Origin of the sequence: Aromatoleum bremense (genome assembly GCF_017894365.1) — a bacterium.
GTDB lineage: Bacteria > Pseudomonadota > Gammaproteobacteria > Burkholderiales > Rhodocyclaceae > Aromatoleum > Aromatoleum bremense.
The window spans coordinates 3,795,048-3,850,760 of record NZ_CP059467.1; the positions used below are offsets into that span (position 1 = coordinate 3,795,048).

A 55,713-nucleotide genomic window follows, 5' to 3' on the forward strand; every position below is an offset into this window, starting at 1 on the left:
GGAGAATCCGATGCTTCCGATCCGCCGCCTGCTCGTTGTTTCCGCGTCCGTGTCGTCGTTCGTCGCGTTCGTCGGCCTCGCAGCGAACTTCGCTACGGTGCTGGCGCAGGAGACCGTCCGCAGCGAAGCCGGGGCGGTGAAAGTCGTCGAGGTCGCGCGCGGGCTCGACATCCCGTGGAGCCTGGCGTTCCTGCCGGACGGCCGGATGCTGGTGACGGAGCGTCCCGGGCGCATGCGCATCGTGTCGCCGGACGGCAAGCTGTCGGCGCCGCTGAAGAACGTGCCCGAAGTCCAGGCCGGCGGGCAGGGCGGCCTGCTCGATGTCGTGCTGAGTCCGCGCTTCGCCGACGACCGCACGATCTTCTTCTCGTACGCCGAACCGACGCGGCGCGCAGCGCACACCGCGGTGGCCCGCGCGCAGCTCGATGTCGAGGGCCTGAGTCTTTCCGGGGTGAAGGTGATCTTCGCGCAGAACGACGACCCGTCAGGGCGCAACCACTGGGGGTCGCGGCTGGTGTTCGACCGCGACGGACTGCTCTACGTCACGCTCGGCGAACGTTTTTCGTATCGCGACAAGGCGCAGGAGCTCGACAGCCATCTCGGCAAGATCGTCCGCATCCGGCCGGACGGCAGCGTGCCGCCAGACAATCCTTTCGTCGGCAAGCCGGGCGCGCAGCCCGAAATCTGGTCGTACGGCCATCGCAACGTGCAGGGCGCGGCGCTGCATCCGGAAACGGGCGTGCTGTGGGCGCACGAGCATGGCCCGCAGGGCGGCGACGAAGTGAATGTCATCAAGCCGGGACGCAACTACGGCTGGCCGGTGATCACCTACGGGCGCAACTACGGCACCGGCACGCAGATCGGCGAAGGCACGGAGCGCGCCGACGTCGAACCTCCGGTGCATTACTGGATTCCGTCGATCGCGCCGTCCGGGATGGCTTTCTACACCGGCGACGCCTTCCCGGCGTGGAAAGGGAGCCTGTTCGTCGGCGCCCTGCGCGCGCAGCTGCTGGCACGGCTGGAATTGGACGGCACCCGCGTCACTCACGAGGAACGCCTGCTGACCGAGCTGGGCAAGCGCATCCGGGACGTGCGCCAGGGGCCGGACGGGAAGCTGTACCTGCTTGACGAAAGCGACGGACGGATTCTCCGGCTCGATCCGGGCTGACTCCGCACGGCCTCACTTTGATGTTGCAAGCACATCAAAGTGAGGCCAAAATGCGCTTATGCACCTTATTGAGGATCGCCAGCCATGAGCGTTGCTGCCCTTCGCAAACCCGATGCGACGCAGGTCGTTACCAAGGCCCTGCTCAACGCCGGCAAGGAAATGGGGCTGACGCAGGCGGCGCTGGGCGTGGTCATCGGCAAGGACCGGACCGCGATCAGCCGCAACGGCATCGACCCCGACAGCAAGGCCGGAGAGCTCGCGCTGCTGCTGATCCGCGCGTATCGCGCGCTGTTTGCGCTCGTCGGGGGCGACGCCGCGCAGATGAAGCACTGGATGCACACCGACAACCACCACGTCGGCGGCGTCCCGGCCGAGCAGATTCGCACCGTGCAGGGCTTGCTGCGCGTCGTGGAATACCTCGACGCGATCCGCGGCCGGCTGTGACGGACATCTGGGCGGCGGTCGGTGGAGAGGCCCCGGTCGTCGAGCTCGCCGGCAATCTCGTGCGGCTCGTCGAGAGCCAGGAGCAGATCGCGACGAACCGCCTCGTCGATACGCTCGAGGAACAGGCGCTCCTCGAATCCCTGCTGGAAAGCTCGAAGCCGCCGCTGCCGCAAGCGGCCCGCGGCCTGCATTACCTGCTGGCGACCCCGTTCCGTTATCCGCCGCTGCGCCACGGCTCGCGTTTCGGCGGGCACTTCGAGCCCAGCCTGTTCTACGCGGCGTTCGATACGGCAACGGTGCTGGTCGAATCGGCCTATTACCGCTTCGTCTTCTGGCATGGCATGGCCGTCGCGCCGGCCTCGTCCCTGGCGTCCCAGCACACGCTGTTCGGCGCGCCGTGGCGCTGCGCCCGCGGCGTGCAACTGCAGTTGCCGCCGTTCGACCACTGGCGCGAGCAACTCACCGACCCCGCGGATTACGCCGCGACCCAGCGACTCGGCACGGCGATGCGGAAAGCCGGCGTCGAAGCTTTCGAATACGTCTCGGCGCGCGACCCCGCCGGCGGCCTCAACGTCGCGCTATTCACCCCGATGGCGCTGGCCGCCCGGCGGCCGGATTTCATGCAGGCGTGGCTCGCGGAGACGGATGCGGCCGAGGTGCGCTTCTACTGCCAGGAAGAGCGGCTCGTGCATCGCTTCCCGCTCGGGCAGTTCCTCGTCGCGGGCGGGCTGCCGATGCCGGCGGTATAGCGTTTGAATTGAGCGGCTTGGGCGACTTTTCGCGCAGGTTCGCTCGAATGATGGGTGGGCCGTCGCACGCTGGCCACCTTGGAATGGCCGGGTTGGGCCTCTCATTCATAGTGCGTCCACATACGCAGGACGCGAACCGTTTTCTCGTTGGCAAAGACTTCGTACACGATGCGGTGTTGAATATTGATGCGACGTGAGTATGCGCCGGCAAGATCACCGACCAATTTTTCAAAGGGAGGTGGATTTTTAAACGGGTCGTCGGCAAGAACCACGAGCACTTCTTGCGCCTTTGGTTTAAGACCGCTTGCAGCAAGTTTCTTTGCATCCTTCAGTGCTTGCCTGGCATAAACGATTTCCCAACTTACCACTTAAGCTCCTTCGAGCTTTTTGCGAGAGGTTCGGCCATCCCAGCCTTGATGGACTCACGCATGCCAGGTACGGCTAGCAGGTACAGAGTTTCCTGAATTGCGCTCCAGTCTTCTGTGGAGAGAAGCACGGCACTGTTGCGTTTTCCGGTAATGATGATTGGCTCATGAGACTCGACTGTTTGATCGATGAGCCGGTAAAGATTTGCTCGGGCTTCGCTGGCGGTCAGTGTGTTCATCTCGCGCTCCTCCAAAGAAGCTTTATGGTACGCGATGGCGTACGTGTGTCAAGTGACTCAGCGAGCGCAGCAAGAAACCCAACGTTTGAGTTCCCCCGCTCTTGGAGACAGGCGAAGCCAGCCGTAGCGAGTCGGGTGCAACGCTCACGCTCACTCGCGGCCCTGCTGGAACGGCGAAGCCGCGAAGGCAGAGACGTCAGGTGCAGCGTGTTGTTCGGCCTCACCCTCGCGATCCTTGATTTTCTCGATCACGACCTTGCCTAGTTGACGCGTGTTGTACGGGTTGCCTTGCGAGTTTGTGATGGCTAGTTGCAGTCGGAGAGCCAGTTCTCGAAGTACTCTCATCGTCGGGATCAATAACTTACCCCGGCTTTCCACCTCGATTGTCCCTGTCTCGATCCACAGATGGGGTGAGGTCTTGCGTCCGAGCACCGAGGTGCGCCGCATTAATATGCCATATTGCAAGACCTGACCCTATTGTCCTCATTGCCTTTGTCGTTGCTTAATTTTGTGTCCGCACTTTTCCACTCTTACATTCCAAAAAAAATTTGTCAGCAAGTCGATATCCATATTTCAATTGCGACTCACGGTCCCATTCATTGACCCACCGAACCATTGCTTCATTTGCCTCTGGAAAAATACCTTTTCTGCCTTCCTGAATTAACTTCAGTCCATCACCCCGCATTCCAAGATAGTTTGCAGTTTCGGGAATCAAACGTTCCATTCGAGCACATTCCTCACCAGTAAGCCCGCGCCCCTTTACATCTGCCTTGCTGGGTGTCGCGGCATGGGCACCGATAATTGACGACACCGAAGCCAGGCACGTTATAGAAAATGCTACAACGGCTTTATTTAAGACCTTGTACATATTTTTCCCCTTCGAGTCAGAGGCACAAATCGTTTTATGAGAAAAACTACACACAGGAAGGGCTCTGCGAACGTCATTAAGGCCAAAGCTTGCTATGACGCGGAAGTTTATCGATTATTCCCGCTTTGTCGTAAACCCCCAATCGCCCATCCTTCTCAATGACGTAAAAGTCACCATGATTACTGCCCTGTTTCTTTTTGAATGCCTGCAATTCGCCTTTTGCAAACTTGATAAGCTCATCGCCGTCTTTCCCTCCGCTTCCGTCGGAGCACCTATCAGTCATGAAGTAGGAATTTTTGGCTTTGCTGTGCTCAATCGAACGGGCACAACCTCCCATCCACGTGCCAATGGGTTGAGCGTCCTTCGGTAGTGGGGAAATGCCCAGCAACTGTTTCAGTCCAGGCGACAGTTCTTTGGTTCCAGCATTAGCCATGAGAGAGAGTGCGAGCAAAATCACGGGAAGAAATATTTTACTCATATATTCCATCCTTTCCAGTTCGGTTGATTTCTCTCACAGACTGACACCCAATCCGCTAGTTCTTGCAGTTTGATTTGAGCGTCGTCATTTGTGATTTCCTCATTGTCTAGTCGTGACCATACATAGTTGAGAAAAGAACCAAAACTGCTCGGAAAGTTAATATAGTTCTGCTCAAAGTTCCGATAGAACAAGTCTGAACCGTCTGGCTTGCAGTCCCCGTTTATGGCGATGTGAGCGATATGCCAGCCATCTTTGGTCTTTCTTAGGCTGTAGGTGACTTGACCATTATGGCGCCGGTTAAATACCTCGAAACGAAAGTCGTTCATATTTACTCCGTGTGTAGATGAAATCTGTTGAGGGCCAACGTCAAAGCTCAAGGGCGCTACGCGGCTTTATCGCGCAGCGTCCCTTGGAGCGCAGTGTTGGGCACTATTTTGTCTCGGATTTCTGAGCATCTTTGGTCTTCTTGTCGTTGTTCTGAGCGATCGCCTCAAAAATAGCAATATCGGTTAAGGCGTCACTACGAATGAAGGGAGCAACTTTTGTTTGGGCCTCAGTCATTTTCTTTGCAGCGCTGAAGACGTCGGTAGTGGCGTCAGGGTATTCCTTACTCGCCTCCTCAAAATCCTTTAAGGAACCCCTGATCAATTGATGTTCTGAGCACGCTCACCCAAACCAGCCATTTTCGCCGACTCCGATGATCGATTTCTCCGCTTCTACCGCTGCTGTTCGAGGCCGTTCCGGCCCCAAGCACCCGTTTTCGGGTGCAGCGGGCGGATTTCGCCCATCAACTCATCAGGGCTCGCCTCGCCAGATAAAGATTGGTCAAGCCGATCAGCGACCTGCGCGGCGTTCTTCGCGATCCCCTTGTAGCGCACCTTCGTGTATCCGAACTGGCGCTTGATGACGCGGAACACGTGCTCGACCCGTGCCCGGATCGAGGACATCTTGTGGTTGAAGCACTTGTTCGCGTCGGTCAGCGGGTACTGCTTGCTGGCCGTGAGCGAGACACCCCAAAAGACGCCGGCCTTGCGGGCCAGGCGCTTGAGCTTGTTGTTCACGTAACCCTTGTCGCCGAACACCGCCCGATCATCCTCACGCACAAGGTGCGGCAACTGGCTGATGTCCGAGGCGTTGGCCGGCGCGACCGAAACCGTGTGCACGAGTCCGGAATTGACATCGGCACCGACATGGACCTTCATGCCGAAATACCACTGGTTGCCCTTCTTCGTCTGATGCATCTCGGGATCGCGCTGCTTGTCCCGGTTCTTCGTCGAGGGCGGCGCGTGGATGATAGTCGCATCGACCATGGTGCCGCCCTTGAGCAGCAGACCGCGTTGTTCGAGCGTGTCATTGATGATGTTCATCATCTGCGCGGTCAGCCCGTGACGCTCGAGCAGGTGGCGGAACTTGAGGATCGTCGTCTCGTCGGGCATGGCATCGTCGGTCAGGTCCAGACCGGCAAAGCGACGCATCGACTCGATCTCGTACAGCGCGTCTTCCATCGCCGGATCCGACAGCGCGTACCACTGCTGCATGAAGTAAATCCGCAGCATCGTCGCAAGCCCCATCGGCGGACGGCCCCGCCGACCCGTCGTCGGGTAGTGCGGTTCGATCACCGCCAGCAGTGCTGCCCACGGCACGACCGTCTCCATCTCAGCCAGGAAGCGTTCCCGGCGAGTCTGTTTCTTCTTCCGTTCGAAGGCCAGCGAGGCGAAGGTCGTTTGCTTCATGGTAGCGGCGGGATCTATGACCTCAGTATTTTACCGGCTCTGAATAGATCAGAGCTTCCTTAGGTGTTGCCTAGCAACCGTGCCTTTTGTCCGTTGAATTCTTCGGGACTCAATAGTCCTTGGTCGCGAAGAACCGCGAGCTTTGAGATTTCGTCGGCGATTGACTGGGTAGCCTGTCCAGTCGAGTTTTGCATGGGAGCTTGTGATTTCAGCCCCATTTCTTTTTGCCATTCAGAAGCATGTTGTGCCAATAACTCTGAAGTGCGCTGGATGATCTGCTTTACATTTTCGCGATTCTTGCCATGAGTCGTTGCAGATCCGAATATGGTTTTTGCACCAGACTGAACAGAAACTACTGCTGCATCCGCGCCATTCCCGGTGATTGATATAGATACTTTTTCACCCCACGAAAACGCGCTCATGCCAGTCTTTACGTCCACGCGAGATGCGAGTTCGTCCCGGTTTTCAATGTTCATTCCCTTCAGGCTATCGACCGCGGCACAGACAGCACGGAACACAACTTGTTTATGGAATTGGAATTCAGCATTCCCGGTTCGATCGAATGTGTCAAACAGCATTTGAGTAGCCCCTATGAGTTGCTGGTGGGTAAACGTCGTTGGCCTTCGGCTGAAAACAGTTCATTCCATACGCTTAGCAATTCCAATAGATCCCTGTGCAGATTATCTCCTGACAGTTCTGATGAGCCGACGGTGAGATCGTAGGTATGGCCATATCGAAGTTGGTGTTGTTTGTAAAATTTATTTAGAGACAGCAATTCAGAAGTTGCTTCCGCAGAGAGTACGTCGCGACCATAAACAACCTGTAGTTCAGATAGTAGAGTATCCAAATTGTGGTGATATACCGGCTTTAGCATCGGTCCATATTTGTCATAGTTATTTGCCAGAAGCATGGATTTGCCAATGTTTTCGAAGCCCTGGCACAGTAGGTGTAGATATACGAATTTGTGGCCTTCGTAAGCTTTCACCAAGGCCCCAGCCATGATGAAGCTCCGGCCCTTTTCATACATAGGTAAGGTTATGCGCAAGCGATTCTCCGGATGCCAACGAATGGTAGAAACCAAGTGTCGGTGTAAAAGTGTTATTGGATATGTCGGATAAACCGGGACTGACTGGCAAGCCTTGTTCCGGCAGGTGTGACGTGGATATCCATAAAGCATTCTTCCAAATAACATGGAACAAGCCATCCGGTCTCTCGGTACGACTGCGCCATGGCTGCTCGATCTTGTTCGGCATCGGCGGCTGAAACACTACAACTGCATCCTGGGCAGGCGTATGCCCACTGGGTCAAAAGGTACATCATTCAGCCCGGTCGGCGCCATCCAAAGGACATGCGAAAGCAGGAGGGAGAGGCTTTTCTGACCTCGCTCGCGGCTGAGCGCGACGTGAGGGCGGCGACACAGGGGCAGGCTTTGTCGGCGATTCCGTTTACCGGGAGGTGCTGGAGCACCTCTTGCCATGGCTCGATGAGGCGACGCGGACGAAGCGGCCGGCGCGCCGGTCTTCGGTGATGTCCCGCGAGGAAGTGCAGTGGCTGATCGGGGGGGTGGATGACCCTTTGCCGGGGCTGATCATCGCGCCGCCGGATATGAGAAACTGCCGCGAACGCGGATCGGTCGCGCGCCCAGCCGATTGGTCCCGCCGAAACCTTCCGTTTCCGTCTGGGGTCCTCGGGCGGCGCGCAATCCACCGCCCTTGAACCCTGCAGGAGAGCCGATGCATCTGCCGAACCACCAACTCGCGATGACCGTGCTGATGACGCCGGACATGGCCAATTTTTCCGGCAACGTCCATGGCGGCACGATCCTCAAGCTGCTCGACCAGGTCGCCTATGCGTGCGCGAGCCGCTACGCCGGGCACTATGTCGTGACGCTGTCGGTGGATCAGGTGATGTTCCGCCAGCCGATCCATGTCGGGGAACTCGTGAGCTTTCTCGCGTCCGTCAATTACACCGGCAAGACGTCGATGGAAGTCGGCATCAAGGTGCTGGCCGAGAATATCCGCGAAAAGGTCGTGCGCCACGCGAACAGCTGCTTCTTCACGATGGTCGCGGTCGACGATGAGGGCCGCTCGATCCCGGTCACGCAGCTCGTCCCGACCACGCCGGACGAGCTGCGGCGTCACGCCGCCGCGCAGATCCGCCGCGAATTGCGCCATGAATTCGACCTGCGCCAGCGCGCGTTGAGGCCGGCAGCAGCATGAGCGGCACCCAAGCCAACAATCCGCTGCATGGCGTTACGCTCGAACGTATGCTGACCGAGCTGGTGGAGCATTACGGCTGGGACGAGCTCGGGCAGGAGATCCCGATCCGCTGCTTCCAGCACGAGCCGAGCGTCGCGTCGAGCCTCAAGTTCCTGCGCCGCACTCCGTGGGCGCGCGAGCGGGTCGAGTCGCTGTATCTCTACGTGCTGCGCTCGCGTCGAAGATAAGCCGGTACGCCCGTCCACAACGGTCTATGATGATCGTGCCCTGTTCCCGGTTGTTCGCAAGTATCGCTGGCGGGGCCACCCAGTAACGGCAACAAAGCGGTGACGGCGCCTTTTACGGCGCACGCATTGCAAGGAGAAACACAATGGCCAAAGGTCAGGTACGCGGAAACAAAGAGGCCAAGAAGCCGAAACAGCCGAAAAAACCCGAACCGCCGGCTGCGGGCGGAATCATGGCGCCGAAGACGGACAAGTCCGGAAAGAAATAATCTCGGCTTGCTTCGGCAAACCACGAAAAAACCGGCTTTGCGCCGGTTTTTTGTTGAGGCGCGGTACAGCGCCCGGTCTGGGTTTCAGTGTGCGAAGCGCACACAATAGATCGGCGGAAGGTGCGCCGACAGGCACATCCATGTCTCGCCGCCGTCTTCCGACACCCACAATGCGCCGGTCGTCGAACCCATCGCGAGCCGCCTGCCGCTACTGTCGACGTCGAGCCCGTGGCGATACACGAGGTCGTACGCCGGCGCCCGCGGCAGCCCGTGGTCGAGCGGCTCGAAGCTCGCGCCGCCGTCGCGGCTGCGGGTGACGACCAGGTGCGCCCCGACTGGCACGCGGCAGGCATCTTTCGCCGCCGGCACGAACCACGCGGTATTGGCGTCCTGCGGATGGACCGCGACGGTGAAACCGAACGATGACGGCTGCGCTGCGAGCGGCTGCCAGCTCGCCGCGGCGTCGGTCGAACGATAGATGCCCGAATGCTGCTGCGCCCACAGCACGTCGGGATTCGACGGGCATTGCACCATGCGGTGCACGTCCTGGATGTTCGGGTCGCCGCCGCGTTCGTCGGGCATGTAGTCGGCGATCATGCCGCTGGCGCGGCACTCCCAGCTGTCGCCGCCGTCGCGCGTCTGCCACACCCCGCCGCAGGAGACGGCGATCGTCACCACCCGGCTGTCGCGCGGGTCGATGCAGATCGAGTGGATGCCAGGGTGGTCGTAGCCACCGCCGAACCATTCGCGGCGTTCCGGGCGATCCCACAACGACCGGACCAGCCCCCAGGAATCGCCGCCATCGGCGGAGTGAAACAACCCGCCGGGGATCGTTCCGGCCCACAGCACGCCGGGCTGGTCCGCGCCGGTCGCTTCGAGCGCCCACACCTGGGCGAGCGACCAGGCCGCGTCGGCCTCGTCGGCGGCCGTCTCCGGTTTCGGCGGGTAGGCTGGCACCGGGCTTTCATCCCAGCTGCGCCCGGCGTCATGCGAGCGGCGCATCTTGACGCCGAAGTGCCCGAGGTTCAGCGCCGCATGCCAGGTGCCGTCGCGCGGGTCGGCGAGCACCATCGTGACCGGGTCGCCGAGGAAGTGGACGTGCGCTTCGGGCAGCCAGTGCGGGCTCGCATGCGGATGGCGGTCGAACACGAACAGCCCCTTGCGGGTGGCGACGAACAGTCGATCGGTCATCGATGTCTCCTTGCGGCGCTTCAACCGCCCGAGAGCGCCTGCACGACGTAGATTTCCGCGTTTTCGCCGGCCGGATCGGTGAGGTGCAGGCGGTCCTTCACGACCCGGCCATCGACGAAGATCGCGACATGGCGACGCAGTGTTCCCTGGTCGTCGAGAATGTAGTCGCGCATCTGCGGTCTTTCGGCGAACGCGGCTGCGAGCGCGCCGTTCACCGTGCCGCCGGCGACGCGCAGCGGCGGGCAGGGCTGGTGACGCTGGATCGCGGGGGCGAAGACGATTCGCGGCATGATTCATCACTCGGAGCGGCGGCCGGACAGCGAATGGCATGTCGCGGCCTTCACCAGTCTAGACCAGCAATCCGGGCGTCGCATGACGTCTTGTCCGGCATGGCGGCAGCGTTGCAGGCGCCGCGCAGGTCGTTCAGCGGCCCTCGCCGCTGTCGTCGTCGAAGAGCTCGGGCGGAATGTCCTGCGGGCAAAGCTCGTTCGCGTTGTCGCCCATCAGCGCGAGGGTCAGCCTCAGCTGGCTGCGCAGCTCGCTGAGGTTGCCCGGCCAGCGGTGGCGTCGCAGCAGCGTCAGCGCGTCGGGACTGACATGGATCGCTCGCTCGGGGCAGGCCTCGCGCACGAACAGCCGCACGAGTTCGTCGAAATCGTCGCGCTCGCGCAGTGGCGGCAGGCTGAGCTGCAGCCCTCCGGCCGCGGCGAAGTGCGCCAGCTCCAGGCGTCCGCTGTCTGCGAGGTGCGCGACCCGCTTGCGGGTTGCGGCAATGATGCGCGTCGCCCCGCGCGACGTTCGCGTGCCGAATAGTGCCCTTTGCATTGCGTTCGGCAATGCGTCGATCTCGACGACGAACAGCGTGCCCTCGGCAGCCTGTCCGAGTCGGTCCGCGAGTTCGGCGCTGGCGCCCGCGCCGCGCAGCGACGATCCGTCGATGATCACCAGGGGTGCGTCGGCGTGGCGACGGTGATCGGCGTGGAACGCACGAATGAGATGCGTCTTGCCGGTGCCGGTTTCCCCCTCGATCAGCAGCGGAACGTTGGCCGCTGCGCTGGCGCGCAGGGTCGCGATCGCGGCGGCAACGCGCGGGTCGCTTTGGCTCATCTGCGCAAGTTGCCCTCCCGGCCGGGGCTCCCCCGCGCACTGTGCCGGGGGAGGGCGAGGCGCGCGAGGGGCGATTGAACGGTCGCGCAGCGCGGCGCGGCCGACGAAGCTGCGCCCGTCGACCGCGCGCAAGGGAAATGCACCGCCGTTGCCAGCCGCCAGGCCGAGCAGCGCCGCCCAGCCGGTCGCGAAACAGTGATCGAAGGCGGCTGACGGATGCGCCCGGTCGAGCTTCAGCAAGCTGCGGGCGGCACGGTTGCTGGCGACGAGGCGGCGCTCCTCGTCGAACACGGCCAGGGCTTCGAGCGGACCGTCGACCAGTTCGGCGCGGCTGTGAAACCGGATCGTGACAAAGCCGCTTTCCAGATGCTCGATCAGGCTGTGTTCGATCAGTTCGGCGGTGGTGCGCAGCAGCGCTCCGGCATGCGAGATGTTGGCTCGGGCATCGGTCGAGACGTCGAGAATGCCGAGCATGCCGCCGCCGGGCGCGAGAATCGGTGTCGCGATGCAGGTCAGGAAGCGGTTGCGGTCGAGGTAATGCTCGGCACCGCGCACGGCGACAGTATGGCCCGTGTGCAGCGCGGTGCCGATCGCGTTCGTGCCGACGCTCGCTTCGCTCCACTCGGCGCCGGGACTGAGCGCAACGCGGGCTGCGCGGTCGAGGAATTCGGTATTGCCGAGCGCGCTCAGGATCAGCCCGCGCTCGTCCGCGAGCAGCACCATCGAGGACGGGCCGCCGATCTGCCGGTACAGGTTTTCAATCGCCGGGCGGGAAAATGCGAGCAGGCGCGCGTTCGCCTCGATGTGCTCGGCGAAATCCGCGCGCGCGAGAATGCCGTCCGGCAGGTGCTGGTCGGTAACAAGACCGTGTTCCCGGCTGCGCAGCCACGAGGCGCGCAATACGGGCGATGACGGCAGGACGGGCAAGGCTTCGGACATATCGATACTGTTGCAGGAATCATGCCGCATGACACGTGATCGTCGATCGCCACGTGTACGACTCTTCATCGGTGGCTCGTCATTGGCACAAAGGGGATGCGCCGGGCGTGTCGCGATGGAGCAGGTGTGCGGGAATGGAACAACGCATTGCCGGACGAAGGACACATTCCGATTGCGGAAGTTGGCTACTGAATCGTTTTCAAGCCGATGAAAATAAATGAAAGTGGCGATGCCGGAGGCAATCGCTCGCAGCGACTGGCATGGTGCCTGCAATGGAGGCCGGTAACGCAAACGCGTGTTCCGCAACCGACAGATCGAGGAGACCCCCATGCTTTACGAATTGCCCGGCCAGCCCGGCGCGAAGGTCCAGTTCAAGAGTCGCTACGATAACTTCATTGGCGGCAAATGGGTCGCGCCGGTCCGCGGCCAGTACTTCGACAACGTCACGCCGATCACCGGCAAGCCGTTCTGCCAGGTCGCCCGCTCGACCGAGGAAGACATCACGCTCGCGCTCGACGCCGCCCACGCCGCAGCCGACAAATGGGGCCGCACGTCCGCCGCCGACCGCGCGAACCTCCTGCTCAAGATCGCCGACCGCCTCGAAGCCAACCTCGAGCTGCTCGCCTACGCCGAGACCGTCGATAACGGCAAGGCGATCCGCGAGACGTTGAACGCCGACATCCCGCTGACGGTCGACCACTTCCGCTACTTCGCCGGCTGCCTGCGCGCGCAGGAAGGCGGCATCAGCGAGATCGACGAGCACACCGTCGCCTACCATTTCCACGAGCCGCTCGGCGTCGTCGGCCAGATCATCCCGTGGAACTTCCCGATCCTGATGGCGGCGTGGAAGCTCGCGCCGGCCATCGGCGCCGGCAACTGCGTGGTGCTGAAGCCCGCCGAATCGACACCGGTCAGCATCCTGGTGCTGGTCGAACTGATCGCCGACCTGCTGCCGCCGGGCGTGCTCAACGTCGTCAATGGCTTCGGCCGCGAAGCCGGCATGCCGCTGGCGACGAGCAAGCGCATCGCCAAGATCGCCTTCACCGGTTCGACCGCGACCGGCCGCGTGATCGCCCAGGCCGCCGCGACGAACCTCATTCCGGCGACGCTGGAACTCGGCGGCAAGTCGCCCAACATCTTCTTCTCGGACATCGCCGCAGCCGACGACGCCTTCTTCGACAAGGCCGTCGAAGGCATGGTGCTGTTCGCGTTCAACCAGGGTGAGGTGTGCACCTGCCCGTCGCGCGCATTGATCCAGGAGTCGATCTACGACCGGTTCATGGAACGCGTGCTGGCGCGCGTGCGGGCGATCAAGCAGGGCAGCCCGCTCGACACCGACTGCATGATGGGCGCGCAGGCGTCGACCGAGCAGATGAACAAGATCCTCTCCTACCTCGACGTCGGCAAGCAGGAAGGCGCGCAGCTCTTGATCGGCGGCGACCGCGCCCATCTGGGCGGCGAGCTGGCCGAAGGCTTCTACATCCAGCCGACGCTGTTCAAGGGTCACAACAAGATGCGCATCTTCCAGGAAGAGATCTTCGGGCCGGTGCTGGCCGTGACGACTTTCAAGGACGAAGCCGAAGCGCTGGAAATCGCGAACGACACGCCCTACGGCCTCGGTGCCGGCGTCTGGTCGCGCGACGGCAGCACCGCCTACCGCATGGGCCGCGCGATCAAGGCCGGCCGCGTGTGGACGAACTGCTACCACGCTTACCCGGCGCACGCGACCTTCGGCGGGTACAAGGAATCCGGCATCGGTCGCGAGACCCACAAGATGATGCTCGACCACTACCAGCAGACGAAGAACCTGCTGGTCAGCTACAGCCCGAACGCGCTCGGGTTCTTCTGATCGATCGACAGTCTCCCTCGTAGTCATTTCGGGGCGGCGTTGAGCCGCCCCTTTTTTCGATCGGGATGTAACGGATCGGAGCAGTTGCTCCGAAACGGAACGCTGCTGTACCGAACGTCGATACCGATCGCAGCGGCTTGCGAACTGGACTGTATCCTGCTTTATTCGTACATGCGGAAACCTGGTGTTTCCTCGCGACGCGATTCACGTCGACGACAACGAAAAATGACGGAGACAAGGCGATGAAGCAATTCTTGGCGACGCGGCTGATGTTCGCCGTGCTCGCGCTGCTGGGGATGGCGGCCGCGAGTGCCGCCGAGCCGGCATTGATCCGCATCGGCGTGCTGCAGTACGGCACTGTCAGCTGGGAACTCGAGGTCATCCGGCGCATGGGCCTCGCGAAGCGCGAAGGCGTGCGCATCGAGGTCGTCCCGCTGGCGTTGAAGGACGCCGCGAACGTCGCGATCCAGGGCGGCGCGGTCGATGTCATCGTCAACGACTGGATCTGGGTCGCGCGCCAGCGCGCCGAGGGGCGGGACTTCACCTTCGTGCCCTATTCGCGCGCTGTCGGCGGCATCATGATCCACCCGGATTCGGGCGTGCAGACCCTGTCCGACCTGCGCGGCAGGCGCGTCGGCGTGGCCGGCGGGGCGCTCGACAAGAGCTGGCTGCTGCTGCGTGCGTATTCGCGCAAGACGCTTGGCGAGGACGCCGCGACGCTCGTCAAGGCGGATTTCGCCGCGCCGCCGTTGCTCAACGAACTGATGCTGCGCGGTGAGCTGCCGGCAGTGCTGAACTTCTGGCACTTCGCCGCCCGGCTGCAGGCCGCGGGAATGCGGGAACTCCTCGGCATCGACGAGATTCTGCGCGAGCTCGGCGTCGCAGGCGAACTGCCGCTCGTCGGCTGGGTGTTCCGCGAAGGGTGGGCGCAGCGCAATCGCACGGCGGTCGAAGGTTTTCTGCGCGCGGCGGGCGAGGCCGAGCGTGTGATGCGCGACTCCGACGCGATCTGGCAGGAGCTGCGACCGCTGACCCGCGCCGAAAACGACGCGACGCTGCTCGCGCTGCGCGACGGTTTCCGTGCCGGCATCGTGACGACCTCCGGCGCGCACGCGCAGGCGACCGCCCGCCAGGTGTTCGGCATCCTCGCGCAAGAGGGCGGCACCGCGCTCGTCGGCAGTGCGCGCGCCTTGCCGGCCGGCACATTCTGGAATCGGGGCGCAGACGGTGAGCACGCGAAGCGGCGCGAATGACGATGCGGTGCTGCGTCTGTCGCCGCGGTGGGCGCGCGGCCCGGTGACGCTGCGCCTGCCGCGCAGTGACGCCACCTTGCGCATGCTGTCGCTGCTCGCGTTTCTCGCCGCGTGGCAGCTTGCGGCGGCAGTGCTGCAGAGTTCGGCGCTGCCGACACCGGCGACGGTGTTCGGGCGTGTCGTCGAGGAGACCGTTTCGCTCGCGCTGCCGGCGCACCTGGGCATTACGCTGGTGCGTGTCGCGGTGAGCTTCGCGCTCGCGATGGCGATCGGCACCGCGATCGGGATCGCGATGGGCCGCTGGGGCAGCGTCGACGTGCTGCTCGACGGCTGGCTGGTCCTCGGGCTCAACATCCCGGCGCTGGTGACGATCATCCTGTGCTACGTGTGGTTCGGTCTCAACGACACGTCGGCGGTTGTGGCGGTCGCGGTGAACAAGATCCCGACCGTGATCGTGACGGTACGCGAGGGCGCGCGCGCGATCGATCGTCGCCTGCTGCAGGTCGCGCAAGCGTACCGGCTGCCGCGCTGGCAGACGCTCGTGCGCGTCTATCTGCCGCAGCTCTACCCGTGGCTGATCGCCGCCGCGCGCAGCGGCCTGTCGCTGATCTGGAAGATCGTGCTGGTGGTCGAACTGCTCGGCCGCAGCGACGGCATCGGCTTTCAGCTCAACATGTTCTTCCAGTTTTTCGATATCGCCGGCATCCTCGCCTACACGCTGGTGTTCGCGGCGCTCGTGCTGCTCGTCGAGGCGGTGGCGCTGCGGCCGCTCGAGCGGCGCCTCAACCGCTGGCGGAGCTGACACGAGGCTGACATGCTGAAAATCGACATCGATCGCAAGCGCTATGCGGACCGCGGCGGCTCCCCGCATGTTGCGCTGTCCGGCCTGAACCTGCAGGTCGGCGACGGCGAGTTCGCCTGCGTCGTCGGCCCCTCGGGCTGCGGCAAGAGCACGCTGCTCAACGTCGTCGGCGGGCTTGACGGCGACGTCGAGGGCCGCGTGCGGCTCGACGGCGAAGCGCCGGGGAACGGCGTCGGCTTCATGTTCCAGGAGCCGCGGCTGATGCCGTGGCTGAGCGTGCTCGACAACGTGCTGCTGGTCGCGGGGCGTTCCGCTGCGGCGAAGGCGCGCGCCGTCGACCTGCTCGTCGCGATGGAACTTGGTGACGTGCTGCAGGCTTATCCCGGCCGTCTGTCGGGCGGGATGCAGCGCCGCGTCGCGCTCGCCCGCGCGTTCGTCATCGAGCCGAAACTGCTGCTGATGGACGAGCCTTTCGTGTCGCTCGATGTGCCGACGGCGAACCGACTGCGCGCGATGCTCGTCGAGCTGTGGCAGCGCTGCCGCTCGACGGTGCTGTTCGTCACGCATGACCTGCGCGAGGCGCTCGCGCTCGGCGACCGCGTCTGTTTCCTGTCCGGCGCGCCCGGGCGCGTCGTGCTCGACCTTGCCGTGACGCTGCCCCGGCCGCGCGTCGCAGACGGCGCCGCGGTGCTCGAACTGCAGGCGCGTCTGCTCGCGCAGCATCCCGGGCTGCTCGCCGGCCTCGCCGGCGGTAACGGGTGTGCGCCAGGGCGCGACGATGGCTGAAGCGATGAGGGAGGCGGCGACGCAGGCGACGACCGCAGGGATCGGGGACGTGGTCCCGCTGCTCGAGCTGCACGCGGTGCGCAAGTCCTACGGCCCGCGTGAAGCGCTGCGCGGCGTCAGCGTCGCGGTCGCGCGCGGCGAGTTCGTCGCCCTGCTCGGGCCGAACGGCGCCGGCAAGAGCACGCTGTTCCAGCTATTGACCGGGCTGTTCAATGCCGACGCGGGCCGCATCGCGGTCTGCGGCCACGACATCCGCGACGATCCGGTCGGCGCGCTCGCCGGCATCGGCGTCGTGTTCCAGCAGGCGACGCTGGACCTCGACCTGTCGGTCGAGGCGAACCTGAAATTCCACGCGCGGCTGCACGGCCTGGGCAAGCGCCATGCGCGCGCCCGCATCGACGACGCGCTCGCCCGCGTCGGACTCGCCGGGCGCGCCTCGGACCCGGTGCGCGAGCTGAGCGGCGGCAACCGGCGCAAGGTCGAACTCGCGCGCGCGCTGGTGCACGAACCGGCCGTGCTGCTGATGGACGAGGCGACGGTCGGGCTCGACCCGGCGTCGCGCCGGCAGCTGCTCGACGAGGTGTTGCGGCTGCGGGATCGCGGCGTTGCGGTGCTGTGGGCGACCCACCTCGTCGACGAGGCCGAGGCCGCCGACCGCGTCGTCGTGCTGCATCTGGGCCGCGTGCTCGCGGACGGCCCGCCGGACGCGCTGGTGCATGCGGCCGGCACGGCGACGCTCGCCGAAGCTTTTCTGCGGATGACCGGTGGCGCGGGGATCGCGTGACGCGTCGTGCCGAACGACGCAACAGGAACAGCAACTGATGAAAGGGAGACGGACTTGATTCGACCTGGACGCGGCGCACCGGCCGCCGCCCTCGCGCTCGCAGTTGTGCTCGCGGCAGCGCCGGCACTGGCAAAGGAGACCGGCTACGTGTTCGTCAGCAGCGAGAACGACAACGCGGTGACGGTGCTCGACGGCAGGACCTGGCAGGTCGTGAAGACGATCGCGACCGGGCCGCGGCCGCGCGACATGCGCCTGAGCCCGGACCGCGGCACGCTCTACGTCGTCGCGAGCAAGGCCGGCCGCGTCGATGTCATCGACGTCGCGCGGCTGGAGCTCACGCACAGCATCCCGGTCGGCGAGGACCCCGAGATGTTCGACATCGGACCCGACGGCAAGCGGATGTACGTGTCGAACGAGGAAGACGCGCGCGTCTCGGTGATCGACATCGCAGCCCGCAAGCCGGTCGCAACGATCGACGTCGGCGAGGAGCCCGAAGGGGTGAAGCTGAGCCCGGACGGGCGGCGGCTTTACGTCACCTCCGAAGTCGCGAACATGGTGCACGTGATCGACACGGCGACGAACCGGATCCTCGCGAATGTCGTCGTCGGCAACCGGCCGCGGCGCTTCGCGATGACGCCGGACGGCGGCGAGGTGTGGGTCACGAACGAGCTCGGCGGCGCGGTGACGATCCTCGATGGCGCAAACAACGCGCTCAAGGGTACGGTCGAGTTCAAGCCGAAAGGCTTTCGCGCCGACGAGATCACCCCGGTCGGCATCGCGATGAGCCGCGACGGCAGAACGGCCTACGTCACGCTCGGCCGCGCGAACCACGTCGCGATCGTCGAGGTCGCGAGCCGCAAGGTGACGGACTACGTGCTCGTCGGCAACCGCGCGTGGGGTGCGACGCTGAACCGCGACGAGAGCCTGCTGTTCGTCGCGAACGGCCTGTCCGACGACGTTTCGGTCGTCGATACGCGCACCCGCAAGGTGCTGCGCTCGGTGCCGGTCGGGCGCGTGCCGCATACGGTCGTCGTCGATGACTGAGGGGATGGCCAGGACAGTCGGGGCGAGGGTGAGGGTGAGGCCGTCCCGGCACATGAGCCGCAAGCGAAGCGGTCGGCGCTTCGGGCGATCGATCGTCGGTTTCGCTTTCGCGCTGCTCGCGTCGTTGTCGTTCGCCGCGACCCCGTCCACACCTCCGAAGGCGGGGGCGAACGGCAATGCCGCCGCGCTCGCGGCGACGGCTCGCGCGCCCGGCCCGGTAGCGAAGGCGGTCCGCATCGGCTACGTCGAGCTCGAACCGGACGCGCGCTACGACCCGCTGCGGCTGAAGTTCCGCGGCCTCGCGCAGCCGCTCGGCCGGCCGTTCGCCGGCGCCGAGGTGGCGCTGCGCGAAGCGCGTTTCGTCGGTGACGCGCTCGGTGTCGGCTTCGCGCTCGAGCGCGTCGCGGGCGCCGACGCGAAGGCGCTGCTGGCGGCGATCGACACGTTGCACAAGGACGGCGTGGGCTTCTTCCTCATCGATGCGCCCGGCGCCATCGTCGCCGAGTTGTCGAAGGCGATGCGCGGCCGCGAGCTGCTGCTGTTCAACGTCTCGGCGCCCGACGACGCGCTGCGCCAGGAGCAGTGCCAGCCGAATCTGCTGCACACCTTGCCGAACCACGCGATGAGTGCCGACGCGCTGACGCAGTTCCTGGTGTCGAAGAAATGGCGTTCGGTGCTGATGCTCGAAGGCCCGCGCGCCGACGATCGGCTCATCGCGGCGGCGTTCGAGCGGGCGGCGAAGCGCTTCGGCCTGAAGATTGTCGAGACGAAGAAATTCGTGCTCTCGAACGACCCGCGCCAGCGCGAGCAGGGCAGCGTCGCGCTGCTGACGGCCGGGGCGGACCACGATGTCGTGTTCGTCGCCGACAGCGACGGTGAGTTCGCGCGCAGCGTGCCGTACCGCAGCGTGCGTGCGCGACCGGTCGTCGGAGCCGAAGGTCTCGCCGCCCTGGGCTGGCACTGGTCGTGGGAGCGTCACGGCGCGCCGCAGTTGAACGCGCGGCTCGAGAAGCAGGCCGGGCGGCAGATGAGCGCCCCCGATTGGGCCGCGTGGGTCGCAGTGAAGGCGATCGTCGAGGCGGTCGTGCGCACGCAGAATGCGCCGTTCGCGCAGTTGCGCGACTACATCCGCGGCGACGAGATCACGATCGATGGCTTCAAGGGCAACCGCCTTGGCTTCCGGCCGTGGGACAACCAGTTGCGTCAGCCGATGCTGCTCGCGACGCACAACGCGGTCGTCGAGCGCGCGCCGATCGCGGGCTTCCTGCATCCGGCCAACAACATGGACACGCTCGGCTTCGACCGGCGCGACAGCCGCTGTGCGTTCTGAATCCTCCTGCAAGGAAGGAAAGCGATGAAAACCTCGCACGCGCTGCTCGCACTGCAGGCGATCGCGGGGCGCGAGATCGCCAAGTTCGTCCGCCAGGGCGGGCGCTTCGCGTCCGCGCTGGTGCGCCCGCTGCTGTGGCTCGTCGTGTTCGCGGCGGGCTTCCAGAACGTCTTCGGCGTGTCGATCATCCCGCCGTACGACACCTACATCCCGTATCAGGTCTATATCGTGCCGGGCCTGCTCGGCATGGTGCTGCTGTTCAACGGCATGCAGTCGTCGCTGGCGATGGTGTACGACCGCGAGATGGGCATGATGCGGCTGCTGCTGACCGCGCCGCTGCCGCGCTGGTACCTGCTGTTCGCGAAGCTGCTGGCCGGCACGCTGCTGTCGGTGCTGCAGGCCTATGTGTTCCTCGTCATCGCGGCGCTGTTCGGCGTCGACCTGCCGTGGAGCGGCTGGCTGTACGCGCTGCCGGTGCTGGTGCTGTCGGGAATGATGCTCGGCGCGCTGGGCCTGTTGCTCTCGGTGCAGGTGCGCCAGCTCGAGAACTTCGCCGGTACGATGAACTTCGTGATTTTCCCGATGTTCTTCCTGTCGCCGGCGCTGTATCCGCTGTGGAAGCTCGAGGAATCCGGCGCCGCGGCGATCCATGCGATCGCGCAGTGGAATCCTTTCACGCACGCGGTCGAGGCGATCCGCTTCGCGCTGTACGGCCAGTTCGCCGGCACGTCGGTCGCCATCGTCGGCGGCTGCCTTGCGCTGTTCTTCATGCTCGCCGCGTGGGGTTACGACCCGCAGCGCGGCATGCTGAAGAAAAGCGGTAAACCTGCGTGACGGGAATTGTTCAACGATAGCTGTTCAAGCTTGATACAAGGTGCTCAAAAATGAAGCACCTTGCGTCGCGGCTCAAATAATTCCTCAACTTTCACGGTGATTGGTACGTCACGCCATGCGCGGCAAAAATGCGGCCGAGTTCGCCGGAACTTTGCAGTTCGGCGATCGTGCTCGCCAGCGCGGCGGCCAGTTCGCGGCTATCAGCTTTTACCGCCATGCCGAGCGCCCACGCGCTGACCCGCATTTCGGGTATCGCGAGCGTATCGAGCTCGAATCGTCCGCGCTCCTGCAGCGCAGCTTCGAGCTGGCCGCGCGGCGCCAGCACGGCGCTGACTTCGCCTCGCGTCATCGCCGCCGCCGCGTCGGCGACGCTGCGGAAATGCACGACGTTGTCGCGCAGCCGGCCGTTCAGCACGTTCAGCAGGAAGTCGCTCGCGTGCGTATCGAGCTCGGCACCGATCTTCTCGCGTGTAAACACTTCGAACGCGTTCGCCGCGGAACCGGCGGGCAGCGGCACGCGCGCCGCATCGCGTGCCAGCGCCATCGTCTCGCGGTGGTACGGCGCGATGATCCGCACCTTGTCGTTGCGCGCGGCGAACTGCGCGTCGACGGGGACGTGCATCATCACGTCGGCGGGGCGGGTGCCGAGGTAATGGCCGCGCCACACCATGTTGCGCAGGTCGTCGTTCATGTCCTCGTCGGCGGCGAACTGCACGATTTCGGCACGCAGGCCGAGGCGCTCGGCGAGCGCCTGGCCGACGGCGATGTCGATGCCCTTGCCGCGCGCCGAATACGGCGCGAAGTCCGCATACACCGCGATCCGCAGGGTATCCGCCTGCTGCAGTTCGAGCTGGGCGAGCGCGTGGGCCGGCAGCATCGTGCCGGCGAGCAGCGCGCCTGCGGCGAGCAGGAAGCGACGGCGCTCACTTCTCACGGACCGTCTCCAGCCACGCGCGGATCGCCCACATCGCCTCCTGCGACAGGGTGCCCTCGAACGGCGGCATGTATACAGCGCCGTTGCGCGTGACGCCTTTGCGCACCCGGCCGATGAAGTATTCGTCGGTCTCCGGTTCGAGGTCGAGCAGGCGCAGATCCGGCGCGATACCGCCCGAGACTGCGCCCAGGCCGTGGCAGCGCGCGCAGTTCTGGTTGAACGCGGAATCGCCGATGCGGATCGCTTCCTTGTTGTCGCGGTACGGATTGACCGTCTGCCATTCCGCACCGAGCTGCTTCAGCGACGACGTATCGACCGCCTGCGGCGTCACGTCGCCGTGCGCGTGCGCAACTCCCGCCGCGGCCGCGCAGGCGAACGCTGCCGTGAATGCTCCGACTCGCAGTCCGCGCGCCAGTGTCTCCTTGTAGTTGTGCATTTCCACCGTCCTGTTTCCTTATGGCTGAAGTGATTTGGATCATACTGCCGTTGTTGCGGCATGACCTGTTACTGCAAGGCCTGTGCCACTATCGCGACTGTCTTGCCATCCACCCCGCCGCCGGCTGCAACCCGCATGGTGGCTGGAAGAATGCAATGGCATGAAGGTTGCTAATCATGTTTCACGCTGTTGTGAAGCTGCTTGCTTCAAGCTGGGGCAGGTGCTACTTTTTGGCGCACAGGGGCCTCAAGAAAACGCCGGGCCGTCCCAAGTTTTCTTATCCCCCTCGGGGGGCGGAAACGGCAAAGCCGTTTCACGGGGGGCTCATAAAAAACATGCCTCGTACGGCGGGCGGGACAGGAGGAGGAGACGATGGTATTACCGCAATTGCGGGACCGCCGTGACAACACGCTGGTCGACGCGCGCCGGTTTTTCTTCGAGCATGGCGAACTGCCGCAGGCGGGTCTCACGCCGCCGGTACTGCGCTCCTGGCAGCGCTGCCGCTCGAGCGGGCTGGATCACCTCGACAAGCATTCCCCTGATCCCGAAGGTCGCGCCGGCCTCTCGGAAGCGCGCGAGCGCAGCGCACGGCTGCTCGAGCACGCGGGCGGGATCATGGAGCACGTCTTCGAGCAGATCCGTGCCTCCGGCAGCATGGTGATCCTGGCCGACATCCACGGCATGATCCTTCACAGTCTCGGCGACGCCGATTTCCTCGGGCGCGCGCAACGCGTCGCGCTGCAGCCGGGCGCTTCGTGGGACGAAGCAGAGCGCGGCACCAACGCGATCGGCACCGCGATCATCGAGCTGGCGCCTGTCGAGGTCATGGGCGCCGAGCACTATCTCGAACGTAACGGCTTCCTGACCTGCAGCGCGTCGCCGGTGTTCGATGCGCGCGGGAGGCTGGCCGGCGTGCTCGACATTTCGGGCGACTACCGCAGCCAGCAGCGGCATACGCTGGGCCTGGTACGGCTGTCGGTGGAGCTGCTCGAAAAGCGGCTGTTCGAGGCGGAATTCGCCAAGGAGATCCAGATCGCGTTCCATTCGCGGCCGGAATACGTCGGTAGCCTGCAGGAAGGCGTGCTCGCGGTCGGCGAGGATGGCCGGCTCCTCGGTGCGAACCCGGTCGCGCGTGAAGCGCTGGGGCTGTGCGCCGGGTTTGTGCAGGCACCGGTTTTCAACACGTTGTTCAGGCTCGGTCTGGGGCAGGTGCTCGACCGGGCGGCAAGCGCCGGTGACGCCTTGCTGATGCTCGAGATGCGGCGCGGCGACACGGTGTACGCCCGGGTGCGCGCGCCACGCGGGCCGCGCACCGCCGTTCCCGCCACCGGGCTCGCGGACCGCGCCGCCGAGCCGCGGCGCACTGCGCCGAAGGCGGGCGAGGGGCGCGGCAACGACATCACGCTCGACTGCCTGGCGACCGGCGACGAGCGGCTGCAGCTTGCGCTCGACCGGGCGCGGCGAGTGCAGGGCAAGGACATTCCGCTGCTGATCCAGGGCGAATCGGGTGTCGGCAAGGAACTCTTCGCACGGGCCTTCCACAACAGCGGGACGCGGCGCGACGGCCCTTTCGTCGCCCTCAACTGTGCGGCGATTCCCGAGAACCTGATCGAATCCGAACTGTTCGGCTATGTCGGAGGTGCCTTCACCGGCGCGCGCCGGGAGGGGGCGGTCGGCAAGATCCAGCAGGCGCACGGCGGCACGCTGTTCCTCGACGAAATCGGCGACATGCCGCTCGGCATGCAGGCGCGGCTGCTGCGCGTGCTGCAGGAGCGCTGCGTATCGCCGATCGGCTCACTCAAGACGACCCCGGTCGACCTGTCGCTCGTTTGCGCGACGCACCGCATGCTGCGCGACGCGGTGAAACAGGGCCTGTTCCGCGAGGATCTCTATTACCGCGTCAACAGCCTCACGGTGACGCTGCCGCCGCTGCGCGAGCGCACCGACATCCGCTCGATCGTGACGAAGATTCTCGCCGCCGAGGCCGAGGCGATCGGCGCGCGCGGAGCGGCGATCACGATCAGCGGCGAGGTCATGAACTTCTTCGAGCGTTACGCCTGGCCGGGCAACGTGCGTCAGCTGCAGAACGTGATCCGGGTCGCGGTCGCGTTGCTCGATGACGAGTGCGAGATACAGCCGGTGCATTTGCCCGAGGAATTGTTCGGCATCGATGCTGACGGCGAGCACGAAGAGCGCTCCGGGCAGGCCGCGGAACCGCCGCCCCGGGCGGCTGTCGGCGGCAACGTCGCACGCAGTCTCGACGAAATCGAACTCGAGGCGGTCGCGACCGTCATGCGCGAGGTGGGCGGCAACGTCTCGGCTGCGGCACGCCGTCTCGGCGTCAGCCGCAACACGCTGTATCGCAAGCTCGGGCGGATGACCTGAGCATTCAGAATCGATAGCTCGCCCGCACGCCGGCATACCAGCTGCGCTCCGGGCCGGGTTCGTAGAACCGGCCGTTGCCGTCGCCCACGATCACCGATGCGACGTGCTCGCGGTCGAACAGGTTGTCGAGTCGCAGCATCTCGTTGAACGTCCACGGGCCGGATTTCTGTTCCGCGGTGAGGCGCAGGTTCGCCAGGGCGTGGGCCGGCGCGGCACGCTCGGTGTTGGTGTCCTCGACGTACACCTTGCTGCGATAGAGCGCCTCGAGTGCCGCGGCGATCCCGCCGACGGGGATCCATTCGAGTTCGGCGTAAGCCGACAGCGCAGGAATGCCGGGCAGGCGCCTGCCGTCGGCGATTGTCTTCGCCGCCGTGCCGCTGCCGGTGACGAAGGTTTCGTCGTAGATCGCCTGCAGCCGCGTCACGCTGAGCCGGCCGCGCCAGTTCGGGGAGAATTCGCTGTCGACCGCGAGCTCGATGCCGCGGCGCAGCGTCGTGCCGGCGTTCTTGAACACGGTGCGTCCGCCGGAACTGCTCTCGACGACCAGTTCGTCGTCGGTGCGCACCCGGAAGATCGCGGCGTTGAGCCGCGTGTTGTCGCCGACGAAAGCCTTCACGCCGAATTCGAGCTGTGTGCTGGTTGCAGGCGCAAGGCCGAAATTGAAGCCCGCGGCGCCGCCCGCGCCCGAATACGCGAGTTCGGTCATCGTCGGGGTCTCGAAGCCACGCGCGGCGCTGCCGTAAAGGTTCAGCACCGGGCTCAGCTTGTAGACGACGCCGAGCGCCGGGGTCGTTTCGCGGAAGGTAAGCCCGCCGCTGTCGTCGCCGTTCGCGAGGTAGTCGTCATCGACGTCGAATTTCACGCGGCTGTGGCGCAGCCCCGCGGTCCATTGCCACGCGCCCTGTTCCCAGGCGGTCTGCACGTACGGATCGATGCTCGTAACGGTGTCCGTCTCGTCGCGGCGCAGCCGGCCTTTGACCCCGAGGGTCGTGCCGATGAAGTTCTCGAAGCCCTGGCGGTCATCCTCGGAGCGGTCGACGTCGATGCCCGCGGTGAAGGTCAGCTTGCCCGGTCCGAGCTCGCGCTGGCCGATCCAGCGTGCGCCGACGCCGTGGAAGTCGCGGTCGAAATCGATGACGCCGCCGGAATGCCGCGGGTTGGCCTGCGGGCCGGCCGGGATCGACTGGTACTGCGTGACGCTGCGCTGCCCGGCATAGGCGACAAGCTGCAGGCGGTCATCGCCGAAGCGCCGCTCGTAGGTCGCGCCGCCCTGGAGGTGGTCGATGCTCTTGCGTGTGTCGAATGTTTCGGCGACGGGTTCGGCTGCGCGCGGGTCGCGCCGGTAGGTCGCCCACGTCAGGCCCAGCGGGTCCTCGGTATCGGGCTGGCGCAGGCCGCTCGCCGTCAGCGTCAGCCGGCTGTCGGCGTCCGGCGCGAAGTTCAGCTTCGCGAACGCCTGCTCGCGCGTCGCCGCGCTGTGGTCGCGATAGCCGTCGGTGTCGAAGCGCGACGCATCGAGCAGGTAGCCGACGCCGTCCTTCTCGCCTTCGCTGCCAACTCCGATCCTGGTCGTGCCCCAGGAGCCGGCGAGGGCGCCGCCGCGCACGCTCGGCGCACCTTTCGGGTCGCGCGAAAAGAGCTGGATCACGCCGCCCGCGTGGTTGCCGTAGATCGTCGAGAACGGGCCGCGCAGCACTTCGATGCGCTCGGCGACGTCGAGATTGAAGGTCGCGGCCTGGCCCTGGCCGTCGGGATTGCTCGCCGGGATGCCGTCGGCGATGAGCTTCACGCCGCGCACGCCGAAAGCGGAGCGGGCGCCGAAGCCGCGGATCGAGATCTGCAGGTCCTGGGCGTAGTTCTGGCGGTTCTGCACGACGAGTCCGGGAATGCCGGCCAGTGCTTCGGAAGCGTTGACGCCGAGGTTTCCTGCCCGGACCCTGGCCATGTCGACGACATCGACGGAAAACGGCAGGTCGAAGCTCGCGGCCTCGACGCGGCTGCCGGTGACGACGACCGGATTCAGTACCGGCGCCGTGTCGGCAGCGAGAACCGGCGCCGAGCCGACGCCGGCGAGGCCGGCGAGGCCGGCGAGCAGCGCCAGTGCGACGCGACGCAGGCGGGGGTGGGGAATGTTGTCGTTGGGCGTCGAATGGCGATTCATCGATCGGTATCCTGTCAGGGGTCGATTGTCCGGGGAGGTGGTCGACTGTACGGGTCCGCCAGTATTTCCGCATCGCCAAGGCTGGCGAAAGGTCCTGCAGAAAATCATGAGACCGGCGTATCGGGGCAAGCCGCTTCCGCACCGTGCCGGGCTGCCTCAGCCGGCGAAATCGCCGTGGGTCAGAAAGTGCGTGCTTGCGCCGACCATCGCCGTCGCGCCCTCGCGCAAGCGGTCGAGAATCCGGTTGGCGCCGCGAAACTGCTGGTAACGGCACGCCACCTTCACCCGCGTGCCGCCATCGGTATCCATGAACACGCTGCAGGTGCGCAGGATCTGCAGCAGGCTGCGCTTGCCCGGCATGCCGACGATCAGGCGCACCACCGGATCGCGCTCGCCGGTGCCTTCATTTTGTTCGACTTCGGCATATTCGCTTATCGTGTCGCCGGCAGTTGGTCCGGCCAGAGGCGAGAAGTATGGACTACAAGAAGAATCTCGATATCCGAACCGCGCTCCCGATAGGCGAGGATATAAGGAAAGCGTGCGACGACCAGCTCGCGCGTTCCCGGCAAGCGGCCCGGTCGGCCGCTCCGGGGATGTTGCAGCAGCAGCGCTGCCCGTTCGCGCAGGTGGGAGACCACGTGCCGCGCGGCGACCGGATTTTCGGCAGCAATGTAGTCATGAATGCCGCGCAGATCGTCCAGCGCCTGCCGGTGCCAGCGCAAGGCCATCAGGCGGCGTACTTGGTGAAGAACGCATCAGCCTCTTCGTCACTGGCGAACTCGCCGTGATCGGCTGACTCGATCCGCCGGCGCAGAACCTCTACGTAGCGCCGATCGGCCGCCAGATAGGCGGCCAATGCCTCGCGGATAATTTCGTCCTCGGGGCGCTGAGCCTCTTCAGCAAGCTGGTGAAACTGGCGCTGCATGTCCGGCTCGATGACGATGCTGGTGACCATGGTGCGGCCCTCCTGGCTATACCTGTTACATGACTTGGGGTGTTACCGACAGTTCATTCGACGCCAGGCGTCAAGCGCGATGGCGCGGCCGTCATGACGCCGCTTCCTTTTGATGATGCCGGTAATGCTCGGCGTGAACAATGTTGCACAGCTCGCCCTGCTGCTCGAAAACCAATTCTGGCACGGTGCCGTTGTTCATGAAACAACGGCAGGCGTCCACCTCGCCGCTGAAGACATTCAGCAAATGTGCCGTGCCTTGCGGCGCAGCAGCATCACTGGCGCGCAACGCTCCGGATCGTGATAGATGCCCACGCAGTCAAGGCACTGAAAGCAGTCGTCGTAGCGGATGGCGCCATTGCGGTCGATCGCGTCGTAGGCGCAGCGATGGCGGCAGCGCTGGCAGGGTTTTCCGCATTCGCGGCGGCGCGGCAGCCAGCGCAGCAGGCGCAGTTTGCCGCCGAGCACCATCGCGGCACCGAGCGGACACAGGTAGCGGCAGAAGAACTTGTAATACACGGCGCCGAGTGCGAGCAGCACTCCGGCATAGGCGACGAAGGGCCAGGTGCGGTCGAAGCCGACGGTGATCGCAGTCTTGAACGGTTCGACTTCGACCAGCTTTCCGGCCACCCGCGGCGCGAATGCTGCCGCGCCGACGAGGGCGAGCAGCAGCGCATAGCGGCCGCGGTCGAGCCACTGCGCAAGACGTCGCGGCAGGCGTCGCTGCGGCAGGCGACACAGGCGGCCCAGGTGCGCCGCGAATTCCTGCAGCGCGCCGAACGGGCACAGCCAGCCGCAGAAGGCGCCGCGGCCCCAGGCCAGGGAACTCGCCAGCGTGAAGGCGATGAGCAGCAGCGAGACCGGATCGTAGAGGTAGCTCGCGAGGCTCTGGCCGGCATAGAGCATCTTGACCGCGCCGGTGAGCTGCACGATCGACAGCTGGCCTTGCGCATGCCAGCCGAGGTAGCCGAGCGTGAAGGCGAGGAAGCCGAAGCGGAACAGCTTCAGCCGGCGCGGCGACAGGCTGATCCAGCGCGGGCGCGCGAGCACCGCGGCGAGCAGTGCGAGCGCCGCGCCGATCACTGTGAGATCGGTGCGCCGGTCCTGCCAGGCGATCAGCCAGTCGGGCGGCGGTGCCGGGGGGCGCTCGAAGTAGGACTCCGGCGCGCGGTAATTCACATGCACGCCGCGGTGGGTGATCTCGGGCAGGATGGCGCCGCGCGCACGGGCGAACGTCAGTTCGAAATCCTGCACGCTGCCGGGGTCGACGCCGGCCAGCGGCGCCGCCTTGAGGACCAGCGCTGCGTTCAGCGGCGGTGCGCCGGGCGGTGTGCGCGGATCGAGATCCGCATCGCGCAGCTCGAAGGGCACGCCGCCCTGTCTGAGCGTCAGGCGGGCCGGCGCGGTGCCGCGCACGAAGTGCTCGTCGAGGAACGAGGTGCGTCCGGCGGTGGCGACCCACCACGCCTGCTGGCCGGGCTCCAGCGCACGCTGCAGTTCGGCGAAGCCCGCGTCGCCGAGGATCGTGCGGCCGATGCCCGGTGGATTGAGCCAGGCGACGTAGAGCTCGACGAAGGTCTCGCCGGGCGCGGCGAGCGCTGCCGGATCGAGGCCCGCGGCGTCGCTGTCGGCGAACAGCGCCTCGGCGTCGCGGTTGGCGAGGCGCAGCGTGGCGATCGCGCCGGTGTCGAGCAGGTCGCCGAAACTGCGCTGCTCGTACCGGTCCTCGCGCGCCCGTGCGGGCGGGCCGGCGATGGACGGCGCCGCGAAGCCCAGGCGGGCGCGCGCGACCGCGACCGCGGCAGTGAGGACGGTCTGATTGACGATGCGGACCGACGCGGTGGCCTTGGTGATGCCGTCGAGCACGACTCGATTGCCGGCACCCTCCGCTGCGGAGGAGGCGCCGTAGATGGTCGATACGGTGATCGACTGGCTGAGGTTGCGGCCCGCGTACTGGCGTACGAACTCGTGCAGCGGGCTTTCGCCCAGCCCGCCGAGGAACACCGGCTCGTGCTGGCGCAGCACTTCGACGCTCATGAAGTTGCCGCGCGCATCGAGCGCGATCAGCAGGTTGATCGGCGTGCCTTCGAAGCCCGGAATGGGCGCGAGATCGATCGACTCGAACGCCCAGCCGACAGGGCCGTCATCGGGCGCGAGTTCGCTGCCGATCGGCCACACCGGCACGTCGCCGGCCTTGTCGCCGACGCGCAGCGGCGGGGCGAAGCGCCGTTCGAGGTCGGCGCGGGTCAGCTCGCCGGCGAAGGACGTCGCTGCGGCCATGGCGCCGATCAGCGCGCACAGCACCGCGGCGAACCGGCGGATGAGCGTGCTCACGCCGTGGGGAGCGGTTCCGGTGCGCGGCGCACGGTCATCGATGTCGCGCTTCACACCGTGATCAGGCCGCTGCGCACGGCGATCAGCGCGAGTTCGGCGGCATTGGTGGCGTTGAGCTTCTGCTTGATGTGGTAGAGATGCGTGCCGATGGTGCTCGGGCTGAGCTTGTGGGTGGTGGCGACCTGGTTCACCGAGTTGCCCTGCGCCAGTTGCAGGAAGACGGCGAATTCCTTGTCGGTGAGGGCGTCGGCCGGATCGCCGTTGCCGCCGAACTGGGCCAGCGCCAGTTGCGGCGCCAGTTCCGGGTCCACGTAACGCTGACCGCGTGCGATCCGCGCCACGGCCCGCACCAGTTCCTGCGGCTGGGCGCGCTTGGACAGGTAGCCGGTGGCGCCGGTGCGCAGTGCGCGCAGCGGAATCTGCGCATCCTCGTGGGCGGAGAGCATCAGCACACGGGCATCGGGGCTGCGCGCGAGCAGGCGTTCGAGCGCGGCGAGCCCGCCGATGCCGGGCATCGACACGTCCATCAGCAAGGCATCGGGGCGGTGTTCGGCGAAGGCCGTGAGCGCCGCCTCGCCGCTGTCGGCTTCGGCGACCACGTGCGCGCCGGCGCCTTCGAGCAGCATGCGAAAACCCATGCGGACGACGGCGTGGTCGTCGGCGAGGATGAGGCGGAGGTTTTCAAGCGGTGCGCAGGCCATCGGGGAGTTCCTCGCAAGGTGGGTTTTTCGGTAGATGCGCGCTCACGCGCAGGCCGCCGCCGGGCGGCGTGTCGAGGCGCAGCTCGCCGCGCCATTCGGCGACGCGCTCCTTCATGCCGGCGAGCCCGAAGCGTCCGGCGCCGGCTTCGGCCGCCAGGCCGCGACCGTTGTCGCAGACTTCGAGCGCGACCGCATCGGGCTTGAACTCCAGGCGTACTTCGACGTGCGAAGCGCCGGCATGGCGGGCGACGTTGGTGAGACTTTCCTGCAGCAGGCGCAGCACGGTGAGCCCGAGCGCCTCGTCGGTTGCTGCCCCCGGCGGCGAGGTGACGCAGTCGACGCGGATATGCGGATGGTGGCCGGACCACAGGCGGCAGTAGTCGGCCACCGCGCGGTCGAGCTGGCCGCTGCCATCCGCGCTGGCCGGACGCAGGCGCTGCAGGATCGCGCGCACGCCGTCCTGCATCTGGCCGGTCATTGCGAGGATCGCCTGCGCGCTGCCGTAAATCTGCGGCTGGTCTTCGCAGCGCTGCAGGATCGCGCCGGAGATCGCGCGCACTGCGGTGATCGCCTGGCCGAGCTCGTCGTGCAGCTCGCGCGCGATCACGCGCCGCTCCTCCGCGAGGCGTGCCTGCACGGCGCGCGCAAACGCCTGGTCCTGTTCCAGCCGCAGGTTCTGCGCGCGCGCCTGGTCGAGGGTATCGGCAAGACGGTTGTAGCTGCCGGCGAGGCGGTCGAGTTCGATGACACGGTAGCCCGGCAGGCGGATATCGAAGCGGCCGTCGGCGCCGCGTGCAAGGGCCGCATCGATGCGGGCGAGCGGGGCGAGCGCGCGGTTCAGCGCCAGCCGTGCGGCGAGCGCGACGAGCAACAGCAGCGCCAGCGCCGAGCCCAGCCCGGTGCTGAGGTCGTCCCAGGCGTCGAGGATCGCGCGCGAGGCGTCCGGGCGCAGCACGATGCGCTGATCGCCGGCATCGAAGTAGCGCGGGGCCACGGCCGGCGCGAGCCAGTCGGCAAACCACTCGGGCGCGAAGCGGCCGGCCTTGTAGGTCGGCTCGGGCGATAGGTACCTGCGCACGCCGTCGGCCGCGATCACTTCGAGCTGATTGGCGCGCAGGCGCCCGACCGCGCGCAGATGCGCCATCAGCCGCACCGGCCCGTCGGTGGGGTCGCGCAGGGTTTCGGACACCAGCACGTCGATCCACTGCTGCGCGACATGGCTTGCGGCCTGGACTTCCTCGTGGATCGCCCGGCGCGTCTCGCGCACCCACCACCCGGCGCCCGCAAGCATGATCAGCGCGAGCGTGGCGATCAGCGCAAGGCCCACACGGGTGCCGAGCGTTGTGGACTTAGCGTGCATCGCCAGCGCCCCGGCCTGCCGGTTCGGCGGCGGGAAAGCGATGCGCGACCGGGCGGCGATACGCCTCCCCGGACTCGGAGTTTGTGAATCTTTCGTTCGCAGGACCGATTAGACGCGCGAGCGAGGTTGACGCCGTTTTGCTTGGCGCGAGAGGTTTTTTGCATCATTTGTAGCGCTATCGACCGTTCATTTGGCGTTTTTCCCCATTTTTCGCCCCTTAAACCCCGATTCCGGGAACTGCGGACGCACCTGTCCCTAGCCCGAGCAATTCCGGTGCGAGGCTGACCATGCGCATCAGGTTGTGCGCCAAAGCAAAGATCAGCATCACACACTTGACCTTCGCCAGACCCCGCACCCGGAACTGCTGCAGGCCGCGGTTGCGGCTGTGCGCATTGACGCATTCGGCCGTCGCCGCTCGCCGCTTGTAAATGACCTTGGCCTCGTCCGTGCCCATCCGCTGCCGCCAGGCCGCCACCGCTTCGCTGTCGCTGGCCTTCGCCTGGTGCGGATCGACCGCCTTGTCCTTGGGTTGCGGCACCGGCCCATAAACGACGGTGCTTTGGCTCGCCTGCTCGATCTGCTCGTGCCCGACGTAGCCGCCATCGACCAACCAAGCTTCGGGCAGCTGACCGCAGCGCGCGGTGACCTGCTCGATCATCGGCACCATCTGCCCTTGGTCGCTGCCGACGGTGGCCACCTCGACCCCCACGATCACCAGCGAGTCGGCGTCGCTCGCCAGTTGCGGGTTGTACGCCGGCCGAAAGCCGCCGTCGCCCATCTTCATCACCGTCGCTTCGGCATCGGTCATCGACGCGCGCGCCTGGTCGGGGTTTTTGCCTTGCCGCTGCTTGATCGCTTCGATCTCGGGCAGCCGCGCCAGCGCCTTCTCAAGACGCGCTTCACGCTCTTTCGCCGCCCGTAGCCGGGCCGCTTCCCGCGCCCGTTCGGCCTGCGCCGGGTCCGCCTCCGCCTCGGCTTTGAGCCGCGCCACGGCCGCGCGCGCCGCCTCCAGGTAGCCTTCGAGCTTCTCCTTGCGGCGAAACGAGCCCGCCCCGGCGCTCGCCCGCACCCGCATCCCGTCCTGCGCCACCTGTTTGAGCTTGACCACCCCGGCCGCCATCAGGCTGGCGATGCTCACACTCAGCAACTCGTCCAGCCCTTCGCCCTGATCCTTGCGAAAGTCCGAAAGGGTGTGGTGATTGACCTGAACACCGCCGCACAACCAGCGGTAGGCGTCATGCGATTCGAGCAGCCGTGACACCGCCCGCGCGCTGCCCACCCCGTCGAGCGTGGCGTACAACCACAGCGCCAGCAAAATCTCCGGCGCGATTGCCGAGCGGCCCACCCCGCCATCGACCGCACGAATCCCGGCGTAGAACCGTGACAGGTCTTGCCGCTCGACGTACGCCCACACCAGGCGCGCCCGATGCCCCTCCGGCAGCAGTGACTCCAGGTCACTCGCCCGAAACTCCATCTGCCCCCGGTTGGGCCGCAGCACCCGTGCTCGCGTCTTCGTCATCGGCGCAAATCCAGACCTCGTAGCAAGACCTGATTATACCAAAGACATATAACTGGCCGGGGATTTTTCACAGCCTCTCGGCCCGGCGGCGGAACTGCGGCGGCATCGGGAGGGCAGGCATTTCAATCGCGGCGCGTCCTGCGCGGTGCATGCGCCGACAACGGCGACCGACTCGAAGGCCATGATTCGTCCGCACCAAACTGACAATCAACATGAAATCCCCTCCGCCGGGCGCGGGACGCTGCGCTATGACCAGCTTTCAGCAAGGCCTGTGCCATGACAGTGAAGCGGCGGACCGGGACTCGCGGACATCAGTACTGCTCCAAAACGGAACGAGTGCTGTCATTCGTTACAGGTTTACTGCAAGTAGTGCATGCGCTTATGGTCGGGAATACCTATTTTGATATATGCCTGTCGATGGCATGGCCCTTGCGGGAATGGCTGTCGAACCGGACGAACCTGTCCGGGGGCGTTCCCGAACAAAACGACCAGAAATGCAAGGAGGAAGGTAAATGAAGCAGATCCGGAAAAACACACGGGGGCCCGTCGCCGCCACGGTTCTCGCGCTCGCTCTCGCGGGCGTCGGAGCCGCACAGGCGAAGGAAGTGACCGATGCGGACATCCTGAACGACGACACGCTCACCACGCAGGTGGTCACGCACGGCCTCGGCACGAAAGGGCAGCGCTTCAGCCCGCTGACGCAGATCAACCCGGAGACGGTCAAGAATCTCGTGCCGGTGTGGTCGTTCTCGTTCGGTGGCGAAAAGCAGCGCGGGCAGCAGTCGCAGCCGATCGTCCACGACGGCAAGATGTTCGTCACCGCGTCCTACAGCCGCATCTTCGCGCTCGACGTCAAGACCGGCGAGAAGCTGTGGAAGTACGAGCATCGCCTGCCCGACGGCATCATGCCGTGCTGTGACGTCGTCAACCGCGGTGCCGCAATCTATGGCGACCTGGTGATCTTCGGCACGCTCGACGCGCAGCTCGTCGCGCTGAACAAGGACACCGGCAAGGTCGTGTGGAAGGAGAAGATCGAGGACTACAAGGCCGGCTACTCTTTCACTGCGGCGCCGCAGATCGTCAAGGGCATGGTCATCACCGGTAACTCCGGCGGCGAATTCGGCATCGTCGGCCGCGTCGACGCGCGCGACGCCAAGACCGGCAAGCTGGTGTGGACGCGGCCGGTCGTCGAAGGCCACATGGGTTTCAAGTACGATGCGGCCGGCAAAGAGGTCGAGAACGGCATCTCGGGCAAGACCAACGCGACCTGGCCGGGCGACCTGTGGAAAACCGGCGGCGCCGCACCGTGGCTGTCGGCCTACTACGATCCGGACGTCAACCTGATCTTCATCGGCACCGGCAACCCGTCGCCGTGGAACAGCTGGCTGCGCCCGGGCGACAACCTGTATTCATCCTCGACGGTCGCGATCGATCCGGATACCGGCAAGATCGTCTGGCACTACCAGACCACGCCGCACGACGGCTGGGACTATGACGGCGTCAACGAATTCGTGTCCTTCGAATACAAGGATCCGAAGACCGGCAAGACGGTCAAGGCCGGCGGCAAGGCCGACCGCAACGGCTTCTTCTTCGTCAATGACCGCACCAACGGCAAGCTGCTGAACGCCTTCCCGTTCGTCAAGCAGATCGACTGGGCGAAGGGCATCGACCTCAAGACCGGACGGCCGATCTACGATGACACGAAGCGTCCCGGCAACCCGTTCACCGAAGGCGGCGGCGACGGCAAGAAAGGCACGACCGTGCTCAACGCGCCGTCCTTCCTCGGCGGCAAGAACCAGATGCCGATGGCGTTCAGCCCGAAGACCGGCTACTTCTACGTGCCGGCCAACGAATGGGCGATGGACATCTGGAACGAGCCGGTGTCGTACAAGCGCGGCGCGGCTTACCTCGGCGCAGGCTTCACGATCAAGCCGCTGCACGACGATTACATCGGCGCGCTGCGCGCGGTCGACCCGGTCAGCGGCAAGATCGTCTGGGAAGTCAAGAACAACGCGCCGCTGTGGGGCGGCGTGCTGACGACCGGCGGCAACCTGGTGTTCTACGGCACGCCGGAAGGCTATCTGAAGGCGGTCGACGCGACCACCGGCGCCGAGGCGTGGAAGTTCCAGACCGGTTCCGGGATCATCGCCCCGCCGATCACCTGGGATGACAACGGCGAACAGTATGTCGCGGTCGTGTCGGGCTGGGGCGGCGCGGTGCCGCTGTGGGGCGGCGACGTCGCCAAGCGCGTGAACTTCCTCGAGCAGGGCGGTTCGGTGTGGGTGTTCAAGCTGCACAAATCCTGATGCACTGACCGGCCGGCAGCAACGGCCGAAATCCGGGCGAGCGGTGGCGGCACCTGCGTTGTCACGCAAGTGCCGCCTGTGCAACGGCCTCGCCGCATCGATGCCGGGAGGAACGGTGAGATGGATGAGAACCGACTCGTCGCACGGTTGATTCTTGTTTTCGCGATGCTGATCGCGATCGCTGCTCTGTCCCGTGCGCCCGCTGCCGGGGCTGCAGAAGCTCCGGGCGGCGTGACGATTCTCGTCGAAGGCGAGGGGTGGGGCTCAGCCGATCGCGAGGAGATCGAAACACTGCTCCGTGCCGTCGCCGACGAGTTGATCAGCCGCCGCGGGGGTGTGCTCGATCAGCCGATCCTGGTCACGCATGCTCCCGGTAGCCCGGTGACCCTCTATGAAAGGGGAGGCGCCGGCGAATACCAGATACGGCTGTCGGCGCGCAACCGGAGCTGGGCGCAATACGCGTACCAGTTCGGACATGAGCTGTGCCACATCATGTCGAACTTCGCGGGCGCCGCCGGCGTCGCGGGGCGCAAGCGCAACCAGTGGTTCGAAGAGGCGGTTTGCGAAGCCGCGGGCCTTTACGCGCTTCGCAGCATGGCAACCCGCTGGCAGACCGACGCGCCCTATTCGGGCTGGAAAGATTACGCTGCGGCGCTGCGCGGCTATGCGGACCGCCTTGTCGCCGAGCCGCATCGCCGTTTGCCCGGAGGTGTTTCGCCGGGCCGGTGGTTGCATGCGAAGCTCGATGTCCTCGCGCGCGACCCGTACCGCCGCGACGACAACGAGGTCGTCGCGAACCTGTTGCTGCCCTTGTTCGAACGGGCTCCCGAGCACTGGGCTGCGCTTCGCTACCTGAATCTGCATCCGGCCGACGCCACCGTCGACCTGTCACGGTACTTGCGCCACTGGCGCAGCAACGCGCCGCGCGAGCACCGGCAATTCATCGACGAGGTGACGAGCGAACTCGGCCTTGGTGGCCTCCCGGATCTTCGCGACGTGCAACCCTCTACCGCAATCGCTGCGGCTGACGACCCGCCGCGTCCGGCCGGCGTTCAGGCCGGCAGCGCAGGTCCGCTCCCGCAATGAAGTTCGCGAGCACGCCCGCCCGGGATGCAGGCAACGCGCGGGGTAGCGTCAGTGGAAACCGGCCGAATCGCGGTCTGCGATCGCGTTTCTCATGCGAATCTCAAACCCCAGTCGCTGGACGTAGCGATCGAGATCGCGGTCGCCCACCGAGCTTCCGCGCGGACCTTCCTCGCCGGGAACGTCGCCGGGCCGTCCGAACACGCCCGCGTCCTGTTTGAGTTCCACCCGTTCTTGCACTGCCCGCGCCTGCTCGTCGAAGGATTGATCCCTGACTTTGTCGGGGGCCGCCATGCTCGGCGGGACGATCAGCGCCAGTGTTGCCATCGCTGCCAGGAAAGCTGATCTGGTGTTCATGTTCCTTCTCCGAATGCGTTGCTCCCTGGAGTTTCTGCTGGTTTGCGCCGAGTGTTTACGCTTCCAATATAGGTGTCCCCGGTGCGGATACAACGCTTGCTTCGAGGGTGAGTACCAGCCTTTGAACCCGATCGGAAGCGCCCCGGGGCGGCGTTGAGAATTGTGTGCGTTGCGGGGTGTGCGGAATGGCCGGCCTGGACCCGGGTGTCGCGGCCGGCGCCGGGGGTAGTCAGAATGGCATATACCTTGCGTGCACGACATTGACCCGCAAGTTCGGAATGGAACCTGCCGTCAGAAGCTCGATGCGACAGCGATTTCAAGCTGCCCAGGTTGGCGGTGAACCACGGACTCGTGGAGTTTCCGGCCTGCTGGGCACATTCGGGCCGGAGCGGGTCTTCGCTGCGTTCAACAACCCGTCGGGCACTACATCAACCAAGGTCGAGACAACGAGAGTGATCCAGCCACCAAGAACCCTACCAACGACGGCAGGCAGGAACGCTTTGCGGGACGATTCCGGTATCCGCGCAAGATCCGTTCTGTCGATGACGACATGCTCGCAGCTCGCATTGGCCGCTGCGATGATGGCAGGCGGCAGCGCCGAGGCGCAGAACCGGATGCCGCCGCAGGCGGCGGATGCGACGCTCGAGCCGGTGGAGATCATCGGCACGACGTTGTTGCCCGGTATCGGCCTGCCGCGTGAGCAGATTCCGGCCAATGTGCAGACGATGCCCGCGCAGAGCTTGCGCGAAGCGGGCGGGGTTTCGCTCGCCGAGAGTCTGCAGCGCCGGCTGCCGAGCATCAACGTGAATGAGATGCAGGGCAACCCCTACCAGGCGGACCTGAACTACCGCGGCTTTTCGGCGTCGCCGCTGCTCGGTACGCCGCAGGGGCTGTCGGTGTTCCTCGACGGCGTGCGCGTGAATGAACCGTTCGGCGACGTCGTGAACTGGGACCTCATCCCGCGCTCGGCGATCGCGTCGATGACGCTGGTGCCCGGCTCGAATCCGCTCTACGGCCTGAATACGCTGGGTGGAGCCCTGGCGCTCGAGACCAAGCGCGGCGACACCCATCCGGGCGGTGAGTTCGAGGTGTACGGCGGCTCGTTCGGCCGTCGCGGCGGTGTGATTCAACACGGCGGCACGCGCAACGAAGCGTCATGGTTCCTGGCCGCCGAAGGGCTCAAGGAGGACGGCTGGCGCGACCACTCGCCGACCGATGTCGGCCAGGTCTTCGGCAAGTTCGGCTGGACCGCCGGCGTGACGGACCTCGCGCTCACGCTCGCCCACGCCCGCACCGATCTCGTCGGCAACGGCGTCGTGCCCGAGAGCCTCCTGCGCGCCGAGGGGCGCGAGGCCGTCTTCACCCATCCGGACCAGACACGCAATCGCGGCACGCTGCTGGCGTTGTCCGGCAGCCACTGGCTCAACGACAGTGACCAGCTTTCCGGTACGGCCTACGTGCGGCGCACGCACACTCGTACCTTGAACGGCGATCTCGAAGACGATTTCGAGATCGGCGACGACGAGAACGGCGCGCTCAACCGCACCGCGACGCGCCAGAATGCCGCAGGCGTCGCACTGCAGGGAAGCCGCATCGCCGGTGCGCACCAGTTCGCGCTCGGCGTGTCGCACGACCGTGGCCGCAGCAACTTCCGCCAGACCGAGCAGGAAGGGGAACTCGACGGCAGCCGCGGCGTCCTGGCCACCGACGACGAGGAAGAGGTCAATGAACTGCTCGGCCGCACGCGCACCACGAGCATTTACGTCACCGACAGCGTCGCACTGACGCCTGCGGTGCAGATGACCGGTTCGCTGCGTTACAACCACACTCGTGTCATCAGCGACGATCGCCTGCGTCCGAACGCGCCGGACAATCTCGATGGCGATTTCACGTACCGCAAATTGAACCCCGCGCTGGGTTTCACCTGGCAGCTGAGTCCGAATCTCACGGGGTATGGCGGTTTCAGCCAGGGCAACCGGGCTCCGTCGCCGATCGAACTCGGTTGTGCCGATCCGGAAAACGCCTGCAGCCTGCCCAACGCGATGGCGGCCGACCCCTTCCTCGAACAGGTTGTGACGCGCACTTTCGAACTCGGCCTGCGTGGCCGGCTGTCGGATGATATTCGCTGGAACGCCGGCGCGTTCCGCAGCACCAACTATGACGACATCCTCTTCGTCGGCACTGGCGGCAGCCTCGGCTACTTCACGAACTTCGGCAAGACGCGACGCGACGGCATCGAGCTGGGACTGGGCGGCGAAACCGGCTCGCTGGACTGGCAGCTGCACTACAATTATCTGCGCGCCGTGTTCCGCTCTTCGGCCTGCGTGCTGGCCGAAAACAACAGCACCGCAGGCCGGGGCGGCTGCGGCGAGGACGAGATCCGCGTCTCCAGCGGCGACCGCCTGCCGGGGCTGCCAGCGCACAGCCTCAAAGTGGCGCTGTCCTGGCGCGCCACCGCGGCGCTGCGCGTCGGAGCCGACATGGTGGCCTATTCCAGGCAGTACGCACGTGGCAACGAGAACAACGCGCATCGCGCCGGCGACGAGTTCGGCGGGCGCGGCAGGGTGCCCGGCTACGCCCTGTTCAACATGAGCGCCGACTACCGGCTGAGCGGCGGCTGGATGCTGTTCGGCCGCATCGACAACGTCTTCGACAAGCGCTACGCGACGGGCGGCGTACTGGCCGAGAATCCCTTCGTTGGCCCCGACAGCGCTTTCGTAGCGGATCCGGACGCGTGGCGCAGCGAACAGGCCGTGGCCCCCGGTGCGCCGCGCGCCGCGTGGATCGGCCTGCGTTATCGGTGGGGAAGCTGACGCGTGTGCCTGGGATGAAGCGGGTCGTCCGCTCTGCAGGACGGGAACGAACTGCCGGGGCAGGGTCGTGAGCCGCTGATCGCGGCGGCCGCGAGTGCCTGCCCGCCCGCGCGGGTGTTCCTGCAGCTGTTCCAACTTGCAACATTTCTGTTGCGGCAATTCGCGCCGCGATGTGTCGAAGCGGATCACATGTTGCTGCGAAATGCAGTAAATGAACGCTAAAAACTCCTAAAAGCCATCAATTCAACAATCACAAGACACTTGGCCCAAGCCTTGCGAAGAGCATGCAGGCGCGCTTGAACGCGTGGCCGAAATGCGCCGGCTGCCGATAGGGGCGGACCGCGACATGAACAAGGCAAAGAACGAGGCCAAGGAGGAAACTATGAATACCGGATTGAAAATGGCAGCGTCGGGTCGCATCGTGCTCGTCACCGCAATGTGTGCGGCGGCCGTCGGGCAGGCGCAGGCGGTGAGCTTCACGCAAGGCGACGCGACGCTCGACATCAACGGCACGATCAACGGCTTCTATGCGCACCGCACGCAGGAAGTCGGCGACGTCAAGACGAAGGACTCGGCACTGACAAACGGCCTGCTGCCCGGCTGGATCAACTTCGTGTTCACGACCAAGGTCGAAGGTCTCGACATCAAGGCCCACGTCGGCTTCGCACCCGGGATCAACGACAAGTCCGACGTCGTCGGCCTGCCGAGCGACCCGTCCTGCGGCGGCGATCGCGGCTGCGACAGCCCGTTCTCGCAGATCGATACTCGTAACCTGTACTTCCAGTTCGGCTCGAGCGACTGGGGCACGGTGAAGCTCGGCCGCGACATCGGCCTGTTCGGCCAGAAAATCATCCTCGCCGACATGACGCTGCTCGGGGTCGGCGGCAACAGCTACGCCGCGACGCCGTTCAACACCACCTTCGGCATGATCGGCCACGGCTACATGTACACCGGCTTCCAGCCGCAGATCACCTACACGACGCCGACGATGGGCGGCTTTTCGGCGTCCGCCGGCATCTTCGACCCGAACCGCTTTGCCGGCGACGAGACCGAGGAACCGGGCTTCCAGGCGATGCTGAACTACGACTGGAAAGCGGGCGACACGACGAGCGGGTCGGTGTGGGCGGGCGGGGTCCACCAGACGACCAGCGGCGACGGCAGCTTCGATGCCAGGGGTCTCGAACTCGGCGCGAAGCTCGGATTCGGCAATTTCGAGGCGGTCGCGTACGGCTTCGACGGCAAGGGGCTGGGCCTGTCGACGGTCGGCGCATTGTTTTTCTCGCCGTTCGAGGAGACCAAGGGCAGGGGCTATTTCGTGCAGGGGACGTACAAGTTCGGCAAGACGAAGGTCGGCCTGAACTATGGCGAGAACCGCGACAAGGACGGGCTGCTGACGGAAACCAACAAGTTCCGCTCGGCGACGTTCGGCGTCTATCACAGCCTCAACAAGTACGTCACCCTGGTCGGCGAGTACAACCGCGAAAAAGGCACCGGCGCCGATCTCTTCCCCGGCGACCTGGAGACGCGCACGATTTCGCTCGGCGGCATCCTGTTCTTCTGATCGCGTAATTGCCCGCGCCCGGACGGGAAAGTTCCCGTCCGGGCGCGCCTTGCAGAGTGTTTTCCCGTAACAGCAGGAAACGGTAGCGCGGCTACCCGCTTATTCGTAGATACTTTCGCCTTCCAGAATAAATGCCCCGGACCGGGTGCGAGCGCCTGGCGGTTGGGCCAACGAGAAGGGAAGAGCATCTGCAATGGATAACGGACTGACCAATGCGCAATGGTTCCTGCTGGTCGGCGGGCTGCTGCTCGTCAGGGGCCTCACCTCGTCGATGATCCGGCGTCTGCCGGTGACAGCGGCGATCATCTATCTCGCCGTCGGCCTGATCGTGGGCCCGACGGTGCTGAACCTGTTCCACTTCAATCCGCTCAAGGAATCGGCGCTGCTCGAAGTCCTGACCGAAGCGGCGGTGCTGATCTCGCTCTATGCGGCGGGCGTCAAGATGCCGGTGCCGGTGAGCCTCGCGCGGTGGCGGGCGCCGATCCTGCTGGCATTCGCATCGATGGCCGTGACCGTGGGTCTGGTCGCGGCGTTCGGACATTACATACTCGGGCTGCCGCTGGGCGCAGCGGTGCTGCTCGGCGCGATCCTCGCTCCGACCGATCCGGTGCTCGCAACCGATGTGCAGACGCGCCACCCGGGCGACCGGGACCGGCTGCGCTTCACGCTGACCTGCGAGGCGGGGATGAATGACGGCAGCGCGTTTCCGTTCGTGATGCTCGGCCTCGGCTTGCTCGGTCTGCACGAGCTGGGCGAGTTCGGGCTGCGCTGGGCGCTCGTCGACGTGGTGTGGGCGACTGTAGCGGGGCTCGCGATCGGCGTCGCGTGCGGCATGACGATGGCGCATGTGGTGGATCGCCTGCGCCGCGCTGGCGCGGCCCACGGTCTGCTCGACGATTTTGTCGGCCTCGGGCTCATCGGCATCGTGTATGGCTTGAGCGTCATGACGAGCGCGTGGGGGTTCCTCGCGGTGTTCTTCGCCGCCGTCGCATTGCGGCAGACCGAACGCAAGCTCGCGGGTGGCGCGCCCGACAAGGCCGACCGGCTGCAGACGGGAGAGGGGGGTGTGCATGCTGCGCGGGTTCATGAGGCGCCGACCGTCAGCGAGGGGTCGCTGATCTTCAAGGAGCATCTCGAGCGCCTCTCCGAACTGCTGCTGATCCTGCTCATCGGCGGCACGCTGTTCGTCGATTCGTGGAGCTGGCGTGCGGTCGGGATGGCGCTGTTCCTGTTCCTCGTGGCGCGCCCGGTGAGCGTGATGATCGGCCTGATCGGCACGCGCACACCGTGGCGCATCCGCGGGCTGGCCGGCTGGTTCGGCGTGCGCGGCATCGGGTCGCTGTATTACCTGATGTACGCGATCCAGCACGGCCTGCCGAAAGATGTCGCGCTGGAGCTGATCCACATGACGCTGATCGTCGTGACGCTGTCGGTGATTTTCCACGGCACCAGCGTCAAGCCGTTGATGGAGCGTTTCTGGACAGGGGGACGGTCGGCAGCGCTCGACACGCACCGGCGCGGTGCCGGGGCCGGGTGATTCAGCAGGTGATTCAGGACTTGCGCCACACGGTCGCGAGCCACGGTTGCTGGTCGCGCGGCAGGCCGGGCGGCCGGTAGTAATGCTCGATCTCGGTGAAGCCCGCGGCGCCGACATGGGCGCGCCAGGCTTCGAGGTCGTGGAAACAGCCGTAGCGCTCGCCGTTGAAGCCTTCCTCGTTGTTGCCGCGCGGATTCGACGAGAACAGTACGCCACGCGGCTTCAGCGTGGCGTGCAGCTTGCGCAGCACCTCGGGCAGCACTGCGCTCGGGACGTGGAACAGCGAGGCGTTCGCGAACACGCCGTCGAAGCGGCCCGCGGGCAGATCCAGCGCGAGGAAGTCCTGGTGCAGCACTTCGCACGCCGAATAGGCCCGCGCCATCGCCACGAACTCCTTCGTGCCGTCGAGGCCGACGGCTTCGTGGCCGAGCAGACGCAGGCGCAGCAGATCGCGCCCCGGTCCGCAGCCGAAATCGAGGATCGAATACGGCGGCTCGCCTTCGATCGCGTTCAGCAGCGCAGCCAGGTTCTGGCTGACGTCGTGATCGCGCGTGCCCGACCAGTACGCTGCGGCGTTACGCTCGTAATGCGCGAGCGTCCGTGCCGTCGCCTGGGGCAGCGCGGGCGCGCTGCGAGAGGGCTTCTCCGGGTTGCTCATTGCCGCCGCTTCCGCCTCAACGATACTTCCGGTACACCGCCGCGGCGTCCTGGTGCGCGCGATCCAGCGTGCACAGCGACGGATCGTCGTCGTGCCCGCTGAAGAAATCGTCGGCTTGCGCGCGCATCGTCATGCGGATCGCCTCGTCGTCTTCGACGTCGTATTTCTCGGTGATCAGCGTCGTGACTTCGTCCAGGTGTTCTTCGTAGGTCATTTCGCGTTTCCCCTATCGGGCGACATCACTGCGAGGCCGGCGGCAACGGCGCGAACTCGGCCGGAATCCAGCTGTAGATGCCTTTGCCGTCGGCACGCACGTAGCCGATGCCGGGGAACGGCAGGTGCATGCCTGCGACCAGCGTCTTCGTCGCCGCCATCGAATACATCAGGCTCTTCCTCGTCGCCACCGCCTGCGCCTTGTCGACGTCGAACTCGAACGCGACCTCGGGCCGGGCGAACTGCACCGCGTGCGAATGTACGACATCGCCCCAGATCAGCAGCTTCTCACCATTGGACTCGACCGCGTACGCGGTGTGCCCGGGCGTGTGGCCATATGCCTTCACGGCGCGGATGCCGGGGACCACTTCGCTGCCTTCGGCGAAGGTTTTCCATTGCCCGCGGGCCTGGTAGGGCGCGGCGGCGTCGACGGCCATCTTGAAGAACGGCTGTATCTCGGCGGGCGCCTGCGTGGCCATTTGCTGTGACAGCCAGAAGTCGTTGTCGGTCTGCGCCACATGGATGGTCGCGTTCGGAAACACCATCTGGCCGGCGGAATCCCCGAGGCCGCCGATGTGGTCGCCATGCAGGTGCGTGACGATCACGGTGTCGACCTGGGCTGGATCGTAGCCGGCCGCGCGCATGTTGCCGACGATGTGGCCGAGCCCCGGCCCGAACAGCTTCGCGGCGCCGGCATCGACGAGCACCAGGTTGCTGCCGGTGTTGATCAGGTAGGCGTTCACCGCGGTCTGCATCTTCGGCCCCTCGACGAACATCCGCGACAGCAGCCGCTCGAGCTCCTGTTCCTTCACGTTCTTCAGCAGCTTCGAGTCGAGTTCGATCGCGCCGTCATAGAGCGCGGTGATCTCGAACTGCCCGAGCATCGTGCGGTAGTAGCCCGGCACCTGTGTCTTGACCATCGGCGCCTCGGCCTGCGCGGGCGCGACCGGCGCGAGGACGGCGAGCGTGCCGCAAAAAGCAAGCATCCACTTGAGGTTTTTTTTCATCTTGTATGGCTCCCGGTGATAAATCGTTCAGCGGCTGATCGGCTTGTAGCGGATGCGCTTCGGCTTCGCGCCTTCCTCGCCGAGGCGCTTCTTCTTGTCGTCTTCGTATTCCTGGTAGTTGCCGGCGAAGAACGTCCATTGCGAGTCGCCTTCGGCCGACAGGATGTGCGTGCAGATGCGGTCGAGGAACCAGCGGTCGTGGGAAATGACGAGCGCGCAGCCGGCGAATTCGAGCAGTGCGTCTTCGAGGGCGCGCAAGGTCTCGACGTCGAGGTCGTTGGACGGTTCGTCGAGCAGCAGCACGTTGCCGCCGGCGATCAGCGTCTTCGCGAGGTGGAGCCGCCCGCGCTCGCCGCCCGAGAGGTTGCCGACGATCTTCTGCTGGTCGCCGCCCTTGAAGTTGAAGCGGCCGATGTAGGCGCGGCTGGGCATTTCGAAGCGGCCGACGGTGAGCACGTCGGCGCCGTCCGAGATCGCTTCGAACACCGTCTTGTCGTTGGCGAGGCCTTCGCGGGTCTGGTCGACAGCGGCGATCTTGACGCTCGGGCCGACGACGACTTCGCCGGCGTCCGGCTTGTCACGGCCTTCGATCATCTTGAACAGCGTCGACTTGCCGGCGCCGTTAGGGCCGATGACGCCGACGATCGCGCCGGGCGGGATGCTGAAGCTGACGTTGTCCATCAGCAGCTTGTCGCCGAACGCTTTCGATACGTCGTTGAATTCGATGACCTTGCTGCCCAGGCGCTCGCCGGGCGGAATGAATATTTCCTGGGTCTCGTTGCGCTTCTGGTATTCGACGGTGGTCATTTCCTCGTAGCGCGCGAGTCGCGCCTTCGATTTGGCCTGGCGCGCCTTCGGGTTCGAGCGCGCCCATTCCAGTTCCGTCTTCATCGCCTTCTGGTGGGCGGCTTCCTGCTTGCTTTCCTGCGCCAGGCGCTCGCCTTTCTGCTCGAGCCAGCTCGAGTAGTTGCCTTTCCACGGGATGCCGTGGCCGCGGTCGAGTTCGAGGATCCATTCGGCTGCGTTGTCGAGGAAATAGCGGTCGTGCGTGACGGCGACGACGGTGCCGGGGAAGCGCGTCAGGAACTGTTCGAGCCACTCGACCGATTCGGCGTCCAAGTGGTTCGTCGGTTCGTCGAGCAGCAGCATGTCGGGGCGCGACAGCAGCAGCTTGCACAGCGCGACGCGGCGCTTCTCGCCGCCGGAGAGGTGGCCGATGACGGCATCCCACGGCGGCAGGCGCAGTGCGTCGGCAGCGATTTCCATCTGCGTCTCGATGTCGGCGCCGGCGGTCGCGAGGATGTTCTCGTACTTCGCCTGCTCTTCGGCGAGCTTGTCGAAGTCGGCGTCGGGTTCGGCGTACGCGGCGTAGATCGCGTCGAGCTTGTGGCGCGCTTCGAGGATTTCGCCGAGGCCGGATTCGACTTCTTCCTTCACCGTCTTCGCCGCGTCGAGCTGCGGTTCCTGCGGCAGGTAGCCGAGGCGGATGCCCGGCAGGTGCTGCACCTCGCCGTCGTATTCCTTGTCGACGCCGGCCATGATGCGCAGCACCGTGGACTTGCCGGAACCGTTCAGGCCGAGCAGGCCGATTTTCGCGCCGGGAAAGAACGAGAGAGAAATATCCTTGATGATCTGCCGTTTCGGCGGCACGATCTTGCTCACGCGGAGCATCGACATTACGTATTGGGCCATGGGCGTGGGTCCGGGCAAACAGGAATGGTAAGACCGCGAAGGATACCGCAAGGCCGTATCGCGTTGCTCCTCCGGCACAGCCCAGGCCCGACCTCGCGACGATGCGCAGATGAGCGTGTCTAATTTTCGAGGCTCCTTCGGCCGGAGCGCGGCCCGGTCGTGAACATGACGAGGAGCAAGCATGGCCGACGACCGCAGCATCGGGAGTGCCGGAAGCCGGCCAGGGCGCAGGCCCGGCCGGATTCTGACGATGACGCTGCTCGCCGCGGCGCTGGCGGTGCTCGCGACGTGGGTCGTATGGGTACAGCAATCCGAAGGCTATCGGCGCGACCTCGCCGCGCAGTTCGAGTCCAAAACTGGGGAAATCGCGGTGCGCATCCACGAGCGGTTTCTCGCATACCGCCTCGTGCTGCACGGTGGGCGCGGCCTGTTTGAGGTGATGGACACGGTCGATCGCCGGACATGGCATGAGTACGTCGACTCGCTGAAGCTGGGAGAGGACATCCCGGGCGTTCAGGGTCTCGGCTTCACGCTCTGGCTGGAGCCCGCGGAACTCGAGCGCCACATCGACGCGCTGCATACCGAGGGGGTCGACAGCTATCGTGTGTGGCCGGAAGGACCGCGCGGCGGTTATTCGAGCATCGTCATGCTCGAGCCGCTCGACTGGCGCAACCAGCGCGCCCTGGGCTACGACATGTACTCCGAACCGGTGCGCCGCGAGGCGATGGACCGCGCGCTGCGCACCGGCAGCGCTGCGATGTCGGGCAAGACCACCCTGGTCCAGGAAACGACCGCCGACGTCCAGGCGGGCGTGCTGATCTACACGCCGGTGTTCGTGAGAGGCATGCCGACCGCGAGCGAAGCCCAGCGGCGGCGGGCGCTGCACGGCTGGGTATATATGCCGTTCCGCATGACGAATCTGATGCAGGGCATGCTCGGACCCCATTCGGAAGGCGTGCGCCTGAGGGTCTTCGACCAGGATGAACGCCCGCAATCCCTGCTGTATGACAGCCACCCGGGCCGCGTCGCCGACGAGCAGCCGGAATTCGCGAGCGTCAAGCACCTCACGCTGGCCGGTCGCACGTGGCTGGTGAGGCTCGAGGCGCTGCCGGGTTATGCGTCGCGGTTCGATGTGCGGGGTGCCGAACTGACCGCGATCGGCATGGTCGGGTTGCTGTTCGTCATGACGACATGGTTTTTCGCGCTGACCCGCGAGCGCGCGAGGGCGCTCGCGCACACGACGGCGTCACTGCTGCGCAGCGAACGCCGGTACAGCACGCTTGTGAATGTGGCCCAGGAGGGGATTGCGGCCACCGACGCGGAATTTCGCCTGACTTTCGTGAACCCCAACCTCGCGGAGATCCTCGGACGAAGCGAAGCAGAATTGCTCGGCCGGCCGCTGGATGAATTGTGGCGAGGCGGCGAGGCGGAGAAGCGCGAACAGATCCTCGCGCGGCTGGGCAGGGGGCAGGGCAGGCGCTACGAGACGGACTTGGTGCGCGGCGACGGACGGCTGCTCACCGCGCTGGTGTCCGACGCTCCGCTCACCACCGGCGAGGGCCGGTTGAGGGGGGCGATCGTCGTGATGCTGGACATCACCGAACGCAAGGACGTCGAGCGCCGCATCGCCCATCTGGCGACGCACGACGTGCTGACCGGCATTCCGAACCGGCTGATGTTCAGCCAGCAGCTGACGCATGCGGTAGATCAGGCGAAGCGGTATGGCCACCGGTTCGCCCTGCTGTTCGTGGATCTCGACCGCTTCAAGCGCGTGAACGACGAATTTGGCCACCACGCCGGCGATCAGTTGCTGCGCGAAGCGGTCAGGCGGATGCAGCACGCAGTGCGCTCGAGCGACATGCTCGGGCGGCGCGGCGGGGACGAATTCGTCGTGCTGCTGCCGGAGATCGAGTCCGGCCACGACGCGGAGGTGGTCGCCGAGAAGATCCGCCTGGCGCTCGAGCGGCCTTTCGTTATCGACGGTGAAGAGGCCACCATCTCGTCGAGCATCGGCATCGCGCTGTATCCCGATCACGGCACCGACGAGGATGCGTTGATGCGGCATGCCGACGAGGCGATGTACCGCGCCAAGGGCGAAGGGCGAAACCGCGTCGGTTACTGACGCGGTGAGTTCAGCCGACCAGCTCGTCGAGGTTGATGTCGGCGATCAGGTCGTTCGAAAGACGCTCGAGATCGGCCTTGAGCGCGTCGGCATCGACATGCTCGCCGGCCTTCAGCTCCGCTTCGGCATGGAACAGCGTCTCCGACGACATCGGTGCGGTCGACGTGTGGGTGACGAGTTTTTCGACGTTGACGCCGTGGCGCGCGAACACCTGCGAGACTTCGCGAACGATGCCGATGCGGTCGTGCCCGACGAGGCTGAACGAGAGCCGGCGATGGCGGTGGGCTGTCTCGGCGGTGCTGTTCATCGAGCATTCCACCATCACGCGCAGCGCCGAGAGTTTCGCCAGCGCGGTTTCCAGCGCCTGCACCTGTTCGGGCGGCACGCTGATCTTGAGCAGGCCGGCGAACTTGCCCGCGAGCTGGGCCATCGACGATTCGAGCCAGTTGCCGTGATGGGCGGTGATGACCGACGAGAGCTCTTCGACGAGCCCGGGGCGATCGTCGCCGATCACCGTGAGAACGAGTAGTCTGGACACGAATGAACCTCCGTCGGATCGTGAGAAGGGGAATGGGAATGAGAAGGGGCTCTCCGCTGTGCGGGAGCCGCGTCCGGGAATTCTATCCTTCCGGGCGGGCGCCGCGCTCATGGCGCGGTCCGGAGCGGTTCCGTGCCGGCAATCGCCGCGCGGGTTCAGTCCACTTCGATCGTCGCGATGACTTCGCCCTCGTCGATCGGATCGCCTTCTTCGACGCGCACGTCGATAAGGATTCCGGAGTACGGGCTGGGAATGTCGAGAGCGACTTTGCCCGTTTCGAGCACGATCAGCGTCTCGTCCGTGCCGATTTTTTCGCCGTTGCGGACCAGCACGCTCTGGACGAACACTTCGCCGGTTCGGCATGAGCCGCAGCTGTCCCAGCATTCCGGATATTTCGGCATGCGGATTTCGACTATGCGGCCCAACGCCGGCTCCCCTTTTGGCGGGACGGCCACACGGCCGGCGGGCACGGCGTGGTGCGGGTGGCGAGGCCGCGCACCACGAACGTGAGGCAGCTGTCGCGCGAAACACGTGCGGCAGCTGACGGTCTGCAAGGCAGCATCAGGAGTTCCGGGTAGAGAAAGCGGAGAAGTCTACTCCTCCCGGCCTCACTTCTCGACGAAGGCGCGCTCGATCACGTAGTCGCCCGGCTCTCCGATATGGCGCGAGATCTTGAAGCCGCGCGCGTCGAGCATCGCGCAGCTGTCCTTGAGCATCGCCGGGCTGCCGCAGATCATCGCGCGATCGTGCTCCGGGTCGAGCGGCGGCAGGCCGATGTCCTCGAACAGCTTGCCGGTCTCGATGAGGTCCGTCAGCCGCCCCTGGTTGACGAACGGCTCGCGCGTGACGGTCGGGTAATAGATCAGCTTGTTGCGCGCGTCCTCGCCGAAGAACTCGTTGTCCGCGAGTTCCCTCGTGATGAAGTCGCGGTAGGCGAGTTCCGACACGGTGCGCACGCCATGGATCAGCACGACGTGCTCGAAGCGCTCATACGTATGCGGGTCCTGCATCAGGCTCAGGAATGGGGCGAGGCCGGTGCCGGTCGCGAGCATGTAGAGGCGCTTGCCCGGCTTGAGGTCGTGCAGCACGAGCGTCCCGGTCGGCTTCTTGCTGACGACGATCGGATCGCCTTCCTTGAGGTGCTGCAGCCGCGACGTGAGCGGCCCGTTCGGCACCTTGATGCTGAAGAACTCGAGATGCTCCTCGTAGTTCGGGCTCGCGATGCTGTAGGCGCGGGTCAGCGGCCGGCCGTCCACTTCGAGGCCTATCATCACGAACTGGCCGTTCTCGAAGCGCAGGCCGCGGTCACGCGTCGTGCGGAAGCTGAACAGCGAGTCGTTCCAGTGGTGGACACTCAGGACACGTTCGACAGCGAGATTGCTCATGGCCTTGCCTTTGAGTAAGTTGAAAGCCGGGTAGGTTGATCGATTGCAATTCTAGGATGGGCGTAATATCTGCTGGATGGGTAATTCAGATATTCGTTAGAGGCATTTTCGATATGCGCTATACCCTGCGGCAGCTCGCGATCTTTGTCGCCGTCGCGCGCAACGGCAGCATTTCACGCGCCGCCGAGAGCCTCTCGATGTCGCAGTCGGCGGCGAGCAGCGGACTCGCGGAGCTCGAGCGCCAGTTCGACGTGCAGCTGTTCGACCGCGTCGGCAAGTCCGTCCGCCTGAACGAGCTGGGCGAACGACTGCTGCCGCGCGCAGTGGAGTTCCTCGATCGCGCCGAGGACATCGAGGCGCTGCTGCGGGGGCAGACCGGCTACGGGACATTAGACATCGGTGCGACGCTGACGATCGGCAATTATCTTGCAACGCTGATCGTCGCCGAATTTCTCCAGCGTCACAGCGACAGTCGCATCCGTCTCGGCGTTCACAACACCGCGACGATCATCCAGCAGGTGGCGAGCTTTGAACTCGACCTGGGGCTGATCGAAGGCAAATGCCAGCACGCCGAACTCGAGGTCGTGCCGTGGCTCGAAGACGAGCTGGTGGTGTTCTGCGCGCCGACGCATCCGCTCGCCCGGCGCGCCAGCGCCGACGAGGAAGACCTGCTGGAGCAGCCGTGGATCCTACGCGAGATCGGTTCGGGAACGCGCGAGACGTTCGACCAGGCGATGCGCCACGTCGAAGGGCGGTTCGACGTGCGGCTCGAACTCGAGCACACCGAGGCGATCAAGCGCGCCGTCGAATCGGGCCTCGGCATCGGCTGCATTTCGCGGCTGGCGCTGCGCGAAGCGTTCCGCCGCGGCAGCCTGGTGCCGGTGGAGACGCCGTGGCTGGACCTGCGGCGGCGCTTCCATTTCCTGTGGCACCGGCAGAAGTTCCGCACGCCGGGGATGCAGGCTTTTCTCGAACTGTGTCGCGAGATGACCGCGGGCGCCCAGCGCAGCGACGAGATCGCGCTGAGTTACATTCGCTGACCGTGGTGCGCGGGACGTCGTGCCAAGGTGAAATCGGAACTTGCAGCAGCGTGAGCCTACCGGCCGCGCGGCAAGGGGCGCGACAAGCCGGACTCGTGCGTGCACCGATGAGGCCGGCACGGCGGGCGGCTGATCCGGAGGGACAGTGATGATTGGGGACCTGATTCGGCCGGCCTGGTGGGCGGCCATTCTAGCGGCGGTGCTCGTCGCGGGCATTCCGTCCGGTGTTGCCGCCCCGGCCGGGCCGCCCGGTGAGACACTTCATGCGGCCGGTGATGGCGCGGTGCTCGACTACGAAGCGCTCGCCAGGCGGATCGCTGCCGCTGATGTCATCTATCTCGGCGAACAGCACGGCAACCCGCATCATCATGCCGCGCAGCTGAAAATCGTGACCGACCTCGTCGCCGCCGGCCGTCGTCCGGCACTCGCGTTCGAGGTCGTCAGCGTCCCGCAGACCAGCGAGTTGATGAGCTTCGTGTTGCTGCCGCAGGTCCCCGCGCATGACACCGCCGCGGCGCTGCGACTGCGGGACGAACTCGGCTGGCAGGCCGGCACCGAGTGGCGCGACTACGGTCCGCTGCTCGAATTCGCGCGCGCCCATCGGCTGCGTGTCGCCGGGATCGATCTTCCGCAAAGCCTGCGCCGCCGCATCAGCCGCGTCGGCATCGACGGGCTCAACGCCGTCGAGCGCACCCAGTTTCCCGACAGCGGGCTGGTCGATCCGGCCTATCAGCAGCTGATGCACGAGCGGCTGAACGCGGCGCACTGCGGCTTCGCTTCGCCCGAGCTCGTGGCGCGCCTGTACGCGACCTGGCTTGCCCGCAACGACACGATGACGATGGCCGTGACCGCGCTCGCAGCCGAACAGCCCCTTGAGCCGGTGGTCGTGATTCTCGGACTGGGCCATGTCGAAAACAACATGGGAGTCTATGAACGGGTCGCGCAGCGTGCGCCGACCCTGCGTCAGCTCAATATCGGCTTCCGCGCCCGCTCCCCGGAACTGCGCATTGCGGATGAGCTCGCGCCGCTCGACCGCTTCGGCAAACAGTTTGCGGCGGCGCATGAGATCCTCTGGGTGACGCCGCCGGTGGCTGCAGACCGGCGGACGCCATGCGAGGGGCTGGAGCTGCGCATGAAGAAAATGGAGAAGTGATTCCGGCATCGCTCCCCTCGATACCGGAAATCAACCGCTTCGGCGCCTTACCCTCGCTGTGGCGAGAAGGTGTGACCGGGGTCCGGAGGCAGGTCAGCCGCGCGCACGCATTGCCTCGACGATGGGCGTCGTGCTCGACTCCGCGATCGGGGTGATGCTCGCCGAGGGCTTGGTTTCCGGCGCTGGCTCGACCACCGTTGCAGGGCGTTCGGGCATGTACGAGGCGACCTGACAGGCGATCGCGGCGAGGTAGGGGATGCACTGCAGCGCGAGGATGCCGACCCACAGCTGCGCTTCGAGATCCTGCGCGCCGCGCAACCAGACCAGCACCACCGAGCCGAGGATCAGCGCGAGCAGCAGTCCGATTTCCTCGCGGATCGGCGAGAAGAACGCGAGCGTGCCCTTGTCCTTCCAGCCCTTGGGCGTGCGGACGAATTCCCCGCGTCGCTTGACGAGGCCCGCGAACACCCCGCGGGCGATCGCATGCGCCATGCCGACCGACAGGATCGACGCGCCGAGGATGTCCTTCCAGGGCGCATCCATCGTGCGCCGGTACAGGATCGGACCGAGGCCGCCCTTGAACGCCATGAAGGCGAGGATCGGCAGCGCGAGCGCCGACACCGGCAGGCCGAACTCCTGGGGCATGTACAGCATGCCGATCGTCCACGCGAGGCTCGCGAACACGAATACGAGCTGCAGCGCGTCGCCGAGCCAGGCGAACCATCCGGTGAGGAAATGGTAGCGTTGCGCGATGTTCAGCCGGCTCGGGCCGATCATCGCCGGCAGGTGATGCTTGAGGATCTGCATCGCGCCGAAGGCCCAGCGGAAGCGCTGGCTCTTGATCGCGGCGAAGTCCGACGGCGTCAGGCCGCGGCCGAGGATGTGATCGACGTAGCGGGTGTCGTAGCCTTTTTCGATCAGGCGCAGGCCGAGTTCGGTGTCTTCGCAGATGCACCATTCGGACCAGCCGCCGACTTCCTCGAGCGCGAGGCGGCGCACCAGCGTCATCGTGCCGTGCTGGATCAGCGCGTTGCGCTCGTTGCGGTGATGCATGCCGATACGGAAGAAGCCGTCGAACTCCCAGTTGCACATGCGGCGGAACGGCTGGGTTTCCCAGTCGCGATGCGCCTGCGGCGCCTGCACGACGGCGACGTCGGCGGCATCGAAGTGGGGGATCAGGCAGGACAGCCAGTCAGGCGAGACGACGTAGTCCGCGTCGACAACGCCGACGACTTCGGCGCGCGGGTCGGTTTGCTTGAGGCCGAAGTTCAGCGCCCCGGCCTTGAATCCCGGCCAGTTCTCGAGGTGGAAGAAGCGGAAGCGCGGGCCGAGTTCCGCGCAACGCGCTTCGAGCGGCTTCCACAGCGCCTCGTCCTTCGTGTTGTTGTCGAGTACCAGGACCTCGAAATTGCCGTAGTTCATCGCCGCCAGGCTGTCGATCGTCGCGATCACCATCTCCGGCGGCTCGTTACAGCAGGCCAGATGGATCGACACGAAGGGTTCGCGTTCGGTGGCGAGCGGCGTAAGGGGCAGGAAGCGGCGCTTCCAGCGTCGCTTGAAGAGCACCTCGCCGAATTCGAAACCATGCGACAGCAGCACTGCGATCGTCAGCACCGTCGCGCCGATCAGCATCGCGAGCCCGACCAGGTCGCGCTGCGTCAGGTAGTAATCGGCTGGCACGTTCGCGCCAATCACCAGCGTCACCGCACAGGCCTGGATCAGCGCCGAGAGCCATAGCCGCCCGAGGATGCTCCAGTCACGCAGCAGGAAGCAGATCAGGAACATCGGCACGAGCGCGATCAACGCGGCCATCCGTGCCTTCTCGTGCCAGCGGATATCCTGCACGACGAGGCCTTCGAGCGGGAACTTCGCCTGGCGCTCGGCGTTGAACATGCCCCAGTAGGCGCCGGCCCAGCCTTCCAACTGAATCTTCCATGGCTGGTCGATCGCTTCCATGATGAAGTAGTCGAGCGTCGGGCTGCGCGGATGGGCGAGGAACTCGCGGATGAAGCGCGCCTCGTTTTCGACCGACGGCACGGAGGTCGTTTCCTCCGCGCCGAAACTGTTCATGACCGGTCCGCGGCTCGGCCAGCCGACTTCGCCGATGACGATCTTCTTCTTTGGAAACGCTTTCGCCAGCTCGTCGTAGCGCATCAATACGTATTCGACAGCGGATTCGACCGGCACCCCTTCGTGGTAGGGCAGCAGGTGGACGGTGATGAAATCGACGCTTTTCGCCAGTTCCGGATGCTTCAGCCAGACGTGCCACGGCTCGGCCGTCGACACCGGGACCTTCAGCCGTCGCAGAGCCTTGCGTACTTTGTCGAGATAGGCGGAAAGCTCGGCGACGCTCAGGTCGCCGCGCAGCAGCACTTCGTTGCCGACCACCACGCGCTCGATGTGCCGCAGCTCGCGCACCGACTCGACCAGCGCATCGATCTCGCGCTCGTTCGCTTCCGGGTCCGGCGACAGCCATGCGCCGGCCGTCACGGTCAGCTTGCGTTCGCCCGCCAGCCGGGCGATCGCCGGCACTTCGGTGCTGCCATAGGTGCGGATGCGTTCGCCCGTCTGCGCGAGCAGGTCGAGGTCCGCGGCAATTTCGGCTTCGTTCGGATAAGTCCCCTTGAGCGGGCTCTGGTCACGCTGGAAAGGGCTGTAGGCATAGCCGCGGATGCTGTTGCCGGCGCCGATGAACTCGGTGCCGCGGTTCCACCGCTCCGCGAAGAGGTATTGGGCGCCGGCGACCAGGCTGGCAAGAATCAACGCTACGATCAGACGGTAAATCAGCGAA

At 65.6% G+C, this 55,713-nt stretch carries 56 protein-coding genes and 1 pseudogene (1 of these 57 cut by a window edge); 24 read left to right on the forward strand and 33 right to left on the reverse strand.

The window, feature by feature from the left end; translation table 11 throughout:
- Positions 1-10 precede the first annotated feature (10 nt).
- The 3 genes from pbN1_RS17930 (at position 11) to pbN1_RS17940 (ending at position 2,361) form a co-directional block, all read left to right on the forward strand.
- On the forward strand, positions 11-1,168 hold the full coding sequence (locus tag pbN1_RS17930; protein WP_169202894.1) for a PQQ-dependent sugar dehydrogenase: 1,158 nt from the start codon (positions 11-13) through the stop codon (positions 1,166-1,168).
- A gap of 84 nt (positions 1,169-1,252) precedes the next feature.
- Positions 1,253-1,612, forward strand: coding sequence for an MbcA/ParS/Xre antitoxin family protein (locus pbN1_RS17935; protein ID WP_041646544.1), 360 nt, complete (start codon positions 1,253-1,255; stop codon positions 1,610-1,612).
- The gene (locus pbN1_RS17940; RefSeq protein ID WP_210147571.1) at positions 1,609-2,361 is read left to right on the forward strand and encodes an RES family NAD+ phosphorylase; all 753 of its coding nucleotides are present in this window, start codon (positions 1,609-1,611) and stop codon (positions 2,359-2,361) included. The genes pbN1_RS17935 and pbN1_RS17940 overlap by 4 nt, the downstream gene beginning before the upstream one ends.
- 101 nt (positions 2,362-2,462) lie before the next feature.
- Here pbN1_RS17940 and pbN1_RS17945 read toward each other — a convergent pair whose 3' ends face one another.
- The 10 genes and pseudogenes from pbN1_RS17945 to pbN1_RS17985 form a co-directional block, all read right to left on the reverse strand.
- Positions 2,463-2,729 carry a Txe/YoeB family addiction module toxin gene (locus tag pbN1_RS17945; protein WP_169119260.1) on the reverse strand — a complete coding sequence of 89 codons (267 nt, stop codon included), beginning with the start codon at positions 2,727-2,729 and terminating at the stop codon, positions 2,463-2,465.
- On the reverse strand, positions 2,723-2,965 hold the full coding sequence (locus pbN1_RS17950) for a type II toxin-antitoxin system Phd/YefM family antitoxin (RefSeq protein WP_169202893.1): 243 nt from the start codon (positions 2,963-2,965) through the stop codon (positions 2,723-2,725). Before pbN1_RS17950 ends, pbN1_RS17945 begins: the two co-directional genes overlap by 7 nt.
- A gap of 150 nt (positions 2,966-3,115) precedes the next feature.
- Entirely contained in the window at positions 3,116-3,412 is a 297-nt protein-coding gene (locus tag pbN1_RS17955) for a hypothetical protein (protein WP_169202892.1), read from the reverse strand.
- Positions 3,413-3,467: 55 nt separating this feature from the next.
- The gene (locus pbN1_RS17960; protein ID WP_169202891.1) at positions 3,468-3,833 is read right to left on the reverse strand and encodes a hypothetical protein; all 366 of its coding nucleotides are present in this window, start codon (positions 3,831-3,833) and stop codon (positions 3,468-3,470) included.
- 76 nt (positions 3,834-3,909) lie between these two features.
- Positions 3,910-4,311 carry a hypothetical protein gene (locus pbN1_RS17965; RefSeq protein ID WP_169202890.1) on the reverse strand — a complete coding sequence of 134 codons (402 nt, stop codon included), beginning with the start codon at positions 4,309-4,311 and terminating at the stop codon, positions 3,910-3,912.
- A complete protein-coding gene (locus pbN1_RS17970) occupies positions 4,308-4,637 on the reverse strand; it encodes a hypothetical protein (RefSeq protein ID WP_169202889.1) in 330 nt (109 codons plus the stop codon). Before pbN1_RS17970 ends, pbN1_RS17965 begins: the two co-directional genes overlap by 4 nt.
- A gap of 103 nt (positions 4,638-4,740) precedes the next feature.
- Positions 4,741-4,872, reverse strand: a complete 132-nt coding sequence (locus pbN1_RS21010) for a hypothetical protein (protein WP_280516165.1) — start codon at positions 4,870-4,872, stop codon at positions 4,741-4,743.
- Between the two features lie 226 nt (positions 4,873-5,098).
- Positions 5,099-6,044: pseudogene (locus pbN1_RS17975) on the reverse strand (IS5 family transposase).
- 59 nt (positions 6,045-6,103) lie between these two features.
- Complete coding sequence (locus pbN1_RS17980) at positions 6,104-6,622, reverse strand: SHOCT domain-containing protein (protein ID WP_210147572.1); 519 nt, start codon at positions 6,620-6,622, stop codon at positions 6,104-6,106.
- Positions 6,623-6,633: 11 nt separating this feature from the next.
- On the reverse strand, positions 6,634-7,044 hold the full coding sequence (locus tag pbN1_RS17985; protein WP_169202887.1) for a hypothetical protein: 411 nt from the start codon (positions 7,042-7,044) through the stop codon (positions 6,634-6,636).
- 228 nt (positions 7,045-7,272) lie between these two features.
- Between pbN1_RS17985 and pbN1_RS21170 the strand changes: the two genes are divergently transcribed.
- The 4 genes from pbN1_RS21170 (at position 7,273) to pbN1_RS21015 (ending at position 8,756) form a co-directional block, all read left to right on the forward strand.
- Positions 7,273-7,572: a phage integrase N-terminal SAM-like domain-containing protein gene (locus pbN1_RS21170; RefSeq protein ID WP_169202886.1), complete on the forward strand. Its 300-nt coding sequence runs from the start codon at positions 7,273-7,275 to the stop codon at positions 7,570-7,572.
- 205 nt (positions 7,573-7,777) lie between these two features.
- The gene (locus pbN1_RS17995) at positions 7,778-8,263 is read left to right on the forward strand and encodes an acyl-CoA thioesterase (RefSeq protein ID WP_169202885.1); all 486 of its coding nucleotides are present in this window, start codon (positions 7,778-7,780) and stop codon (positions 8,261-8,263) included.
- Entirely contained in the window at positions 8,260-8,490 is a 231-nt protein-coding gene (locus pbN1_RS18000) for a VF530 family protein (protein ID WP_169202884.1), read from the forward strand. The genes pbN1_RS17995 and pbN1_RS18000 overlap by 4 nt, the downstream gene beginning before the upstream one ends.
- A gap of 143 nt (positions 8,491-8,633) precedes the next feature.
- The gene (locus pbN1_RS21015) at positions 8,634-8,756 is read left to right on the forward strand and encodes a hypothetical protein (protein WP_280516166.1); all 123 of its coding nucleotides are present in this window, start codon (positions 8,634-8,636) and stop codon (positions 8,754-8,756) included.
- An 84-nt stretch (positions 8,757-8,840) separates the two neighbouring features.
- Here the strand turns inward: pbN1_RS21015 and pbN1_RS18005 are convergent, their stop codons facing one another.
- From pbN1_RS18005 to pbN1_RS18015, 3 genes are all read right to left on the reverse strand, one after another.
- Positions 8,841-9,947, reverse strand: coding sequence for a WD40/YVTN/BNR-like repeat-containing protein (locus pbN1_RS18005; RefSeq protein WP_169202883.1), 1,107 nt, complete (start codon positions 9,945-9,947; stop codon positions 8,841-8,843).
- Positions 9,948-9,967: 20 nt separating this feature from the next.
- Positions 9,968-10,237: a MoaD/ThiS family protein gene (locus pbN1_RS18010; protein WP_169202882.1), complete on the reverse strand. Its 270-nt coding sequence runs from the start codon at positions 10,235-10,237 to the stop codon at positions 9,968-9,970.
- A 133-nt stretch (positions 10,238-10,370) separates the two neighbouring features.
- Complete coding sequence (locus tag pbN1_RS18015) at positions 10,371-11,993, reverse strand: sigma-54-dependent Fis family transcriptional regulator (protein WP_169202881.1); 1,623 nt, start codon at positions 11,991-11,993, stop codon at positions 10,371-10,373.
- Positions 11,994-12,321: 328 nt separating this feature from the next.
- Between pbN1_RS18015 and adh the strand changes: the two genes are divergently transcribed.
- The 8 genes from adh to pbN1_RS18055 all read left to right on the forward strand — a co-directional run bounded on the left by adh (position 12,322) and on the right by pbN1_RS18055 (position 20,675).
- Complete coding sequence (adh, locus tag pbN1_RS18020) at positions 12,322-13,842, forward strand: aldehyde dehydrogenase (RefSeq protein ID WP_169202880.1); 1,521 nt, start codon at positions 12,322-12,324, stop codon at positions 13,840-13,842.
- 242 nt (positions 13,843-14,084) lie between these two features.
- The gene (locus tag pbN1_RS18025; protein ID WP_169202879.1) at positions 14,085-15,095 is read left to right on the forward strand and encodes an ABC transporter substrate-binding protein; all 1,011 of its coding nucleotides are present in this window, start codon (positions 14,085-14,087) and stop codon (positions 15,093-15,095) included.
- A complete protein-coding gene (locus pbN1_RS18030) occupies positions 15,070-15,897 on the forward strand; it encodes an ABC transporter permease (protein ID WP_483296506.1) in 828 nt (275 codons plus the stop codon). The genes pbN1_RS18025 and pbN1_RS18030 overlap by 26 nt, the downstream gene beginning before the upstream one ends.
- Positions 15,898-15,909: 12 nt before the next feature.
- Positions 15,910-16,683 (forward strand): ABC transporter ATP-binding protein, encoded by a 774-nt coding sequence (locus tag pbN1_RS18035; protein WP_169202878.1) that lies wholly within the window; start codon positions 15,910-15,912, stop codon positions 16,681-16,683.
- 4 nt (positions 16,684-16,687) lie between these two features.
- Positions 16,688-17,467, forward strand: coding sequence for an ABC transporter ATP-binding protein (locus pbN1_RS18040; RefSeq protein ID WP_169202907.1), 780 nt, complete (start codon positions 16,688-16,690; stop codon positions 17,465-17,467).
- 54 nt (positions 17,468-17,521) lie between these two features.
- Positions 17,522-18,511 (forward strand): PQQ-dependent catabolism-associated beta-propeller protein, encoded by a 990-nt coding sequence (locus tag pbN1_RS18045; RefSeq protein ID WP_169202877.1) that lies wholly within the window; start codon positions 17,522-17,524, stop codon positions 18,509-18,511.
- Positions 18,512-18,563: 52 nt separating this feature from the next.
- On the forward strand, positions 18,564-19,841 hold the full coding sequence (locus pbN1_RS18050) for an ABC transporter substrate-binding protein (RefSeq protein ID WP_169202876.1): 1,278 nt from the start codon (positions 18,564-18,566) through the stop codon (positions 19,839-19,841).
- 24 nt (positions 19,842-19,865) lie between these two features.
- Complete coding sequence (locus pbN1_RS18055; protein ID WP_169202875.1) at positions 19,866-20,675, forward strand: ABC transporter permease; 810 nt, start codon at positions 19,866-19,868, stop codon at positions 20,673-20,675.
- Between the two features lie 91 nt (positions 20,676-20,766).
- Here pbN1_RS18055 and pbN1_RS18060 read toward each other — a convergent pair whose 3' ends face one another.
- Positions 20,767-21,609, reverse strand: coding sequence for a substrate-binding periplasmic protein (locus pbN1_RS18060; RefSeq protein ID WP_169202874.1), 843 nt, complete (start codon positions 21,607-21,609; stop codon positions 20,767-20,769).
- Complete coding sequence (gene pedF, locus pbN1_RS18065; protein ID WP_244857012.1) at positions 21,599-22,051, reverse strand: cytochrome c-550 PedF; 453 nt, start codon at positions 22,049-22,051, stop codon at positions 21,599-21,601. Before pedF ends, pbN1_RS18060 begins: the two co-directional genes overlap by 11 nt.
- 366 nt (positions 22,052-22,417) lie before the next feature.
- Here pedF and pbN1_RS18070 point away from each other — a divergent pair, with 366 nt between their 5' ends.
- On the forward strand, positions 22,418-24,430 hold the full coding sequence (locus pbN1_RS18070) for a sigma-54-dependent Fis family transcriptional regulator (RefSeq protein ID WP_169202873.1): 2,013 nt from the start codon (positions 22,418-22,420) through the stop codon (positions 24,428-24,430).
- 4 nt (positions 24,431-24,434) lie between these two features.
- Here pbN1_RS18070 and pbN1_RS18075 read toward each other — a convergent pair whose 3' ends face one another.
- From pbN1_RS18075 to pbN1_RS18115, 9 genes are all read right to left on the reverse strand, one after another.
- Positions 24,435-26,591: a TonB-dependent receptor family protein gene (locus tag pbN1_RS18075; protein WP_169202872.1), complete on the reverse strand. Its 2,157-nt coding sequence runs from the start codon at positions 26,589-26,591 to the stop codon at positions 24,435-24,437.
- A gap of 156 nt (positions 26,592-26,747) precedes the next feature.
- Positions 26,748-26,969, reverse strand: coding sequence for a hypothetical protein (locus tag pbN1_RS18080; RefSeq protein ID WP_210147573.1), 222 nt, complete (start codon positions 26,967-26,969; stop codon positions 26,748-26,750).
- Positions 26,970-27,022: 53 nt separating this feature from the next.
- Positions 27,023-27,319 (reverse strand): type II toxin-antitoxin system RelE/ParE family toxin, encoded by a 297-nt coding sequence (locus tag pbN1_RS18085; protein WP_169202871.1) that lies wholly within the window; start codon positions 27,317-27,319, stop codon positions 27,023-27,025.
- Entirely contained in the window at positions 27,319-27,546 is a 228-nt protein-coding gene (locus pbN1_RS18090) for a CopG family ribbon-helix-helix protein (RefSeq protein WP_169202870.1), read from the reverse strand. Before pbN1_RS18090 ends, pbN1_RS18085 begins: the two co-directional genes overlap by 1 nt.
- 91 nt (positions 27,547-27,637) lie before the next feature.
- Complete coding sequence (locus pbN1_RS18095) at positions 27,638-27,790, reverse strand: hypothetical protein (RefSeq protein WP_169202869.1); 153 nt, start codon at positions 27,788-27,790, stop codon at positions 27,638-27,640.
- Positions 27,784-29,877: a 4Fe-4S binding protein gene (locus pbN1_RS18100; protein WP_244857013.1), complete on the reverse strand. Its 2,094-nt coding sequence runs from the start codon at positions 29,875-29,877 to the stop codon at positions 27,784-27,786. Before pbN1_RS18100 ends, pbN1_RS18095 begins: the two co-directional genes overlap by 7 nt.
- Positions 29,878-29,927: 50 nt before the next feature.
- Positions 29,928-30,578: a response regulator gene (locus pbN1_RS18105; RefSeq protein ID WP_169202868.1), complete on the reverse strand. Its 651-nt coding sequence runs from the start codon at positions 30,576-30,578 to the stop codon at positions 29,928-29,930.
- A complete protein-coding gene (locus pbN1_RS18110) occupies positions 30,559-31,938 on the reverse strand; it encodes a sensor histidine kinase (protein ID WP_169202867.1) in 1,380 nt (459 codons plus the stop codon). Before pbN1_RS18110 ends, pbN1_RS18105 begins: the two co-directional genes overlap by 20 nt.
- Before the next feature lie 217 nt (positions 31,939-32,155).
- The gene (locus pbN1_RS18115) at positions 32,156-33,457 is read right to left on the reverse strand and encodes an IS1182 family transposase (RefSeq protein ID WP_169204311.1); all 1,302 of its coding nucleotides are present in this window, start codon (positions 33,455-33,457) and stop codon (positions 32,156-32,158) included.
- A 512-nt stretch (positions 33,458-33,969) separates the two neighbouring features.
- Here pbN1_RS18115 and pbN1_RS18120 point away from each other — a divergent pair.
- The gene (locus pbN1_RS18120; protein ID WP_169203387.1) at positions 33,970-35,763 is read left to right on the forward strand and encodes a methanol/ethanol family PQQ-dependent dehydrogenase; all 1,794 of its coding nucleotides are present in this window, start codon (positions 33,970-33,972) and stop codon (positions 35,761-35,763) included.
- Positions 35,764-35,883: 120 nt separating this feature from the next.
- Positions 35,884-36,849 carry a hypothetical protein gene (locus tag pbN1_RS18125; protein ID WP_210147574.1) on the forward strand — a complete coding sequence of 322 codons (966 nt, stop codon included), beginning with the start codon at positions 35,884-35,886 and terminating at the stop codon, positions 36,847-36,849.
- A gap of 48 nt (positions 36,850-36,897) precedes the next feature.
- Here the strand turns inward: pbN1_RS18125 and pbN1_RS18130 are convergent, their stop codons facing one another.
- A complete protein-coding gene (locus pbN1_RS18130) occupies positions 36,898-37,203 on the reverse strand; it encodes a hypothetical protein (protein WP_169203386.1) in 306 nt (101 codons plus the stop codon).
- Between the two features lie 542 nt (positions 37,204-37,745).
- Between pbN1_RS18130 and pbN1_RS18135 the strand changes: the two genes are divergently transcribed.
- The 3 genes from pbN1_RS18135 (at position 37,746) to pbN1_RS18145 (ending at position 43,114) form a co-directional block, all read left to right on the forward strand.
- Positions 37,746-40,016 (forward strand): TonB-dependent receptor, encoded by a 2,271-nt coding sequence (locus pbN1_RS18135; protein ID WP_210147575.1) that lies wholly within the window; start codon positions 37,746-37,748, stop codon positions 40,014-40,016.
- Between the two features lie 400 nt (positions 40,017-40,416).
- Entirely contained in the window at positions 40,417-41,577 is a 1,161-nt protein-coding gene (locus tag pbN1_RS18140) for a porin (RefSeq protein WP_244857275.1), read from the forward strand.
- A 193-nt stretch (positions 41,578-41,770) separates the two neighbouring features.
- Positions 41,771-43,114 (forward strand): cation:proton antiporter, encoded by a 1,344-nt coding sequence (locus tag pbN1_RS18145; RefSeq protein ID WP_210147576.1) that lies wholly within the window; start codon positions 41,771-41,773, stop codon positions 43,112-43,114.
- Positions 43,115-43,127: 13 nt separating this feature from the next.
- Here the strand turns inward: pbN1_RS18145 and pbN1_RS18150 are convergent, their stop codons facing one another.
- Genes pbN1_RS18150 through ettA form a run of 4 tightly spaced genes read right to left on the reverse strand, consistent with a single transcriptional unit; the run spans position 43,128 to position 46,684 of the window.
- On the reverse strand, positions 43,128-43,772 hold the full coding sequence (locus tag pbN1_RS18150; protein WP_169203385.1) for a class I SAM-dependent methyltransferase: 645 nt from the start codon (positions 43,770-43,772) through the stop codon (positions 43,128-43,130).
- A 16-nt stretch (positions 43,773-43,788) separates the two neighbouring features.
- Positions 43,789-43,986, reverse strand: coding sequence for a hypothetical protein (locus tag pbN1_RS18155; RefSeq protein WP_011239269.1), 198 nt, complete (start codon positions 43,984-43,986; stop codon positions 43,789-43,791).
- A 25-nt stretch (positions 43,987-44,011) separates the two neighbouring features.
- Entirely contained in the window at positions 44,012-44,992 is a 981-nt protein-coding gene (locus tag pbN1_RS18160) for an MBL fold metallo-hydrolase (RefSeq protein ID WP_169203384.1), read from the reverse strand.
- Positions 44,993-45,019: 27 nt separating this feature from the next.
- The gene (gene ettA, locus pbN1_RS18165; RefSeq protein WP_169203383.1) at positions 45,020-46,684 is read right to left on the reverse strand and encodes an energy-dependent translational throttle protein EttA; all 1,665 of its coding nucleotides are present in this window, start codon (positions 46,682-46,684) and stop codon (positions 45,020-45,022) included.
- A gap of 181 nt (positions 46,685-46,865) precedes the next feature.
- Here ettA and pbN1_RS18170 point away from each other — a divergent pair, with 181 nt between their 5' ends.
- On the forward strand, positions 46,866-48,806 hold the full coding sequence (locus pbN1_RS18170) for a CHASE domain-containing protein (RefSeq protein ID WP_169203382.1): 1,941 nt from the start codon (positions 46,866-46,868) through the stop codon (positions 48,804-48,806).
- Between the two features lie 10 nt (positions 48,807-48,816).
- On the opposite strand, the gene pbN1_RS18175 is transcribed toward pbN1_RS18170, so the two are convergent.
- The 3 genes from pbN1_RS18175 to pbN1_RS18185 form a co-directional block, all read right to left on the reverse strand.
- Positions 48,817-49,344, reverse strand: a complete 528-nt coding sequence (locus pbN1_RS18175; RefSeq protein ID WP_169203381.1) for a glycine cleavage system transcriptional repressor — start codon at positions 49,342-49,344, stop codon at positions 48,817-48,819.
- A 155-nt stretch (positions 49,345-49,499) separates the two neighbouring features.
- Positions 49,500-49,745 (reverse strand): biotin/lipoyl-containing protein, encoded by a 246-nt coding sequence (locus pbN1_RS18180; protein WP_244857014.1) that lies wholly within the window; start codon positions 49,743-49,745, stop codon positions 49,500-49,502.
- 207 nt (positions 49,746-49,952) lie between these two features.
- The gene (locus pbN1_RS18185; RefSeq protein ID WP_169120454.1) at positions 49,953-50,729 is read right to left on the reverse strand and encodes a ferredoxin--NADP reductase; all 777 of its coding nucleotides are present in this window, start codon (positions 50,727-50,729) and stop codon (positions 49,953-49,955) included.
- 113 nt (positions 50,730-50,842) lie between these two features.
- Here pbN1_RS18185 and pbN1_RS18190 point away from each other — a divergent pair, with 113 nt between their 5' ends.
- Both pbN1_RS18190 and pbN1_RS18195 read left to right on the forward strand, forming a co-directional pair.
- Positions 50,843-51,769, forward strand: coding sequence for a LysR family transcriptional regulator (locus pbN1_RS18190; RefSeq protein ID WP_169203380.1), 927 nt, complete (start codon positions 50,843-50,845; stop codon positions 51,767-51,769).
- A gap of 148 nt (positions 51,770-51,917) precedes the next feature.
- On the forward strand, positions 51,918-52,922 hold the full coding sequence (locus tag pbN1_RS18195) for a ChaN family lipoprotein (protein ID WP_169203379.1): 1,005 nt from the start codon (positions 51,918-51,920) through the stop codon (positions 52,920-52,922).
- 93 nt (positions 52,923-53,015) lie between these two features.
- On the opposite strand, the gene pbN1_RS18200 is transcribed toward pbN1_RS18195, so the two are convergent.
- On the reverse strand, positions 53,016-55,713 hold the 3' portion of the coding sequence (locus pbN1_RS18200) for a glycosyltransferase (RefSeq protein WP_169203378.1). It continues 14 nt past the right edge of the window; 2,698 of the gene's 2,712 nt are visible here — the last part of the coding sequence; its start codon lies beyond the right edge, outside the window; its stop codon occupies positions 53,016-53,018.

Coding starts and splice junctions, on each gene's coding strand:
- pbN1_RS17930 (WP_169202894.1), top strand. CDS start 11: ATGCTTCCGATCCGCCGCCTGCTCGTTGTTTCCGCGTCCGTGTCGTCG.
- pbN1_RS17935 (WP_041646544.1), top strand. CDS start 1,253: ATGAGCGTTGCTGCCCTTCGCAAACCCGATGCGACGCAGGTCGTTACC.
- pbN1_RS17950 (WP_169202893.1), bottom strand. CDS start 2,965: ATGAACACACTGACCGCCAGCGAAGCCCGAGCAAATCTTTACCGGCTC.
- pbN1_RS17955 (WP_169202892.1), bottom strand. CDS start 3,412: ATGCGGCGCACCTCGGTGCTCGGACGCAAGACCTCACCCCATCTGTGG.
- pbN1_RS17960 (WP_169202891.1), bottom strand. CDS start 3,833: ATGTACAAGGTCTTAAATAAAGCCGTTGTAGCATTTTCTATAACGTGC.
- pbN1_RS17965 (WP_169202890.1), bottom strand. CDS start 4,311: ATGAGTAAAATATTTCTTCCCGTGATTTTGCTCGCACTCTCTCTCATG.
- pbN1_RS17970 (WP_169202889.1), bottom strand. CDS start 4,637: ATGAACGACTTTCGTTTCGAGGTATTTAACCGGCGCCATAATGGTCAA.
- pbN1_RS21010 (WP_280516165.1), bottom strand. CDS start 4,872: ATGACTGAGGCCCAAACAAAAGTTGCTCCCTTCATTCGTAGTGACGCC.
- pbN1_RS17980 (WP_210147572.1), bottom strand. CDS start 6,622: ATGCTGTTTGACACATTCGATCGAACCGGGAATGCTGAATTCCAATTC.
- pbN1_RS17985 (WP_169202887.1), bottom strand. CDS start 7,044: ATGGCTGGGGCCTTGGTGAAAGCTTACGAAGGCCACAAATTCGTATAT.
- pbN1_RS21170 (WP_169202886.1), top strand. CDS start 7,273: ATGGCTGCTCGATCTTGTTCGGCATCGGCGGCTGAAACACTACAACTG.
- pbN1_RS17995 (WP_169202885.1), top strand. CDS start 7,778: ATGCATCTGCCGAACCACCAACTCGCGATGACCGTGCTGATGACGCCG.
- pbN1_RS18000 (WP_169202884.1), top strand. CDS start 8,260: ATGAGCGGCACCCAAGCCAACAATCCGCTGCATGGCGTTACGCTCGAA.
- pbN1_RS21015 (WP_280516166.1), top strand. CDS start 8,634: ATGGCCAAAGGTCAGGTACGCGGAAACAAAGAGGCCAAGAAGCCGAAA.
- pbN1_RS18005 (WP_169202883.1), bottom strand. CDS start 9,947: ATGACCGATCGACTGTTCGTCGCCACCCGCAAGGGGCTGTTCGTGTTC.
- pbN1_RS18010 (WP_169202882.1), bottom strand. CDS start 10,237: ATGCCGCGAATCGTCTTCGCCCCCGCGATCCAGCGTCACCAGCCCTGC.
- pbN1_RS18015 (WP_169202881.1), bottom strand. CDS start 11,993: ATGTCCGAAGCCTTGCCCGTCCTGCCGTCATCGCCCGTATTGCGCGCC.
- adh (WP_169202880.1), top strand. CDS start 12,322: ATGCTTTACGAATTGCCCGGCCAGCCCGGCGCGAAGGTCCAGTTCAAG.
- pbN1_RS18025 (WP_169202879.1), top strand. CDS start 14,085: ATGAAGCAATTCTTGGCGACGCGGCTGATGTTCGCCGTGCTCGCGCTG.
- pbN1_RS18035 (WP_169202878.1), top strand. CDS start 15,910: ATGCTGAAAATCGACATCGATCGCAAGCGCTATGCGGACCGCGGCGGC.
- pbN1_RS18040 (WP_169202907.1), top strand. CDS start 16,688: ATGAGGGAGGCGGCGACGCAGGCGACGACCGCAGGGATCGGGGACGTG.
- pbN1_RS18050 (WP_169202876.1), top strand. CDS start 18,564: ATGAGCCGCAAGCGAAGCGGTCGGCGCTTCGGGCGATCGATCGTCGGT.
- pbN1_RS18055 (WP_169202875.1), top strand. CDS start 19,866: ATGAAAACCTCGCACGCGCTGCTCGCACTGCAGGCGATCGCGGGGCGC.
- pbN1_RS18070 (WP_169202873.1), top strand. CDS start 22,418: ATGGTATTACCGCAATTGCGGGACCGCCGTGACAACACGCTGGTCGAC.
- pbN1_RS18075 (WP_169202872.1), bottom strand. CDS start 26,591: ATGAATCGCCATTCGACGCCCAACGACAACATTCCCCACCCCCGCCTG.
- pbN1_RS18085 (WP_169202871.1), bottom strand. CDS start 27,319: ATGGCCTTGCGCTGGCACCGGCAGGCGCTGGACGATCTGCGCGGCATT.
- pbN1_RS18090 (WP_169202870.1), bottom strand. CDS start 27,546: ATGGTCACCAGCATCGTCATCGAGCCGGACATGCAGCGCCAGTTTCAC.
- pbN1_RS18105 (WP_169202868.1), bottom strand. CDS start 30,578: ATGGCCTGCGCACCGCTTGAAAACCTCCGCCTCATCCTCGCCGACGAC.
- pbN1_RS18110 (WP_169202867.1), bottom strand. CDS start 31,938: ATGCACGCTAAGTCCACAACGCTCGGCACCCGTGTGGGCCTTGCGCTG.
- pbN1_RS18115 (WP_169204311.1), bottom strand. CDS start 33,457: ATGACGAAGACGCGAGCACGGGTGCTGCGGCCCAACCGGGGGCAGATG.
- pbN1_RS18120 (WP_169203387.1), top strand. CDS start 33,970: ATGAAGCAGATCCGGAAAAACACACGGGGGCCCGTCGCCGCCACGGTT.
- pbN1_RS18125 (WP_210147574.1), top strand. CDS start 35,884: ATGGATGAGAACCGACTCGTCGCACGGTTGATTCTTGTTTTCGCGATG.
- pbN1_RS18130 (WP_169203386.1), bottom strand. CDS start 37,203: ATGAACACCAGATCAGCTTTCCTGGCAGCGATGGCAACACTGGCGCTG.
- pbN1_RS18135 (WP_210147575.1), top strand. CDS start 37,746: ATGACGACATGCTCGCAGCTCGCATTGGCCGCTGCGATGATGGCAGGC.
- pbN1_RS18140 (WP_244857275.1), top strand. CDS start 40,417: ATGGCAGCGTCGGGTCGCATCGTGCTCGTCACCGCAATGTGTGCGGCG.
- pbN1_RS18145 (WP_210147576.1), top strand. CDS start 41,771: ATGGATAACGGACTGACCAATGCGCAATGGTTCCTGCTGGTCGGCGGG.
- pbN1_RS18150 (WP_169203385.1), bottom strand. CDS start 43,772: ATGAGCAACCCGGAGAAGCCCTCTCGCAGCGCGCCCGCGCTGCCCCAG.
- pbN1_RS18155 (WP_011239269.1), bottom strand. CDS start 43,986: ATGACCTACGAAGAACACCTGGACGAAGTCACGACGCTGATCACCGAG.
- pbN1_RS18160 (WP_169203384.1), bottom strand. CDS start 44,992: ATGAAAAAAAACCTCAAGTGGATGCTTGCTTTTTGCGGCACGCTCGCC.
- ettA (WP_169203383.1), bottom strand. CDS start 46,684: ATGGCCCAATACGTAATGTCGATGCTCCGCGTGAGCAAGATCGTGCCG.
- pbN1_RS18170 (WP_169203382.1), top strand. CDS start 46,866: ATGGCCGACGACCGCAGCATCGGGAGTGCCGGAAGCCGGCCAGGGCGC.
- pbN1_RS18180 (WP_244857014.1), bottom strand. CDS start 49,745: ATGCCGAAATATCCGGAATGCTGGGACAGCTGCGGCTCATGCCGAACC.
- pbN1_RS18185 (WP_169120454.1), bottom strand. CDS start 50,729: ATGAGCAATCTCGCTGTCGAACGTGTCCTGAGTGTCCACCACTGGAAC.
- pbN1_RS18190 (WP_169203380.1), top strand. CDS start 50,843: ATGCGCTATACCCTGCGGCAGCTCGCGATCTTTGTCGCCGTCGCGCGC.
- pbN1_RS18195 (WP_169203379.1), top strand. CDS start 51,918: ATGATTGGGGACCTGATTCGGCCGGCCTGGTGGGCGGCCATTCTAGCG.